This window comes from Kitasatospora sp. NPDC059817 (assembly GCF_042731835.1).
GTDB lineage: Bacteria > Actinomycetota > Actinomycetes > Streptomycetales > Streptomycetaceae > Kitasatospora.
Genome location: NZ_JBHWIR010000008.1, coordinates 1 through 55,134, shown reverse-complemented (window position 1 = coordinate 55,134; position 55,134 = coordinate 1). Strand labels below are relative to the sequence as shown.

The window sequence follows — 55,134 nt, the reverse complement described above, 5'->3', positions numbered from 1 at the left end:
AACACCCACACCCCACCCCACCCACCCACCACCACACCCCCTCCCCACCCCCCGATCGGAATCATAAGCCACCCCCCACCCCCCCCCCCCCCCCCCCCCCCCCCACTCGACTCCGCCGGGGCTTGTCGTAGGCCGATGTAACTATTACAGTTACGACATGGAGAGGGGTGATGGGCGGCATGAGCGCGAACAGTAGGTTGACCGTCGCCGCGCACGCCCTGACCTGGATCGGGCTGTACCAGCGCCGTGGCCACGAGGTCGCCACCTCCGAGCAGATCGCGACGAGCGTCAACACCAATCCCGTGGTGATCCGCCGCCTGCTGGCCCAGCTGCGCAAGGCGGGCCTGGTCGACTCGCGAAGGGGTGCCGGGGCCGGCTGGACGCTGTCGCGGGACCTGTCGGCGATCACCCTGCTCGACGTCTACGAGGCGGTGGAGCCGGGACCGATCTTCGCCCTGCACCCCGCCACGCCCGACCCCGAGTGCGTCGTGGGCCACGGCATCGCTCCGGTGATGGCCGCCGTCTACGGCGGGATCGAGGTCACCCTCCGCCGGGAGTTGGCGGGGACCACGCTGGAGGATGTGCTGCGCGACGTGCTGAAGGCCGCCTAGCCTCGGCCGTGGCAGTGCTTCCTGCGTCGCTTCCTGCGCCGCTTTTTGTGCCCAAAAATGTAACAAGAATAGTTACGTCAAGATTCGGAGAATCTCATGGGACAGCTGGACAACAAGACCGCCCTCGTCACCGGCGCCTCCACCGGCATCGGCCTGGCCATCGCCCGCCGCTTCGCCGCCGAGGGGGCGACCGTGTACCTCACCGGGCGCCGCGAAGCCGAGCTGGCGGCCGCCGTCGAGCAGGTCGGCAGCCGGGGTGTCGGCATCCGGGGCGACGTGTCGAAGCTCGACGACCTCGACCGGCTCTTCGCCGAGATCACCGAACGCAGCGGCCGGCTCGACGTCGTCGTGGCCAACGCCGGCCTCGGGGACTTCGGCCTGCTCGGCGAGATCACCGAGGAGGAGTACGACCACACCACCTCCGTGAACCTCAAGGGCACGGTCTTCACCGTGCAGAAGGCGCTCCCGCTGCTGTCGGCCGGCGCCTCGGTGATCCTGCTCTCGTCCAGCGCGGCCCTGCGCGGCGTCCCGGGCCTGGGCGTCTACGCCGCCACCAAGGCCGCGATCCGCAGCCTCGCCCGCACCTGGGCCACCGAACTCGCCGGTCGGGGCATCCGGGTCAACGCCCTCACCCCGGGCCCGGTCGCGACCCCTGGGGCCGACGAGCTGCGGGCGGCGTACCCCCAGGTCGATCAGGCCGTCGCCACGACCCCGCTCGGCCGCATCGGCCGACCCGAGGAGGTCGCCGCCACCGCCCTCTACCTGGCCGGGGACCAGAGCTCCTTCACCACCGGCGCGGAACTGCTCGTCGACGGCGGCGTCACCCAGCTCTAGGGGATTCACCTCGGGACAGAACCTGAGCGGAGTGGAAAAGCGGAGTGGGAAGTCGGACCCGCCGACTTCCCACTCCCTCACCGGACTTCGGTCAGCGACACAGGGCCGTGTCCACGACGTTCTCGACGTGCTCCGAGCCGGCGGCGTCCGGCGGGACGGTGGTCACCGCGATGTTGACGGCGCGGCCGTCGTCCGTCGCCCCGCCCCGGGTCTCGTAGCCGGGGATGTCGCCGCCGTGGCCCCAGTAGACGCCGCCGCAGGACAGCGGCCGGCTGATGAGCCCCAGGCCGTAGGCGGCGCCGCTGTCGCCGATGGGGACGGTGGTGCGCATCTGGGCGAGCTGGGCCGGTTGCAGGAGGCGGCCGCCGAGGAGGGCGGTGAAGAACTGGTTGACGTCGGAGTTGGTGGAGATCATCTGGCCCGCCGCCCCGCCCGCGGAGGGGTCCATCTCGGTGAAGTCGATCAGGTGCCCGTCGGCCGCGTCCTTGCGGTAGCCCTGGGGGTGGGCCTCGCGGATGGTCCGGTCGCCCTGGGCGGGGTAGTAGGTGTGTCGCAGGCCGAGGGGCTTGATGATGCGCTGGTCGATCTGCTCGGCGATGGGGCGGCCGGTGACCTTCTGGACGACCAGGCCGGCGAGCACGTAGTTGGTGCTGCTGTACTTGAAGCTCGCCCCCGGGGCGAAGTCGGCCTTGTGCTGGAAGGCGATGTCCAGCAGGTCGCGCGGCTCGAAGTACCGGTGCTGGAGGGAGGGTTCGTCGAGGTATCCCTCGTAGTCCGGGAGTCCGCTGGTGTGCTGGAGGAGCTGACGGACCGTGGTGTGGCGCCCGTCGATGCCGTCGCCGCGGACCAGGCCGGGGAGGTAGGACTCGACGGGCTCGTCGAGGCCGATCCTCCCCTCGCCGACCAGCTGCAGCACGACCACCGCCGTGAACGTCTTGGTGTTGCTGCCGATCCGCACCTGGCCGTCGACCGGCACCTTCGCGCGGGTGGTGACGTCGCCGACCCCCGCGGTGTAGGTGCGGGTGCGGCCGTCACGGCCCTGGACGCTGGCCAGCGCGGCGGGCAGGCCGTCGTCACGGACCAGCGCGTTCAGCCCCTGCTGGACGCTGTCCGGGCGGGGGGCGGCGGCGGCCGTGGACGGCGCCAGGGCGGTGCCCGCGGTCATGACGCCGACGGCCACCGCGGCCGCCGCCGCCACGACGACCCCGCGCCGACCGGCCTGCGGGCGCCGGGAGGAAAGCCCGGAGGAAAGCCGGGACGAACGCCAGGAGGAAGGTCGGGAGGAAAGCGGCTGCCACATCTGCTCACGCACGAGTCAACTCCGGTGCAATCAAGGGGAGGCCGGGAAGTCCTCCCCGGCTGTGATCGCCAGTCTGCTCGGGCGGCCCACCGATGACCTCCCTCGACCGGGGGAGCACTTTCTCCCACGTTTCCGCGATGCGCACCGACCGCCCCGCACGCCGATCCCCCTGCACGCCGACCGCCCCGCGCACCGACGAGGGGCCGGCCCGCCGGGGGAGCGGGCCGGCCCCGCGGGCCTGGTCGGGCGGTCGTGGCCGCCCGGTCGTGTTCAGCCGGTCGCGCCGACCGCTACTCGGTCAGCATCTTCTCGCCGGCGTCCGGCAGCTTGGTGCCGTTCTTGTCGAAGAACTGCCACGACGTCACCTTCTTGCCCGGCTGCTCGGGGACCACCAGCCGCTGGTACGGGGAGTCCCCGACGGCCTTCAGCCACGGCTCCATGACCGTGCCGTCCGACCAGGTCACCAGGACCTTGCCGACGTCCGGGCCGAGGGCCATCACGGCGAGCTTGATCGGGAGCGGACCGGGCGTGCCGGACTTGTCCCGGGCGCCCATCAGGCCGCCGCTGAACGTGTCGGCCATCCGCGGGTCGAGGTGACCCGGCGCCGGGTAGCTGCCCGCGTTGTCGTGCGGCTGGCGCACCCCGTCCAGGGTGACGTAGTCGTTCACGACGTCCTCGTTGGGCTGCCAGTACTGCTGGACGTACGCCTCCGTCGGCTTGTCGAGCGAGGAGTCGACGGCGTGGCGCTCCTCCCAGACGGCCACCGCCTGCTCGTACGCCCGCTCCTTCGGGGCGACCGGCCAGAGCGCCGTCCAGAGCTTCCACGTCTTGCCGTCAGGGGTGTTGCCCTGGGCGAGCGTCACCCGGACCGGGGTGAACGGGTCCCGCTCGGCCGTCGCCGTGCCGGACGGCTGGGCGGCCGGGCCGCCCCCGGTGCCGCCGCCGGGACCGCCGTTGGCCGGGACGAGCGCCTGGGCGCCGCTGCTCGCGGGGGAGCTGTGCAGACCCGCCATCGTCCCGCCGCCCAGCACCACCACCGAGGCCAGTGCGAGCGCGCCGACCACTGACCGGCGCCGGCGCCGGATCCGGCGGCCGCCCGCCATGATGTCCGCCATCGGCGCCGGGCTGATCCTGGCCCCGGCCGCCACCTCCGCCAGGCCGAGTCCGACCCACACGTCGCCGTCGTCGCCCGCCGCGCCCATGCCGACCGTCCCGCCGTTGCCGCCCGCGCTCATACCGCACCTCCGATGCTCGTCATGCCCTTGATTTCCTTCAGCGCTGCGGCCCCCCGCAGTCTCGCGATCCCCTTGGCCGCGTGGCTGCGCACGGCGCCCGTCGAGCAGCCCATCGCCTCGGCGGCCTGGCTGTCGCTCAGGTCCTCCCAGTACCGCAGCACCACGGCCTCGCGCTGGCGGGCCGGCAGGGCGGCCAGCGCCGTCATCAGTGCGCCGCGCTGGTCGGAGCGGGCGTAGCAGTCCTCTGCTCCGGCCTCGTCCGGCACGGCGTACACCAGCAGTTCCGGCGCGCGGCGGCGCCAGCGGCGGGCGTGTTCGTTCACCAGGATCCGCCGCACGTAGCTGTGCGGATCGCCGGCCCGTCGCACCTTCGCCCAGGCCGCGCAGGCCTTCTCCGCCGCGGACTGCACCAGGTCCTCGGCCGCGTACTGCTCCCCGGCCAACAGGTACGCCGTCCGCAGCAGCCGTGGCCAGGCCCCGACGATGAACGCCTGGAACTCCTCGTCCCGGTCGGTCTTCGTGCCTCCCATGAGCACCTCCTCACCCACCTAGAGCCCGGAAGCGGCCCAAAGCGCTTACTCCCTCCGATCACCAAACCGGTTGGCGTCCCCCAGAGGCGTCGATACGATCCGCGGATGATCCTCTCCCATGACGTATCTCATGACCTGCCGGGCGACCGCCCCACCGTGGTGCTGCTGCACTCGTCCGTGTGCGATCGGAGGATGTGGGACCCGCAGTGGCAGGGGCTGGTCGACGCGGGCTACCGGGTGATCCGGGGCGACTTCCGGGCCTTCGGTGACACGCCGCCGGCCGACGCCCCGTACAGCGACGCGCAGGACGTGCTGGCGCTCCTCGACCACCTGGGCGTCGAGAGCACCGCGCTGATCGGCGCCTCGTACGGGGGGAAGATCGCCATGGACGTGGCGGCGCTGCGCCCCGGGGCCGTCACCGCGCTGGCCCTGCTCTGCTCCGGGGCGGCCGAGCACGTCGCCGGCGACGCCCTGATGTCCTTCGCCGCGCGGGAGCGGGAACTCCTCGCGACCGGGGACGTCGAGGGCGCCGTCGAGCTCAACGTCGAGACCTGGCTCGGCCCGGAGGCGGGCGACGAAGCCCGCGAACTCGTCCGCCGGATGCAGCGGCGCGCCTTCGAGGTGCAGGCGGACGCCGAGATCGGCCCCACCGACGACGAAGCGGACCTCTCCCGGATCACGGCGCCCTGCCTGGTCGTGACCGGCGGCCACGACGTGGACGACTTCCGGCAGATCGCCGACTCCTTGGCGACCCGGATCCCCGGCGCCCGCCGGCTCGAACTGTCCTGGGCCGGCCACTTCCCCGGCCTTGAACGGCCCGAGGAGACCTTCGAGTTGCTCACCGGATTCCTCCGCGAGACGGCGTAGGCGCTCCGAGAAGCGCTGCCTCAGCCGACGGAGTCGCGCCGGTCGGGGCAGGGCGGGTCAGGGCAGGGCGGGTCAGGGTAGGACGGATCGGGGCAGGCTTGGCCGGGGAAGGCCGCGTCGGGATCGTCCAGCAGCAACTCCAACAGCGGTACGGCCGACTCCAGTTGGCGGCACTGCTGCGGGGTGAGCCGCGCGCTGCGGCGGGCCAGCAGGGCGGAGCGCTCCCGGCGGATCCGGGTGATCGCCGCCAGGCCGGCCGGGGTGAGTTCGAGCAGCTGGGAGCGGCCGTCCAGCGGGTCGGGGGTCTTGGCGATCAGGCCGTCGGCGGTCAGCGGGGCGATCGTGCGGAGCACGGACGGCACGGCCACCCCCTCCCGCGCGGCGAGTTCGCCGAGCCGCAGCGGGCCGTGCACCTCCACCCGGGCCAGGGCGGAGAGTTGGGCGACGGTGAGGTCCTGGCCGCCGGAGGCGCGGGCCATCTGCCGGTTGAGTCGGCCGATCGCCAGGCGCAGCCGGACGACGGCCTCGGCGGAGAGACCGGCCCCGGCCTCGGCCCCGGCCTCGGCCTCGGCGTCGGTCGCGGTGTCGGCGCCGGTCGCGGCATCGTGCCCGGTCATGGCCTGCGGGCCTTTCCGCGCGGTGCGGGCCGGCCTACACCGGGCCGTTCAGCGGGCCCGCCCGCGCCCGGCCGGGCGCGGCGGGTGTGGCGCGGCCCGGTCCGCTCGCGGACCAGCGAGGCCGCCGCGGCGACCAGCGACATGGCGATCGCCAGCCAGAACACCACGACCAGGCCGTCGTGGAAGGGGCCCGAGATCAGTTGCGGGAAGAACTCCCGGCCGGTCAGCGTCCGGGCGTTGGCCGCCGGCAGCATGCCGAGCACGTGCGGGCCCAGCAGCTGCTGGATCGGGTTGTACCCGAGGAACGCGGCGAAGAGCGTGCCGACCGGTGGCAGCGAGGCGATGGTGTGCGCGTCGGCGGCGGGCACGCCCTGCGCGGTCAGTCCGGCGGTGAGGGTGTGTGGCAGCGAGCCGGCCAGGCCGGCCACCATCAGCGAGAAGAAGACGCCGATCGAGAGCACCATGCCGGCGTTCTGGAAGGTGGCCCGCATGCCGGAGGCGGCGCCGCGGGCCTCGGCCGGCACGCTCGACATGATCAGCGAGGTGTTGGGGGCCGCGAACAGGCCGCCGCCCAAGCCGTTGAGGAACACCAGGACGGCGAACCACGGGTAGCCGAAGTCGGTGGGCAGGAGCAGCAGTCCGGCGAAGGACAGGGCCATCACCACCAGTCCACCGGAGGCGAACAGCCGGGCCCCGGCCCGGTCGGAGAGGTAGCCCGAGACCGGCCCGGCGGCCAGGAAGCCGACGGTCAGCGGGACGAGGTAGATGCCCGCCCACAGGGGGGTGTCGGCGTAGTCGTAGCCGTGCAGCGGCAGCCAGATGCCCTGCAGCCAGATGATCAGCATGAACTGGAGGCCGCCGCGGGCGATCGAGCCCAGCAGGGTGGCCGCGTTGCCGCCGGCGAAGACCGGGTCGCGGAACAGCGCCAGCGGGAACATCGGCTCGGCGACCCTGGACTCGACCAGGCAGAAGGCGATCAGCAGCGCCACGCCGCCGAACAGCCCGCCCATCACCCATGGGCTGGTCCAGCCCATGGTGTGGCCGCCGTAGGGCTGGATGCCGTAGGTGATCGCGGCGAGCAGGGCGGTCAGGCCGACGGCGAAGGTGACGTTGCCCCACCAGTCGATCCGGGCGGGCCGCCGTACGCCGGTCTCGCGCAGCGACCGGTAGGCCCAGACCGTGCCGAGGATGCCGATCGGCACGTTGACCCAGAAGATCGACCGCCAGTTCCACTCGGCCAGCAGCCCGCCCAGCACCAGGCCGATGAAGGAGCCGGCGATGCCCGCGACGATGTTCACCCCCAGCGCCATGCCGCGCCGGTGGGCCGGGAACGCGTCGGTGATGATCGCGGCCGAGTTGGCCATCAGCATCGAGCCGCCGATCGCCTGCACCACCCGCCAGCCGATCAGCCACAGCGCGCCCGGCCCGCCGTGCAGCGGGTCGAGGGAGAGGGCCACCGAGGTGAGGGTGAAGATCAGGAAGCCGGCGTTGTAGATCCGGACCCGGCCGTGGATGTCGCCCAGTCTGCCGAGGGTGACCACCAGGACGGCGGTGACCAGCATGTAGCCCATCAGCATCCACAACAGGTAGCTGACGTTGCCGGGTTGGAGCGGGTCGAGGCCGATGCCGTTGAAGATCGCGGGGAGGGAGATCAGGACGATCGAGGCGTTGACGGTGGCGATCAGGGTGCCGAGCGTGGTGTTGGAGAGGGCGACCCACTTGTACCGGGGATGGTCCGCCGCCACGGCTCCGCGGACCGCGCGGACGGGCCGGCGCCTGCCGTTGTTCGGGATCTTCGTCGCCACCGCTGCCCCCAGGTGAGTGGCAGACCGGGGCCGCCAGTCGGAGAGTACTTCGATAGCTTTCGCTAACTAACGATAGTCCGACCACCCCACTGCCGGTAGCCCGCAGGCGTCCCGGAGGCCGCCACCGGCCGCTGGCCGCCGGCCATCGGTCCGCTCCCGCGCTGCCGGGAGCCCGGCGGCCGGTTCGTGCTCGCGGGCCCGCGTTCGCCGACCCGGCTGCTTTCCGACGCGTCGCATGCACATTTCCGCCACATTCCCGCAGTGCTGCGCCGCCTTTCGCGGCGCCGGATGTCCGAATTGCCTGACCGGGGCGGCTTCGTGTCGAATTCCTTGACATGACCACCTTCTCGTTTTCGTCTGTCGCAAGTAAAACTTCGCAAAGAATGGCTCTCCACAGGGGGGTCGCTGACCTGCGCAATCAACATATTGTTGCAGCTCAGAGGCCTGATGATCACCCTTCGCCATACGGGTGTAACCGGTCGTGTCCGCGCCGACCGGCATTCCGCAGGAGTACGGTTCCGGAGGAATCGCCGGGCGTGCTCGCGAGTAAAGCCGAGCAGCCTTGCGGGACTATTCGCCATGCCGTGAAAAGCCGTACCGGGAATTGGTGCGAAGTATGGGTCAGAAAAAGGGTGAGCCGGGGGCCTCGGGGGCCGCCCGCCCGATATCCCTCAAGTTAGCCGTCGAAGTCCTGCGCGGCGTCGCGCAGGTGGACTTCATGCCGTCCGCCGTCTGCGGCCTGTTCTTCGTGGCCGCACTCTTCGCGGCCGGCTGGCGCTACGGCGTCTACGGCCTGCTCGGCAGCGCCGTCGGCACCGCCGTCGCGTACGGCCTGCGGCTGGCGCGCGACGCCGTCGAGGCCGGGCTGCACGGCTACAACGGCTGCCTGGTGGCGCTGGGGTGCGCGGTCTTCCTCGGACCCGACCACCCCGCCACCGTCGCGGCGGCCGTCCTCGGCGCCGTCGTCGCCGTGGTGGTCACCGCGGGCCTCGGCGCGGTGCTCGACAGCTGGAAACTGCCCGCGCTCACCGCGCCGTTCTGCCTGGTCGCCACCGCGACGACGGCCGCGGCGCCCGGCTTCCGCCACCTGTGGCACGGCACCGGCGCCCCGACCGCCCTGGCCGGGCCGGCCGCCGGCCCGACCGGGCTGACCTGGGACCAGCTGTGGCACGGGTTCTTCGCCAACATCGGCCAGATCTTCTTCATGCCCCAGTGGTACGTCGGCCTGCTGTTCCTGGCCGGCATCTTCGCGGCCAGCCGCCCGGCCGGCCTGCTGGCCTGCGCGGGCAGCGCGACCGGGCTGCTCACCGCCTGGGCGCTCGGCGCGCCCGCCGACGCCGTCGGCCAGGGGCTGCTCGGGTACAGCGGGGTGCTCGTCGCGATGGCGCTGTGCGGCGTGTTCGTCGCCCCCGGCGGGTGGAGCGCGGCCTACGCCGTCCTCGGCGCGGCCGCCGCCACCGTCCTGACCCCGGCGCTGGCCGCCGCCACCGCGCCGTTCGGCGGCCACGCCTTCACCTGGCCGTTCGTCCTGACCACCATGCTGTTCCTGGCGGCGGTGCCGGCCATTCCCCGGCTGCGCAGAGTCTGACCGGGTTTCGGTAGCCCGAATTCCCGCCCGTGACAGGCGTGTTCATTCGGAGTTCCTGCGGAGTTCCCTCGGAAAGGAAGAGTGATTCCCGTGAATCTCGCCCCGCGTGAGATGGACAAGCTGTACATCTACGTCGTGGCCGATCTGGCCCGCAAACGCCGCGACCGCGGTGTGAAACTGAACTACAGCGAGGCCTGCGCGCTGATCAGCGAGGCGATCATGGAGGGCGCCCGGGACGGGCGCACCGTCGCCGAGTGCATGGAGATCGGCAAGCAGGTCGTCAGCGGCGAGGACGTCATGCCCGGCGTCCGCGAGATGCTGCCGCTGCTCCAGGTCGAGGCCGCGTTCCTGGACGGCACCAAGCTGGTCTCCTGCCACGACCCGGTGGGTGCCTGAGCCATGACGGTACGTCAGGCGGAAGCGGCGACCGGTCCGACGCCAGGGTCGACCTCGGCCCCGGCGCCCGCGCCGACCTCGGCCCCGACGCCCGCCGCCACGGTGGTGCTGGCCGGCGGGCACGAGAGCGACGGCGGCCGGGACCTGGCCGCCCTGGTGGAGCGCGAGCCCGCCGTCCACGCCGCGGCCGCCGCCGGCCGGGCGCTCGCCGAGGCCGTCCGCTCGGCGCTGGCCGCCACCGACGGCCCGGTGTGCGTCGTCCCGATGACGCTGGGCCGCGACCCGAAGCTGGTGGCCGACACCGCCCGGGCGCTGCGCTGGCTGGCCGCAGGGGAGGGGCGCGGACGACTCGCCCTGACCGGGGCGTTCGGCGGCAAGGACCACCTCGTCGGCTGGCTGCGGGCCGCGGCCTACGCCGCCCCCGGGCCCGACGGCGCCGTGCTGGTCACCGCCCCGGCGGCCGGCCCCTTCGAGGACGCGGACCTGTTCCGGATCGCCCGGCTGGTCCGCCAGTACGGCCACCACCGTTGGGTCGAGGTGGCCTTCGCGGGCGGCGACCCCGACCTCGCCGAGGGCGCCGAACGCTGCCGGCTGCTCGGCGCCCGCGAAGTGACGGCCGTCCCGGCCTCGTTCGGACCGGCGCTGCGCACCGAACTGCCCGGGGTGCGGGACGGCGGGCCGCTGCTGCGGCCGTCCGCGATCGCCGGCGTCGTCGCGGCCCGCACCGCGGCGGCCCTGCACCTGCTCGGCCACGGCGAGGACGGCATCCTGGCCGGCCTCGACGCCGAGCACGGGCACGGCTACGCGCACAGCCACGGCCACGGCGGGGACCACTCGCACTCGGACTCGCATGGGCACGGCCACGGCCACGGGCACGGTGCCGCCGACGGACACACCCACGGCCACACATATCACTGAACCGACAGAGAGGAAGGGCCCGCCATGTCTGGTGGCGCCACGTACCTGTACGGCGACGACCCGGTGGAGATCAACGCCGGTCGCGCCCAGGTCACCATCACGGTCAGCAACACCGGCGACCGGGCGATCCAGGTCGGCTCGCACTACCACTTCTTCGAGGCCAACCGCGCCCTCGACTTCGACCGCAACGCCGCCTACGGCAAGCACCTGGACATCCCGGCCGGCACCGCCGTCCGCTTCGAGCCGGGCGACACCAAGGACGTCACGCTCGCCGAGTTCGGCGGCCACGGCCGCCTGATCGGCTTCAGCAACCTCGTCGACGGCGGCATCAGGTCGGCCGACACCCGCGCCCGGGCGATCGACCGGGCGATCGCCCTCGGGTTCAAGGGCACCAACCTCGACCACAAGGAAGGCGACCGCTGATGGCCACGCTGTCCCGCAAGCAGTACACCGATCTCTTCGGGCCCACCGTCGGTGACCGCTTCCACCTCGCCGACACCAACCTCGTCGTCGAGATCGAGAAGGACTTCAACCAGGGCCACTACGGCGACGAGGCCGTCTACGGCGGCGGCAAGGGCATCCGCGACGGCATGGCCCAGGACCCGGCCGCCACCTCCGCCCAGGGCGCGCTGGACCTGGTGATCACCAACGTCGTCGTGATGGACGCCGTCCTCGGCGTGGTCAAGGGCGACATCGGCGTCAAGGACGGCTTCATCACCGCCGTCGGCAAGGCCGGCAACCCGCACACCCAGAGCGGCGTGCACCCCCGGCTGGTCATCGGCCCCGGCACCGAGGTGATCTCCGGCGAGCACCTGATCGCCACCGCCGGCGGCATCGACACCCACATCCACTTCATCGCCCCGCAGCAGGTGCAGGAGGCGCTGAGCAACGGCATCACCACCCTCATCGGCGGCGGCACCGGCCCCTCCGACGGCACCAACGGCACCACCTGCACTCCCGGCCCGTGGAACATCCACCGGATGTACCAGGCGGTCGAGGACCTCCCGGTCAACGTCGGCCTCCTCGGCAAGGGCAACGGCTCGCTGCCCGGCGCCCTGCGCGAGCAGGTCGAGGCCGGCGTCTGCGGCCTCAAGGTCCACGAGGACTGGGGCAGCACCCCCGCCGCCATCGACAGCGCGCTCGGCGTCGCCGACGAGTACGACGTCCAGGTGGCCATCCACACGGACACCCTCAACGAGGGCGGCTTCTTCGAGGACACCCTCTCCGCCATCGACGGCCGCACCATCCACACCTTCCACACCGAGGGCGCGGGCGGCGGCCACGCCCCCGACATCATGCGGATCGCCGGCGAGCCCAACGTCCTGCCGTCCTCCACCAACCCCACGCTGCCCTACACCGTCAACTCGGTCGACGAACTGCTGGACATGGTGATGGTCTGCCACCACCTCAGCCACGACATCCCCGAGGACGTCTCCTTCGCCGACTCCCGGGTCCGCGCCGAGACGATCGCCGCCGAGACCGTCCTGCACGACGAGGGCGTCATCTCGATCTTCTCCTCGGACTCGCAGGCGATGGGCCGGATCGGGGAGTCCTTCACCCGCGCCTTCCAGACCGCCCACCACTGCAAGGACCAGCGCGGCAAGCTCGACGGCGACACCGAGCGCAACGACAACTTCCGCGTCCTGCGCTACCTCGCCAAGCTCACCATCAACCCGGCCATCGCCTCCGGCACCGCGGACCACATCGGCTCGCTGGAGAGCGGCAAGCTCGCCGACATCGTGCTCTGGCCGATCAACTCCTTCGGCGCCAAGCCCAAGATGGTCATCAAGGGCGGCGTCATCAACTGGGCGCTGATGGGCGACCCGAACGCCTCGCTGCCCACCCCGCAGCCGGTCTACTACCGCCCGATGTACGGCGCGCTCGGCCGGGCCAAGCAGGCCACCCGGGTCTCCTTCATGTCGCAGGCCGCCATCGACCTCGGCGTCCCGGCCCAACTCGGGCTGGACAGCCGGGTCCTGCCCGTGCGGCGCTGCCGCTCGGTCGGCAAGCAGCACATGGTCCGCAACGACGCGCTGCCGAAGATCGCCGTCGACCCGGAGACCTACAAGGTCACCCTGGACGGCGAGCCGGCCACCATCGAGCCCGCCCGCGAACTCCCGCTCAACCACCTGTTCTACCTCGCGTGAGCGGCGCTTCGGGGCTCGGCTCTTCGGGGCCCGGTTCGTCGGGGCCCGGCTCTCCCGGGCCCGGGGGAGGCCTCGACGCCCTGCTGGTCAGCCTCCAGCTGACCGACTCCGCCTTCCCCAGCGGCTTCTACACCCTCTCGCACGGCCTGGAGGGCTACGCCCAGGCCAAGGCCGTCACCGCGGACACCATGCCCGACCTGCTCACCGACCTGCTGCGCCACTCGGTCGGCCCCGGCGACGCCACCGCGCTCGCCCTCGCCCACGGCGCCGCCCGGGCCGGCGACTGGGGCCTGCTGGTCGAGGTGGACCACCGGCTGCACGCCACCAAGCTCAACCGCGAGCTGCGCCTGGCCTCCACCCGGACCGGGCGCCAACTCCTCGACATCGCCCGGGAGTCGATCGGCGGCGAACCGCTGGACCGGTACGCCGAACTGGTCGCCGCCAAGCAGGCCCCCGGTTCCCAGCCGGTGGCCGCCGGAGTCGCCTACGCCTCCGCCGCCGTGCCCGTCGACCAGGCCGTCGCCGGCGACCTGTTCGCCTTCTGCACCAGCTTCGTCGGCGCCGCCCTGCGGTTGCGGCTGACCGACCACCGCAAGGCGCAGGTGGTGCTGCGGGCCGCGGCGCCGGTGATCGAGGAGACCGTACGGGCCGCCCTCGCCCGGGAGTTGGACGACCTGGGCGGGTGCGTGCCGGTCGCCGACGCGATGTCCGGACGGCACGAACGGGCCGAGGCCCGGCTGTTCGCCAGCTGAACCGCGTCCGGGAGGTGCGGGCGGGCACGGGAGTGCCGCGGCTCCCGCTCCTCCCGGACGCAGAACCAACGTCACACCGCATCAGAAGGAGACAGCAATGACCGAGAACGTGCTCCGCGTGGGCATCGGCGGGCCGGTCGGCTCCGGCAAGACGGCGCTCATCGAGGCCCTCGTCCCGGTGCTGATCGCCAACGGCCACCGCCCGGCGGTCATCACCAACGACATCTACACCCAGGAGGACGCGCAGCACGTGCGTCGCACCCTGGCCGGCGTCCTCGACCCCGAGCGGGTCGTCGGCGTCGAGACCGGCGCCTGCCCGCACACCGCCGTCCGGGACGACCCGACGATGAACCTCGCGGCCGGCGCCGAGATGCTGGAGCGCTTCCCCGACGTCGACACCCTGCTGTTCGAGTCCGGCGGCGACAACCTCACGCTGACCTTCAGCCCCGTCCTGGTCGACCTCTTCCTCTTCGTCCTGGACACCGCCGAGGGCGAGAAGATGCCCCGCAAGCGCGGCCCGGGCATCACCGAGTCCGACCTGCTGGTCATCAACAAGATCGACATCGCCCAGTACGTCCGCGCGGACCTCGGCATCATGGAGTCCGACGCCCACCGCGTCCGCGAGGGCGGGCCGGTCGTGCTCACCAACTGCCTCACCGGGCACGGGCTGGACGAGATCGCCACCTTCCTGGAGACCTTCCGCAAGGTCCCGGCATGACCGTCACTGCGGCCGCAGGGGAAGCGGCTGCGGGGGAGGCCGCCGAGGCCGCCGTGCCCCGGCTCGATCCGCGGCACTACGAGCCGGCCCGCGTCCCGTACGCCGTCCGCCGGTACGCCGGGACGCCCGACACCCTGGGCGTCGGGCGCCCCGGCAAGGTCGGCCTGCTGGAGCTGGCCTTCGAACGGATCGGCGAACGCACCGAACTCACCGGCCACTACCAGAAGTCGCCGCTGCAGATCATGCGCCCGCTCTACTTCGACCCGGCCCGCCCGGACCTCGCCGTCACCTTCCTGATGTCCACCGGCGGCGGCATCCTCCAGGCCGACCGGCTCCGCACCGACCTGCGCTGCGGCGCCGACACCGCGACCCACCTCACCACCCAGGCGGCCACCAAGGTCTACCGGATGGAGTTCGACTACGCGACGCAGCTGGTCAACCTGGACGCCGGCCCCCGCGCCTACGTCGAGTACCTGCCCGAGCCCGTCATCCCCTTCGTCGACTCCCGGCTCTACCAGCGCACCGTCCTCACCGTCGACCCCACCGCCACCGTGCTGGCCGGCGAGACCGTCCTCGCCGGCCGCCTCGCCCGGGGCGAGCGCAACGCCTACCAGGTGTTCGCCTCCGACCTCGAAGTGCGGCGCCCCGACGGTCAGTTGGTCGCCCTCGATACCGTCCGCCTGGAGCCCCCGGCGGCCGGCGTCACCGGCCCGGCGGTCCTGGCCGGCCACGACGTCATGGCGAGCCTCTACGTCGTCACTCCGCTCGCCCCCGCCGCGCAGGTCGCCGACACCCTGCACGAGGCCCTGGCCGGCAGCGGCCTGCTCCACGGCGTCAGCGTCCTCCCGCACGACAGCGGCGCCTGGCTCCGCCTGCTCGGCTCCGACACCCGCGCCTGCGCCGCCGCCCAGCGCACCGCCTGGGACGCCGTGCGCCGGCTCCTCATCGGCGCCCCGGCCCCGGCCCTGCGCAAGACCTGACCCCGCTCCGCACCTCCCCGCACCTCCCCGCACCTCCCCGAAGCGCCCCGGCGCCTCGGGGAGGGGGCGCGAGGGGGCGAGGGCGGCCCCGGATGCAGCCGGACCGGCCTGGTCGCAGCATGGAACCGGAGGCTCTCATGCACCGACCCACGTTCGGACCTTCCCCGCCCGACCCCGTATCCGGCCCGGCAGCCGATCCCGCCCCGGCCCCCGCCCCCGGTCCCGGTCCGGGGCCGGGACGCCGGGGCCGGGGCGGTCTGCGGTCCGGTTCGGTCTTCCTCTCGTTCGTCCCGTGGATCGTGTTCGACGTCATCGCCGGGCCGAGCACCTGGAAACTGGCGGCCCTGACGGCGCTGGTCGCCGCGCTCGTCGTCGCCCTGCCGGACGCGCGCCACCGTGCGCTCAAGGTGCTCACCATCGCCGGCGTGGCCTTCTTCGCCGTGCTCTGCGTACTGGGCCTGGTGCTCGACCGGCACAGCCTGGTCTGGCTGGAGACCTACGCGCAGGTGCTGTCCAGCGGCGTGCTCGCGGCGGTGGCCCTGGGATCGCTGGCGTTCACCCCGTTCACCGAGCAGTACGCCCGGGAGTCCACGCCGCCGGAGGTCTGGGGCACGCCGCGGTTCCGGCGCACCAACCGGTTGCTGACCGCGCTCTGGGGCACGGTCTTCCTGATCACGGCGCTCCTGGGGCTGGCGGCCCTGCACGTCGGCTCGGCGAAGGACTGGCTGACCTGGGTCATCCCGGTGATCCTGCTGGTGCTGGCGTTCCGGATCACCCGCTGGTACCCCGAGCACGTGCGCGAACAGGCCCGGCGCGGTCGGTGAGCAGCAGCACACCCGGGGGGCGTCCGGGCGCCGCGACGGCGGGATTCACCCGGTCGGGTGGATCCGGTGGGAGCGCTCCCGGGCGGGCGCGGGCCGGCTGGATAGTGAGGAGGCAGTCGCATTCCTCGCTGTTCGCGTTCTCAACTCGCTTCAAGAGGAGGACACATGGTCGGTACGGCGCACCGGAGCACCGGTGTGGAGGGGGTGGAGGGCGGTGTCGGTCTGACGGCCCTCCTGGTCGCCGCGGCACGCGCGATCGAGACCCACCGGGACGACACCCTGGCGCAGGACGTCTACGCGGAGCACTTCGTGCTCGCCGCGCCGGCGTCCGCGGGCTGGCCGGTCCGGATGCACCAGGTGCCGGACGGGGACGCGAACCCGCTGTGGGGGCGGTTCGCGCGCTACTTCGGCCTGCGGACGAGGGTCCTCGACGACTTCCTGCTCCGGTCGGTGCACTCGGGCGCCCGTCAAGTGGTCCTGCTCGGCGCCGGGTTGGACACGCGGGCGTTCCGGCTCGACTGGCCTCCCGGCTGCACGGTCTTCGAGGTCGACCGGGAGGGCGTACTGGCCTTCAAGCACGGGGTGCTCGGCGGGCTGTCGGCCTCCCCGAAGGCGGCGCGCGTCCCGGTCGCCGCCGACCTGTGCGCCGACTGGGCCGCAGCGCTGACCGAGGCCGGCTTCGACGCGGCCGTGCCGAGCGTCTGGCTGGCGGAGGGGCTGCTCTTCTACCTGCCCAACGGCGTGGAGACGCAACTCATCGACACGGTCGGCCGGTTGAGCGCGGGCGGCAGCGCCATGGCGTACGAGGTCAAGCTGGAGAAGAGCCTGTTGGACTACCGCGAGAGCCCGCTCTACACCTCGACGAAGCACCAGATCGGCATCGACCTGCTCGATCTGTTCGACGCAGAGCCGCGGCCCGACTCCGCGGGCGCCCTGGCGGGCAAGGGCTGGATCACCTCGGTCCACACCCCCTTCGACTTCACCCACCAGCACGGACGCGGTCCCCTGCCCGAGCCGAACGACGCGCTGGAGGGCAACCGCTGGGTGTTCGCGCACAAGCCCCGGGTGTAGCGAGCCACCGGGCGGAGCGCCTCGCTCAGCGGGCGCTCCGCTCCGGGACCAGGACGGGTTTGACCACCCGGCCCGCGTCGCAGTCGCGTTCGGCCTCGTTGACGGCGGCGAGCGGGTACCGGCGGATCAGCTGGTCGAAGGGGAACTTCCCGGCCTGCCACAGCCGGGTCAGCCGGGGGATCAGCAGGGCCGGCACCGCGTCCCCCTCGCAGATGTGGGAGATCCGCCGGCCCCGGTCCAGTGTCCCCGGATCGAGCGGCAGCGCGGTGCGGAGCCGGGCCACCAGCCCGAGGTGGCCGGTCGGGCGCAGGGCCCGGAGCGCCTCGTTGATCAGCGGGGCGGAGGCCGTGGTGTCCAGCGCGTACCGCGCGCCGCCGTCGGTCAGCCGCTGGATCCGCTCGGCCAGTCCGGGCCGGGGGACAGGGTCGGGCCCGGAGGCCTGGTCGGCTGGTCCGGCGCGCAGCGGGATCGCGCCGAACCGCTCGGCGAGGTCCAGCCGTTCGGGGTACCGGTCGACGGCCACGGTCACCGCCCCGGCGGCCGTGGCCGCCATCACCGCGGCCAGGCCCACCGCCCCCGCGCCGAGGACCACGACGGTGTCGCCGGGGCCGGCGCCGAAGGAGTTGAACACGGCCCCGGCACCGGTCAGGAAGCCGCAGCCGAGCGGCCCGAGCAGGTCGACGGGCAGCGAGCGGTCGACCCGGACGGCGTTGCGCGCCGGAACCATCGCGTACTCGGCGAACGAGGACTGGCCGAACCACCGGGGGGCCAGTTCGCCCCCGGCCGCGTCGGTGAACCGCGCCGCGTCCTCCTTGCGCCCGCCGAAGAGGTTGAGCGCGGCGAAGGAGTCGCAGTAGGCGGGGGCCGCGCCCAGGCAGTTGCGGCAGTGTCCGCAGGAGTCGAAGCTCAGCACGACGTGGTCGCCGACGCTCAGCCCGGTGTGCGGGCCGCCGGTCTCCACCACGACCCCGGCCCCCTCGTGCCCGAGCACCGCCGGCAGCGGCGAGCGGCCCGCCGAACGCCGGACCGCGAGGTCGGTGCGGCACATCCCGCAGCCCGCGATCCGCACCAGGACCTCGCCGTCGGCCGGCCCCCCGTTCAGGACCACCTCCTCGACGGCGAACCCGCCCTCGTACGAGCGCAGTACCGCCGCGTCGAACCTCATCGTCACCGTCACGCCTCCTCCGGATCGTCAAGCCTCCTCGGGCCGGTGCACGACGAACGGCCTGAGGTTCCCGTAGAGCCCCCACGGCCCGCCCGCGACGCCGACACCGCTGTCCTTGATGCCCGCGAAGGGCTGGGCGAGGGACAGTTCGGCGTGGTGGTTGATCCACGCCGTCCCGCACTCCAGCCGGTCGGCCACCGCCTCGGCCCGGTCGAGGTCCGTCCCCCACACCGAGCCGCCCAGCCCGAATCCGGTGTCGTTGGCCGCCTCGACGGCCTCGTCGACGCTCCGGTACGCCAGCACCGGCAGGACCGGGCCGAACTGCTCCTCCGTCACCACCGGACTGTCGGCGGGGACGTCGGCCAGGATCGTCGGGGCGAAGAAGTAGCCCGGCCGGTCCAGCCGGTGGCCACCGGCCGCGGCCCGGGCGCCGCCTGCCAGGGCCCGGGCCGTGTAGCGCTCGACCCTGGCCAGTTGGGGGGCGTTGTTGACCGGCCCCAGCCGGGTGCCCGGGTCGAGTCCGGCGCCGACGACGACGCTCTTCGCCCGCTCCGCGAGGGCCTCGACCACGTGGGGGTAGAGCCGGGCCGGGGCGTAGACGCGCTTGACCGCCATGCAGACCTGCCCGCAGTTGCGGAACGCCGCCCAGAACAGCCGGTCCGCGATCCGGTCCACGTCCACGTCGTCCAGCAGGACGGCGGCGTCGTTGCCTCCCAGCTCCAGGGTGACCCGGGCGAGCGAGGCGGCCGCGCCCGCCGCGACGGCCCGACCGGTGGGGACCGAGCCGGTGAAGGTCACGTGGCGGATCCCCGGGTGGGAGGCGAGCCGGGCGCCGAGGGGTTCGCGGCCGGTGACGATCGTCAGGACGCCCTCGGGGAGGGCGGTGGCGAGGACGGACCCCAGCAGGCGGGTGGCGAGGGGGGTGAACGGGGAGGGCTTGAGCACCATCGTGTTGCCTGCGGCGAGCGCGGGCGCGAACTTCGCCGCCGCGAGCTGGAGCGGGAAGTTCCACGGGACGATCGCGGCGACCGGCCCCAGCGGCCGCCAGCGGATCTCGCTGCGCACCGGACGGCCGTCCGCGATCGGCTGGGGCGCGGGGGCCAGGTCGGCGAAGTAGCGCAGGCGGGCCGCCGTCCGGGCGACCTCGGCGGCCGACTCGGCCAGGGGTTTGCCCTGTTCCCGGGTGAGCAGCGGGGCGAGGTCGGCTCCGGCCGCCTCCACGGCGTCGGCTGCCGCGCGCAACGCGGCGGCGCGGGCGGCGGGGTCGGCCCGCCAGCCGCGCCAGGCCTCGTGGGCCCGGCCGACGACGGCGTCCAGCGTGTCCGGCTGCTGGTCGGGGGCCTCGGCGAAGGCCTCGCCCGTCGCCGGGTCGACGACGGCGAAGCGCCCGCCGTCGGGCCCGGGCGGGCGGCCGGGCCGGCTCGTCGGCATGCCGGCGGTCAACTCGCGGCGGCGACGACGGCCGCGTGCTCCCGGGCGTGCCGGTCCATCTCCGCCCGGAAGTCGGCCACCAGCTGCGGCCGGATCCTTCCGGCGGTGCGGTCGCCGCCCTCGCAGACGGCCCCGCGCACCCCCACGATGTCGGTGCCGATGCGGGTCAGCGTGCCGAGGTCCGCCGCCTTGACGCTGCCCGCGAGCGCGGCGAGCAGGTCGGCTTCGTGGGCCAGCCGGACGAACTCCGCGCAGACCTCGGGCGGAACGTGGTCGAACAGCCTGGTCCCGTCCTTGATCGCGGTGTCGAGCATGGCCGCGTCGGAGCCGGAGCGGCGGGCGATGTCGGGCAGCGCGAGCGGGTTGACGCAGCCGATCCGGTGGGCGTCGGCGTAGCCCGAGGCGACGACGAACGCGTCCGGCCGGTAGTCCTTCACGGCCCGGACGACTCCTCGCATGACGTCGACGGCCTGTTCGGGCGTCGTGCACCCGTAGAGGCCGACCTTGATGTACGTGGCGCCGGAGACGGCCGCACCGAGCGCGGCCTGGGCCACGGTGCCGGGCTTGTACGGGACGTCCCCCACGGTGGCGGACAACGGCTTGTCCGCCGGGACGGCGTCGCGGATCTCCCTGATGACCCACGGGAAGTTCGCGCCGAGCGAGCCCTCGTCCGGCTTCTTGACGTCGACGATGTCGAGGTGCTCCGCCGCCTTCGCACAGTCGAGGGCCTCCTCGACACTGTCCGGGGAGATGAGCAGCAACAACGTGGGCTCCTTCCACCGCAGGTCCACCGGCCGGGGCCGGTGTGCGGGGTCGTCTGGATCACGTGCGATCCGCTCATCATTCCTTCGGCCCGCGACCCCCGGTAGGGCGCGCGGAGCCCGAACGGGTCACTCCCGTGGCGCGGCCACCCCTCGGCGCGCCGGACACTCCAGTTCGAACCCGTCGCACGCGAGTGCGGCCGGGTCGCCGGGTCGGGATTCCCGCTCCCGGCCGCCGGGACGGCCGTTCAGGCCTCAGGCCCACCGCTCCACGAAGCGGCGCTGCCAGGGCGTCTCCACCGCGTGCTGGTCGTAGTGCTCCCGGACGTACGCGACGGCCTCGGCGGCCGGGACGCCGTCCAGGATCGCGACGCAGGCGAGGGCGGTGCCGGTGCGGCCGTGGCCGCCGACGCAGGCGAGTTCGACGCGTTCGGTCGCCGACCGCCGCCAGACCTCGCGGAAGGCGTCGGCCGCGTCCGCCCGGTCGGCGGGGAGCCGGAAGTCGGGCCAGCGCACCCAACGGCCCTGCCACGGGAGCGGCTTGGGCGGGCGGCCCAGCAGGTAGAGCCCGAAGGAGGGGTGCGGGCCGGGCGGCAGCGGGCGGCTGAGGCCGCGCCCTCGCAGCAGCCGGCCGGAGGGCAGGCGCAGCACGCCGGGGGCGGCCGGGTCCCAGGGCGTGGTCGGCCCGGTCGGCGCGGGGGTCTCGGGGGTCTCGGTCATCTCGTGGTTCTCCTCAGGACGCGACGTGCAGGGCCGGGGTGCCCGGCATCCCGGCCCGGTGGGCCAGGGCCGCCGCCTCGCCGCGCGAGGAGACGCCGAGCTTGGCCAGGATGTTGGCGACGTGGAACTTCACCGTCGACTCGCTGATGTGCAGCGCCACGGCGATGTCCCGGTTGCGCCGGCCCTGGGCCAGCTGGTCGAGCACCTCCAGCTCGCGCGGCTGGAGGCCGTCCAACGGGTCGGTGACGCGCGGGTGTTCGGGCAGGCCGAGCGGCAGGTCGACGCTCACCGTGGTGCCCCAGCCGGGGACGGCCTCGATGGCGCAGCGCCCGCCGAGGGCGGCGATCCGGTCGGCGGTGCGGTGGACGGCCAGCGCGTCGGCGGCCAGCAGGCCGGGGCCGTCGTCCCGCACCACCGCCCGCAGCGTGTCACCGGTGAACCGCCAGCTCACGTGCAGCCTGGTCACGGCGTCCTGCTCCAGCATCACGAGGACGGCCGCCCGGACGGCGTCCCGGGCGGCGTGCGCGGTGTCCGCCGGCACGGACCGGCCGGCCTCCGCCGGCGGTGCCACGTCCAGCCGCACCCGGGTGTGCCGCAGCAGCGGGCGCAACTGCTGGTCGAGCCGGGCGAACGCGGCGTCGGCGGGCTCCTCGCTGAGCGCCCGGTCCAGGTCGGCGCCCCGGCGCAGGTCGAGCAGCGCCGTCACGGCCAGTTCGGTCGCGGCGCGGCGCGCGGTGGCGTCGTCCAGTGCGGCGGAGCGCAGCGGCGCGAGGATCGCGGTGAGCGCGGCGCCGTGGGAGCCGGTGAACTCGGCGATCGCCCGGGCCCGGGCGTTGGCGGAGGCCCGGGAGGCCGCCGCGTGGGTGGGGCCGGCGTCGGTGGCGCGGTGGTGCGAGTGGGTGGTGACCAAGTCCCACAGCTGCTGGAGGACGGCGAGCGCCCCGGCCGCCACCGGCTCGGCGCCGCCGTCCCGGACCAGCACCAGCACCGCGGTGGTGGCGTCCGACGCCGACGCCGTGACCACCACGACGGACCTCGCCCGCCCGGCCAGCTGCGCCTCGCCCTGCCAGGCCCGGCCGTCGGCCGTCGCCGAGGTGGTCGTCTCGGCCAGCTTGGCGAGCTCCAGGCCGCTGACGGCGGCGGTCAGCTCGGGCGGGCCGAAGGCGAGCGTGGGGGAGTAGGTGCAGATGCCGCTGAGCTGGGCGATCGCGACGTGCGGGACGAGGGTGGCGACCACCTCGGAGAGCCGGTCCATCAGGTGCGGCCGGGGCGTGCGCAGCACCTCGACGGCGCGCGCCAGCGCCTCTTCGGGGCGGCCCCAGTGCTGCCGCCACCTCTCGTCCACGCTGTTCCCGTCCCTGCCGTTCTCGTTCCCGCCGTCCACGCTCTCGCCGTCCACGTCCCCGCCCGTCTCGTTGCGCAGGCCCTTGTCAACGCCTGTCAACGCCGATGCCGTCGCCCATGCCGGCCAGCCTAGCCCGGGGGCCGGGGTGGTGGCCTGGCCGTTCGGACAGGTGGAACCATCCGAAAGGCGGGCCTGGCGACCGCCCCGGACGATCCAGGATGGAGCCGACGGAAGAAACAACTCACCGAACCCGCAAGGACATTCCATGACCAAGGCGATCGCCTTCTCCGAGTACGGCGGCGTGGACGTGCTGCGCCCGACCGACGTCGAGCTGCCCGCCCCGGGCCCCGGCCAGGTGCGGGTCGCGGTCCGCACGGTGGGCGTCAACCCGCTGGACCACAAGGTGCGCAGCGGCTCGATGGTGGCGGCCTTCCCGGTCTCCTTCCCGCACGTCGGTGGTTACGAGCTGGCCGGTGTGGTGGAGGCCGTCGGCCCGGACGTGACCGCGTGGGCGCCCGGCGACGAGGTGTTCGGCGCCGTCATGGGCGGCGCGTACGCCGAGCAGGCGCTCGTCGACGCCGACCTGCTGGCCCGCAAGCCCGCCTCGCTGAGCTGGGAGGAGGCCGCGGCGATCCCGGTGGCGGCCGAGACCGCCGAGCGGGTGCTCGGCGTCCTGGGCGTGCGGGCCGGCGAGACGCTGCTGGTGCACGGCGCGGCCGGCGGGGTCGGCACCCTGCTGCTGCAACTGGCCCGGGCGCGCGGGATCACCGTGGTCGGTACCGCAGGCGAGGCCAACCACGCCTACCTGCGCGAGCTGGGCGCGATCCCGGTGGCCTACGGCGACGGCCTGGCGGAGCGGGTGCGGGCCGCCGCCCCGGGCGGGGTGGACCGGGCGCTGGACGCGGCGGGCAAGGGCGGGGTGCTGCCGCTCTCCATCGAGCTGACCGGCTCCGCGGACCGGGTGGTGACGATCGTCGACTTCGCGGGCTCCGCCGAGTACGGCGTCCGCTTCAGCGGTGGGGCGGAGGGCGTCGAGTCCTACCACCAGCGCGCCTACGCCGCCGTGCTGGCGCTGCACGAGGCGGGCACCCTGCGGCTGCCGCTGCACCAGGTGCTGCCGCTGGCGGAGGCGGCCGAGGCACACCGGCTCAGCGAGCACGGGCACCTGCGCGGCAAGATCGTGCTCACGGTCTGAGGCCATGGGCGCCGGGGGTGCCGGAGGTCGTCGAGGTTCGGCGACCGGCCCGGTGCATTGATCAACTGGTCGATGCACCGGGCTTCCTGACGTGGAATCGGTAGAGTCCGGTGGCATGGTGACTGAGAACACATCAGGGGTGTCGGCGGGCCGCCTGGCCGGGCGGTCCTGCGTGGTGACGGGCGCGGCCAACGGCATCGGCCGGGCCGTCGCCGAACGCTTCGTGCGCGAGGGTGCGTCGGTGGTCGGCACCGACATCGACGCCGAGGGCCTGCGCCGGCTGGCCGACCGGTTCCCGCACGCCGTCAGCACGGTGGTCGGCGACGTGGCCAGCGACGAGGACGCCCGCCGGATGGTCGACGCCGCCGTCGAACGGTACGGACGCCTCGACGTCCTGGTGGCCAACGCCGGGGTGATCCCGCTCATGGAGGTCACCGAGGCCACCGCCGAGGAGTGGGACCAGGTCATGGCCGTCGACGGCCGCGGCATGTTCCTCACCTGCAAGTACGGCATCCAGGCGATGGCCGCCCAGGAACGGCCCGGTGGGGCGATCGTCTGCGTCTCCTCCATCTCCGGCGAGGCCGGCCAGCGCGGCCAGGCGGTCTACGGGCCCGCCAAGTTCGTCGCCTCCGGCCTCACCCGGCACCTCGCCGTCGAATGGGCCGACCGCGGCATCCGGATCAACGCCGTCGCCCCCGGCACCATCGCCACCGACCGCGTCGCCCGCCTGTACGACGAGCCCGGCGGGACGGAGTACCTCGCCGCGATCGAGAAGCGCCACCCCATGGGCCGCCTCGGGGCCCCGGCGGAGGTCGCGGCGGCCGTCCTGTTCCTCGCCTCCGACGACGCCTCCTTCATCACCGGCGCGGTGCTGCCCGTCGACGGCGGCTACCTCGCGCAGTAGCCGTCAGCCCTCGGTGTGCTCGACGCCACCGGCGGTCGCGGCGGCCCCGGCGGTCTTGATGGTCCCGACGGTCTCGACCAGGGCGGACACCCCGTCCGGGCCGTGACCGGCCGCGACCGCCCGCCGGGTGACGGCCAGTGCCGCGTCCAGCACGGCGGTGTCCAGGCCGCGCGCCCGGGCGGTGTGGGCGACGTGCGCCAGACCGGCCTCCGCCGAGGCCACGCTGCTGCGGTCACCCGGGTGGCTGCCCTGGTCCGCCCGTTGCGCGAACTCGTCGATCAGGGCCGGCAGCAGGCGGGGCAGGCCCTGTGCGTACGGGGCGAGTTCGGCGCCGCCGATGCCCTCGGCGCGGGCCAGCGCCAGCGCGTGCAGGTAGCCGTGCACGGTGGTCCAGAACAGGTCCAGCAGCGCCGCGTCGAACGCCGCCGCCCGGCCCGGATCCCCGCTGTCGAGCAGCCGGACGCCCCCGCCGAGGGTGCGCAGGGCCGCCTCGTGCGCGGCGAAGGCCCCGGCGTCGCCGCTCAGCAGCACGGCGCCCTCGGGCCGCCCGATGGTCGGGGTGGGGGTGAGGATCGCGGCGTTGAGCAGCCGGAAGCCGCCGGCCCCGGCCCGGGCGGCGTTCGCGCGGGCGTCGTCCGGCGTGACGGAGGTGGCGTTCACCAGCGTGCGGCCGCGCAGCGCGGCCCCGGCGGAGTCCAGGACGGCCCGGGCGGCGGCCTGGTCCCGGACGCAGAGCAGGGCGAGCGGTCCGGCGGCGACGGCCTCGGCCGCCGTCGCGGCGGACCGCGCCCCGAGCGCCCGGAGTTCGGCGTCCCGCCCCGGCGTGCGGTTCCACACCGTCACCGGATGCCCGGCGGCCAGCAGGGCCCGGGCCAGCGCCCGGCCCATCGGGCCCAGGCCGAGGACGGCAACTGCGGTGGGGGAGGAGGGGGTTGCGGAAGATCGTTCGGTCGGCATGGCGGCTACGCTAGACCTTCACGTCGACGTCAGAGTCAACGGCGGAGTCGATGTCAGAGCTGGCGTCGGAGCCGACGGCGGCGTCAATAGCGGAGTCAACGGCGGAGTCGGACGAACGAAGGACGGCACGGCATGCGGATCGGAGAACTCGCCCGGCGCACCGGCGTCAGCCCCCGCGCCCTGCGCTACTACGAGGAACAGGGCCTGCTCGCCCCCGCCCGCCGCCCCAGCGGCTACCGCGAGTACGGCGAACCCGACATCGACACCGTCCACGGCATCCGCACCCTCCTCGCCGCCGGCCTCGGCAGCGCCGCCATCGCCCGGATCCTCCCCGGCCTCCCCCGCCCCGGCGCGCGCCGCCCCGGCCCCACCTGCCCCGAGCTCCTCACCGGCCTCGCCCGCGAGCGCGCCCGCATCACCCGCCAGATCGACGAACTCGCCGCCGCGCGAGGGCTGTTGGACGCGATCATGGGGGCCGACGCGCCGAGCGACCTCATCCGCGCACCCCGCCCGGACCAGGATTCCGCCCGCCGCCCTCCCCGCCGGGCCTGAGCCCTGTCGTTTCGGTGGCCCGGGCCCGTCGGGCCCGGGCCGCGCCGCCGGGAGAAACCCGATCGCGCGGCACGCCGCCCTGTGCTGGAGTGGGCGGATGGATCATGAGGACACACTCGCCCTGTTCGACCGCCGACTGAGGCGCGAAGCGAAGCCCGACGGCCCCGGTGCCCGGATCGAGCGGGACGGCGACGTCATCCGGCAGGTCGGCGCCGCCCACGACTGGAACGGCGTCCTGTGGTCGGACCTCGACGAGGCCACGGCGGACCGGGCGATCGCGGCACAGGTGCGGTACTTCACCGCACTGGGCCGCGAGTTCGAATGGAAGACCTACGCCCACGACCGGCCCGGCGACCTCGGGGAACGGCTGCGGGCGGCCGGTTTCACGGCCGAGCCGCAGGAGGCGGTGATGGTGGCCCGGATCGAGGACCTCGCCACCGACACCGCCCTGCCCGAGGGCGTCCACCTGCGTCCGGTGACCGACCGGGCCGGGGTGGACCTCGTGGCGGACGTCCACGAGCAGGCCTTCGGCACCAGCAGCGCCCGCCTGCGGCAGCGGATGCTCGACCAGCTGGCCCGGAGCCCGGAGACCGTCAGCCTGGTCGTGGCGATGGCCGGCGAGCGCCCGGTGTGCGCGGCGCGGATGGAACTGAACCCGGGCACCGAGTTCGCGGGCCTGTGGGGCGGCGGCACCGTCGCCGACTGGCGGGGGCGGGGCATCTACCGGGCCATGGTCGCCCACCGGGCCCGCATCGCCGCCGACCTCGGGTACCGCTACCTCCAGGTCGACGCGAGCGACCAGAGCCGCCCCATCCTGCAACGGCTCGGATTCGCGATCCTGACCACGTCGACCCCGTACGTCCACCAGCCGCCCGCCTCCTCGGACGCCGGCCAGGAGAGCCAGGAAAGCCAGGAGAGCCAGGGGAGCCAGGGGAGCCAGGAGAGCCAGGAGAGCCGGGGGAGCTAGGGGAGCCGCTCGACGATGACCATCGCCGCGTCGTCGTCCAGCCGGCCGCCGACGTGGGCGAGCAGATCGCGGCGCAGGTGCTGGAGCAGGGCGGTCGGGCGTTCGTCCTGCCAGGCGGTGACGCGGTCGGTGAGCGGGTAGAAGCGCCGGTCGGCGTCGCGGGCCTCGATCACGCCGTCGGTGTAGATCAGCAGCCGGTCGCCGGGCTGGAACGGGAAGGTCTCCACCTCGTAGCGGACCGGGGCGAGCTCGCCCAGGCCCAGCGGCGGCGCCGGGCGGCGGGCGGCCAGCGTGGTGATGCCGTCGGGGCGCAGCAGCAGCGGGGGCGGGTGGCCGCAGTCGATCAGTCGGATCGCCGTGCCGTCGTCGGGGATGTCGAGCAGGACGGCGGTGATGAAGGACTCGCCGCTGTCCTCCGGCGGGGCCGCCTCGTCCGGGTCCTCGCCGCTCAGGCGGCGCCGGCGGGCCTGTTCGCCGAGCTGGGCGAGGTCCCAGCAGACGCTGCCGTCGAGGTAGGCGGCGAGCCCGGGCAGGTCGGCGTGCAGGTGGGCGGCGGCGCGGAAGGCGCCGAGCAGCAGGGCCGCGTCGCCGAGCGAGGACAGGCCCTTGCCGCGGACGTCGCCGACCAGCAGCCGGGTGCCGGTGGCGGTGCGGGCGGCCGCGTACAGGTCGCCGCCGACCTGCGCCTCGGCCTCGGCGGCCAGGTAGACGGAGGCCAGGTGCAGCGGCCCGATCCGGTCCGGCAGCGGGCGCAGCAGGACCCGCTGGGCGGCCTCGGACACCGAGCGGACCTGGGCCAGCTCGCGCTCGTACCGTTCGCGCAGCGCCCGCAGTCCGATGATCAGGGCGGAGACGACGAGCTGCGCGCCCAACTGGGTCTCGATGTTGGCGCTGGTGAGGCCGTCCCGGAGGATGCCGATGACGGTGAGCGCGGCGAGGGCCAGCAGGGCGACTCCGGCGGTGGCCCGGGCGCCGGCGTAGGAGGCGGTGAGTGCGGGGGCGACGATCAGCAGCGGGCCGAGGTGGATCTGTGCGGGGGAGAGGATGTCGACGACGGTGATCACGACGATCAGCGCGAGCGACAGCGCCGTCAGCGCGCGACGGTCGGGCCGCCGGGGGTGGCGGCGGTCGCGCGGGCGGTCGCGGGGCTGCGGGTCACGGGGACGCTGCCGGAGTGGCACCTTTCCTCTGTACACCGTCGGGGCGGTGCGGCGCACCCCGGGCGCTCCTCGGGTGCACCCCGGAGGCCCTCGGGCGCACTCCGTACAGGGGTCTCAGTACGGGGGGTCTCGGTGCAGGGGGGCTCAGTGCAGGGGGTCTCAGTACAGGGGGGGTCTCAGCCCTCTTCGCCGTAGCGGGCCAGGTAGGCGGCGAAGCGGGCGACGTCCTCGTCGGACCAGTCGGTGAAGCGGGCGGTGAAGGCCAGCCGGCGCTGCTCGTTGGCGTCCTGCAGCAGGGCGAGCCCGGCCTCGGTGGCGCGCAGGATCTGGCCGCGCTGGTCGTCCGGGTCGGCCTCGCGCCGCAGCAGGCCGAGCTTCTCCAGGGCGGTGACCTGGCGGCTGACGGTGGACTTGTCGAGCATGAAGTGGGCGGCCACGTCGGCGGCCCGGCAGCCGCCGCGCTCGGTGATCAGGTCGAGGATGCTGTAGGTGACCAGGGAGAGGTCGGGGTGCAGCTGGGAGGCCTTGTGCCGGGCGCGCCGGGCGAAGGCGGTCAGCTCGCGCTGGATGGCGTCGATGGACGACTGGCGGCCGGGCACGGGCGTTCCTACCTCCTCGATATTTGTTGCACTATACAACGGAATCCCCCGGGTCCGCGCGCCGCTCCGGGCCTCCCTGCCCCTGAGTGGCCTGCCAGGCGCGGGCGGCGGCAATCCGGCGGGTCGCACTCGGGTGAGTGGCGAACAGTAGCTCAAGCGCCCTCGGCGGGTCGACATCGGAGACGTTCGCCAACGCCAGTCTGCGTTGCATCGCGACGAACTGCTCGGCGTCCGACGTCAGTTCGAGTGCGTGCCGGTCCGCCCTGGCCTCGATCCGGCGGCTCACCGCGCACTGGGCCGGCCCCGACAGCGCCCCCAGCAGCGCCGCGCACGCCGCCAGCAGCGGCAGCGCCCGCGGATCGGCCGCATCCGCCGCCCCCGCCGCCGACAGCAGCGGCTGCCAGGCGCCCAGCACCCCCAGCACGGCCACCGCCACGGCCGCGCCCACTGCGCCCAGCAAGGTGCCGAACGGCACGTCCCGGTGCTTCACGTGGCCCAGCTCGTGCGCCACCACCAGTTCCACCTCGCGCGGCGTGGCCGTCGACAGCAGCGTGTCGTACGCGACGATCCGGCGGGTCGCGCCCAGCCCCGACACGTACGCGTTGAGCGCGGTGGTCCGCCGCGAGGCGTCCGCCACCAGGACGTCCCGCACCCGTACGCCGTCCCGCTCGGCCAGTGCCAGCAGGGCGCTGCGCAGCGGGCCCGGCGGCATCGGAGTGAAACGGTTGAACACCGGCTCGATCAGCAGCGGGTGCAGGAAGGACAGCGCCGCCGTCAGCACCGCCGCCGCGCCCGCCGCCGGCAGCCACCAGTGCCGCGGCGACCAGGCGGTCAGCGCGAACAGCCCGAGCGCGAGCGGAAGGACCAGCACGAGGGCCAGCCCCAGGCCGCGCAGCGCGTCCACCGCCCAGCCGGCCCAGCCCTGCGTCACCAGCCCGTACCGGGCCCGGACCGCCCGCAGCCGGGCGCCGAACGGCAGCTGCAACGCCTGGCCGAGCACCACCAGGGCCGCCGCGCCCGCCAGCACCCCGGCCGTCCGGGAGTCGCCGAACCAGCCGCCGACGGCCGAGACCAGGCCGGCGCCGGCCGGGGTCAGGCCGAGCAACAGGGTGAGCGCCAGGCCCGCCAACCGCCCGCCCAGCGCCCAGGGCAGCTGGGCGCGGCGCAGCGCGCGGCCACGGGCGCGCTCGGCGGGGGTGAAGTCGACTGGTGGGCGGCCGGCGGGGGCGGGGCCGGCGGAGGCGGTGGTCTCGGTGTCGTCCATGGGGTGGGTGCGGCTCCGGGCTCTGGCGGACGGGGGCGGGCGGGGCGGTTCAGCATCTCCTACCGCGCCGAGGCGGCGCTCAGTCCTCGGCGTCCGGTGCTCCAGCCGTTGGTGTTCGGCCCGCCGGTGCTGTGCTCGGAATGGAGCCGGTGTTGTGCTCGGAATGTTGCGGAACCGAGGCGGATGGGTGCGGAAGCCGTGCCGTAGGCTGACCGCTTCTGGATCGACCCGGGGGGAACCACTCATGCGCCGTGCCGCGGCCGCCGTCGCGCTGTTCGTCGGCCTGACCGCCATAGCCGCCTGCGGGCCCGACGACCCCGCCCCGGCGCCGGCCGCCGCGCCCGGCTCGACCGCGGCCGCCTCGGGCGGGGCGGCGGGCACGCCCACCAGCCCGGGCGCGACGCCCTCCGGAACCGCCGCCGGGAAGAACGCCGCGCCCCGGCCCGACGGCAGCATCACCGTCGCGTTCGCCGGAGACGTCCACTTCGAGGGCCGCACCGAGGCCCGGCTCGCCGTCCAGCCGCCCGAGCAGGCCCTCGGCCCGCTCTCCCGGACGCTCGCCGACGCCGACCTGTCCGTCCTCAACCTGGAGACGGCGATCACCGGGCGCGGTGCCCCCGAGCCGAAGACCTACACCTTCCGCACCTCGCCCAAGGCGCTCTCGGCGCTCAAGGACTCCGGCGTCGACGTCGTCTCCATGGCCAACAACCACGCCGTCGACTTCGGCGCCGACGGCCTCACCGACACCCTCGCCGCCAAGGACTCCTCGCCGATCCCGGTCGTCGGCGTCGGCCGCAACGCCAAGGAGGCGTACGCCCCGTACGTCACCACCGTGCGCGGTGTGAAGGTCGCCGTCGTCGCCGCCAGCCAGGTCGAGGACCTCACCAACCAGAAGTGGCGGGCCGGCGCCAACAAGCCGGGCATCGCCTCCGCGCTGGACGTCCCCGCGCTGGTCAAGGCGGTCGAGGCGGCCAAGCAGCAGGCGCCCGTCGTCCTCGTCTACCTGCACTGGGGCGACGAGGGCAAGGCCTGCCCCACCGGCCCGCAGACCGCCATCGCCAAGAAGCTCGCCACCGCCGGCGCCACCGCCGTGGTCGGCACCCACGCCCACACCATGGTCGGCTCGGGCATGCTCGGCAACACGTACATCGGCTACGGCTTCGGCAACTTCCTCTGGTACGGCACCTCCAACTACGCCTTCTCCAACGAGACCGGCGTCACCACCCTCACCCTCACCCGCGACGGCAAGGTCACCGGCGAGGCCTTCGCCCCGGCGACCATCGACGACAAGGGCGTCCCCGCCCCGGTCACCGGCGCCACCGCCGAGGCGGCCCGCAAACGCCGCGACGCCCTCCGGGGCTGCACCGGCCTCGCCCCGGCCCCGGCAGCCCCGTCGGCTCCGGCGACCGGCGCGACGGGCTGAGTCGTTTCCGGGGGCACGTGGCCCTCTCGTGAGCGACCGGGAGCCGCCCTCAGCTCCCGGTCGCCGTCCGGCAGTTCGCCGCCCTCCAGCCGCCGCGGCACCGCGGCCGTGGGAGGTTCGGTCCACGGTCTCGGCGAGACGAAACGTCTCGTACTGGCGCGCCCGGAAGCGGCGGCGATCGGGCCGGAGTCGAGGGAGCGGCGGTGAGTTGACGACTGCACAGGGCATCGGCGCAGCCGAACATATGTGTTAGGTTAGGCTTACCTAATATTGCTGGTCGGAGGGGATGTCCGTGCAAAAGTCCGAATTCGCCGGTGCCGTCGCGATGGTCACCGGGGCCGGGCAGGGCATCGGTGCGGCCGTGGCCCGGGCGCTCGTCGCCGAGGGGGCCGTCGTCGCCGCGGTGGACCGCAACCCCGGCCCGCTCGCCGCCCTCGCGGCGGATTCGCCCGCCGTGCACCCGTACGTCCTGGACGTCGCCGACGGCCGGGCGGTGGACGACACGGTCGACCTGATCGAGCGCCAACTCGGGCCGATCGCCGCACTGGTGAACGTCGCCGGGATCCTGCGCACCGCACCCGTCGTCGAACTCACCGACCAGGACTGGGCGGAGACCTTCGCGGTCAACACCACCGGCGTCTTCCACACCGGCCGCGCGGTCGGCCGCCGGATGGCCGACCGCGGCCGCGGCGCCGTGGTCACCGTCGGCTCCAACGCCGCCGGGGTGCCGCGCGCCGGCATGGCCGCGTACGCGGCGTCCAAGGCGGCGGCCACCATGTTCACCCGCTGCCTCGGGCTGGAACTCGCCCGCTCCGGCGTGCGGTGCAACATCGTCTCGCCCGGCTCGACCGACACCGGGATGCAGCGCGCGCTCTGGGGCGAGGACGCCGAGGCCGCCGAACAACGGGTCATCGACGGCGACTTGGGCGCCTGGCGGGTCGGCATCCCGCTCGGGCGGATCGCCGCACCCGCCGACATCGCCGAGGCGGTGGTCTTCCTGGCCTCCGACCGGGCCCGGCACATCACCATGCACGACCTCTACGTCGACGGCGGCGCGACCCTGCGCGCCTGACCGCCCTGACCGCCCTGACCGCCCTCGCCGTCCCCCCGCCTTCCTCGCCGCTCCCCTCCGCGCCCCGGGCAACCCCCGGGCGCCGGCCATGCCCTGACCTCCCTCCCTGACCTCCCTCCCCGACCCTCTTCCCTGACGCGCAGACCGTCCAGACCGTCCCAGACTGGAGACTTCACGGTGACCACGGTGCACCACGCCCCCGCCGGGGGTGTCGCCGAGCACGCCGCTCCCGCCCCCGCCGCCGCCCCGGCCCCCGCCGGGCCCGCCGACGCTTCCGCCCCGGGCCCCGACCACGCCGTCATCGGCGCGGCCAGCGGCCTGCTCGGCCAGTACCGGGCCGCGGCCGACGAGGCGTTCCTCGCCTCGCCGACCCGCACCCTGCTCACCGCCGGGGTGCACGCCCGCGTCCCGCAGGACGAGCGCCCGCTGCCCGTCCGGGTCGCCGCGACGCTGGCCGAGGCCCGTCGCGCCGGGGTCGAACGGCCGCTGGTGGTCGGCGCGGTGGCGTTCGACCACGACAGCCGGGTCGAACTCGCCGTCCCCGAGAGAGTCCGCAGAGCCGGGGCGCTGCGCGACGACCCGCTGATCGCGCTGCCCGCGCCGCCGGCCGAGCCGGTCGACTGGCAGGTGCGCCCGATCCCCGAGCCGGCCGCGTACGGCGCGGGCGTCGCGGCGGCCGTCGAGCGGCTGCGCGGCGGCGAGTTGAGCAAGGTCGTGCTGGCCCGCACGCTGGAGCTGAGCGCCGACCGCCCGCTGGACCTGCCCGCGATCCTCCAGCGGCTGGGCCGCCGCGACCCGGGCGGCTACACCTTCGCCGTCCCCGCCGGCGGCGGGCGGACGCTGATCGGCGCCAGCCCCGAACTCCTGGTCTCCCGGCGCGGAACGGCCGTCCTGGCCAACCCGCTGGCCGGCTCGGTGCCGCGCAGCGCCGACCTCGGCGAGGACGTCCGGCGCGCCGCCGCGCTGCTGGAATCGCCCAAGGACCTGCACGAGCACGCCGTCGTGGTGGATGCGATCCGCGCCGCGCTGGCGCCGTACTGCCGCACCCTGGACGTGCCGGCGCGGCCGACCCTGGTGCGCACCGCCGCGATGTGGCACCTGGCCACCACCATCACCGGCGAACTGGCCGATCCGGCGGTCTCCGCCCTGGAGTTGGCCACCGCCATGCACCCGACCCCGGCGGTCTGCGGCACGCCGACGGCCGTCGCCCGGCGGGTGATCGGCGAGGTCGAGCCCTTCGACCGAGGCCTGTACACCGGCATGGTCGGCTGGGGTGACGCGGACGGCGACGGCGAGTGGGTGGTCACCATCCGCTGCGCGGAGGCGGACGAGCGGACCCTGCGGGTGTACGCGGGTGCGGGCGTCGTCGACCGGTCCCGGCCCGAGGACGAACTCGCCGAGACCAGTGCCAAGTTCCGTACCTTCCTGGACGCCGCGGGGGTGTCGCAGTGACGGCGCCGGAGAGTTTTCTGATGCAGGGTCAGTTCGCCGTTGTGGACCAGGTCTCCCTTCAGGAGTCCGCCTTCACCCCGTACCCCGCCGAGTTCGCCGAGCGCTACCGGGCCGCCGGGTACTGGCGCGGCGAGACCTTCGGGCGGATGCTGCGCGAGCGCGCCGCCGCGCACGGCGAGCGGATCGCGATCGTCGACCCGGCGGGGGAGGGGCGGCGCTGGACGTACGCCGAACTCGACCGCCGCGCCGACCGGATGGCCGCCGGGCTGCTCGCCCGGGGGATCGGGCGCGGCGACCGCGTGGTGGTCCAACTGCCCAACGTGGCCGAGTTCTTCGAGGTGGTCTTCGCGCTGTTCCGGATCGGCGCGCTGCCGGTCTTCGCGCTGCCCGCCCACCGTGCCACCGAGATCGGCTACTTCTGCTCCTTCACCGGGGCGGCCGGCTACGTCGTCGCGGCCGTCGACAACGGCTTCGACTACCGCGAACTGGCCTCCCGGGTCAAGGCGGAGAGCCCGGCGCTGCGGCTGGTCCTGGTGGCCGGGGACGACCCGGGCGAGCACCTCCGGCTGGCGGACGTGCCCTGCGACGGGCCCGGTCCGGCCGAGGAGCCGGAGCCCGGGAGCGTCGCCTTCCTCCAGCTCTCCGGCGGCAGCACCGGTGTGCCCAAGCTGATCCCGCGCACCCACGACGACTACATCTACTCGCTGCGCGGCTCGGTCGAGCTGTGCGCGCTCGACGAGGACAGCGTCTACCTGTGCGCGCTGCCCGCCGCCCACAACTTCCCGCTCAGCTCGCCCGGTTCGCTCGGCACGCTGTACGCGGGCGGCCGGGTGGTGCTGTGCCCGCGGCCCAACCCGGAGACGGCCTTCCCGCTGATCGAGCGCGAGGGCGTGACCATCACCGGGCTGGTGCCGCCGCTGGCCCTGCTCTGGCTGGACGCCGCCGAGCGCGACGCGGGCGGCCCCGGCGCGGGGGGCCTGGAAAGCCTGGAGGTGCTGCTGGTCGGCGGCGCCAAGTTCAGCGCCGAGGCCGCCCGGAGGGTGGGCCCGGTGCTCGGCTGCACGCTCCAGCAGGTGTTCGGGATGGCCGAGGGGCTGGTCAACTACACCCGCCTGGACGACCCGGAGGAGCTGATCACCACCACCCAGGGCCGGCCGATCTCCCCGGACGACGAGGTCCGGGTGGTCGACGACCAGGACCAGGACCTGCCCGACGGCACCACCGGCCACCTGCTCACCCGCGGCCCGTACACCATCCGCGGCTACTGGAACGCGCCCGAGCACAACGCCGACTCCTTCACGGCCGACGGCTTCTACCGCACCGGCGATCTCGTCCGCCGCACCCCCACCGGCCACCTGGTGGTCGAGGGCAGGGCCAAGGACCAGATCAACCGGGGCGGCGAGAAGGTCGCCGCCGAGGAGATCGAGAACCACCTGCTCGCCCACCCCGCCGTGCACGACGCGGCGGTGGTGTCGATGCCCGACCCCTACCTCGGCGAACGCACCTGCGCCTACGTCGTCCTGCGCGCCGAGAACCGCGAACAGCCGCCGAAGAGCATCGAGTTGAAGCGCTTCGTACGCCAGCGCGGACTGGCCGAGTACAAGGTGCCGGACCGGGTCGAGTTCGTCGACGCCTTCCCCGCCACCGGGATCGGCAAGGTCAGCAAGAAGGACCTGCGCGCCGCCATCGCGGCCGCACTCCCTACTCACTGAAGGAAAGACCACCGTGGGCCTGCCCCGCATTCCCTCCTATCCCCTGCCCGCCGCCACCGAACTGCCCGCCAACCGGGTCGAGTGGACGGTCGATCCGGACCGCGCCGTGCTGCTGGTGCACGACCTGCAGAACCACTTCCTGGACGCCTTCGACGCCGCCGCCGCGCCGGTGCCCGAACTCCTCGGGAACGTCGGCCGGTTGGCCGAGGCGGCGCGCGCCCACGGCATGCCGGTGCTCTACTCGGCCCAGACCGGCGGGCAGAGCCCGGCCCAGCGCGGCCTCCAGCAGGACTTCTGGGGCCCGGGCATCCCGGACGACCCGCGCGCGACGGCGATCGCCGACGCCGTCGCCCCCGCACCGGGCGACACGCTGCTCACCAAGTGGAAGTACAGCGCCTTCGTGCGCACCGATCTGGACCGGCTGCTGCGCGAGCAGGGCCGGGACCAGCTGGTGATCACCGGCGTGTACGCGCACATCGGGGTGCAGGCCACCGCCTGCGACGCCTGGATGCGCGACCTGCCGGCCTTCGTGGTGGCCGACGCGGTCGCCGACTTCGGCCCGGACGAGCACCGCGCGGCGCTGTCCTGGGTGGCCGGCCGCTGCGGGCAGGTCACCACCACCGACGCCGTCCTCGCGATGCTGGAAGGGAAGTGACGGGCATGGCCTTCACCGTGGAGCGGATCCGGGCCGAGGTCGCCGACCTGCTCGGCGAGGACCCGGCGGACGTCCCGCTGGACGAGAACCTGGCCGACTGGGGCCTGGACTCGGTCCGGCTGATGGCGCTCGCCGAGCGCTGGCGGGCCGAGGGCGCCGAGGTGGCGTTCGTGCAACTGGCCGAGCGCCCGGCCGTCGAGGCCTGGGCCGCACTGCTCGGCGCGGCCTGATGGAGACCGTGCTGCTGGAGGCCGCCGGGCCGCAGGCGCCCCCACGCACGGACCGGGCGGCGAAGTACCCGCCGACCACCGTCGTGGGGCCGGTCGAGGCGCAGGCGGCCCGGACCCCGGACGCCCCCGCCGTGCTGCTCGCGGGCGGCGCGGTCGTCACGTACCGGGACCTGAACGCCGCGGCCAACCGGCTGGCGCGCGCCCTGGCCGCGCGCGGCGCCCGGCCGGGGGCGGTGGTCGGCCTGGCGCCGGCCCGCCACCCGGCGCAGCTGCTGACCGCGCTGCTCGCGGTGGCCAAGTCCGGCGCGGCGTACCTGCCGCTGGACCCGGCGGACGCGCCCGGACGCCGGGAGCGGCTGCTCGCGGAGACCGCGCCGGTCTGCGTGCTGGGGGAGGGGGTGCCGGAGGCGCTGGCCGGGCTGGACGCGGACGGCGAGCTGGCCACCGACCCGCCCCGGGCGCTCACGCCGCAGCACCTGCTGTGTGTCGGGTACGGCCCCGGCGGGCGCCCGGACGCCGTCCGGCTCACCCACGCCGAGGCCGACCGCCGGGTGCGCGAGCTCCAGGCGGCCCACCCGCTCGGCCCTGGCGACCGGGTGCTGCAACTGGGCCTGCCGCTCTGGGAGTTCCTCTGGCCGCTGCGGACCGGCGCCGCCGTGGTGCTGGCCGACCCGCAGCGGCCGGGCGAGGTCGGGGAGCTGGTGAGGGAGCTGGGTGTCACGGCGGTGCGGGCGACGCCGGCGGCGCTGCTGGGCGGCAGCTGAAGGGGGCGGGGCGGGGCACGGGCGGGGCGAGGGCGAGCGCGGCGAACAGATGACAACATTCAGCGAACAACTTTCAGATAACAGATGTTGAAATCTGTTATCTGAAAGTTGTCATCTGTTATCCGTCAGCCGTCGATCGGCAACCGCCGGTCGTCAGTCGCCGGCTGTCAGGCGTTCGCCGCCAGGTCCGCCGCCGTCCAGGCCATGGCGACCGCGCCGTCCAGCACCGCCCGGTCGGCCTCCGCCCCCACCGCGGCCTCGGCGAACGCGGCCTCGTGCGGGGCGCAGGCGCCGCCGGTGATGTCCAGCACCGGGTGGATGGCGGGCACGGCGTGGGAGACGTTCCCCATGTCGGTGCACGCGAACGGCCCGCTCTCGACCGGCTCCGGCCGGCCGAGCGCCGCCGCGTTGGCCCGCCAGAGGGCGAGCAGGGCGGGGTCGGAGCGCATGTCCAGGTAGTCCGGTTCGGGCCGGTCGAGCGTCACCTCGCAGCCGGTGGCGAGCGCCCCGGCCCGGAAGCAGTCCTCGACCCGGGCGCGCAGCTGCGCGAGGTCCTCGGCCGCCGAGGCGCGGATCTCGTACTCCGCGCTCGCGCTGTCGGGGATCAGGTTGGGCGCGGTGCCGGCGGCCGTGGTGATGCCGTGCACCCGCCACTGCGGCGGCAGGTGCTGGCGCAGCAGCCCGAGGGCGACCTGGGCGACGGTGAGCGCGTCGGCGGCGTTGCGCCCCTGGTGCGGGTTGAGGCTCGGGTGGGCGGCGCGGCCGGTGTAGTGGACGGAGAGGGTGCCGAGCGCGAAGGAGCGGAAGTCGGCGACCTCGACCGGGCAGGGGTGCACCATCATCGCCGCGTCCACGCCGTCGAAGGCGCCCGCCTCCAGCAGCAGCGCCTTTCCGGCTCCGCGCTCTTCGGCGGGCGCGCCGATCACCCGTACGGTGAGCCCGAGTTGGTCGGCGTACGGGGCGAGGCCGAGTGCCGCGCCGAGGCCGGCGGCGGCGATCAGGTTGTGCCCGCAGGCGTGCCCGAGGCCGGGCAGCGCGTCGTACTCGCAGACGAGTGCGACGGTGACCGGCCCGCTGCCGAGGCTCGCGGTGAACGCGGTGTCCAGTCCGTGCGCGGGCGCGGTGACGGCGTAGCCGTGGGCGCGCAGGAGTTCGGCGCACCAGGCGGCCGCGCGGTGCTCCTCGAACGCGGTCTCGGGGTGGGCGTGGATGCGGTGGCTGAGCGCGAGCAGTTCCGCGCGGTGCGCGTGGACGCGTTCGCGGACGGCCTGTTTGGTCGCGGTCAGGGGCATGGGCGGCGCCTCCGGGATGTCAGGGCCCCCGCACTGGGAGGCCGTTGACCAGATCATATGAAGTTAGATTAGGCTAACCTAACTAGGCGTTTCGTTCGCCGGACCCCGAGGAGCACCCCGAACCATGCCTGCCGTCGAAACCCAGGCCGTCGATGTCCCGCTGCTCGCCGCCCAGGCCGCCATCTGGTACGCGCAGTCACTCGACCCCGACAGCCCGGTCTACAACACCGGCGACGCCGTCGAGATCACCGGCCCGCTCGACGAGGGCCGGTTCGAGGACGCGCTGAGGCAGGCAGTCGACGAGGCCGAGGCGCTGAGCGCCGTCGTCGTCACCGGCCCGGACGGCACGCCCCGCCAGCAGCCGCGCCCCGGCCGCCGCTGGCCGCTGCACCACCTCGACCTGCGCGCCGCGCACGACCCGGCCGCCGAGGCCGAGGCCTGGATGCGCGCCGACCTCGCCCGCCCGGCCGACCTCGCCGAGGGCCCGCTGTTCACCCACGCGCTGATCCGCCTCGCCGACGACCGGTACCAGTGGTACCGGCGGATCCACCACCTCGCCGTCGACGCCTATGCGTTGAACCTCCTCGGCGAGCGCCTCGCCGAGCTGTACACCGCGCACACCACCGGCGCCGAGCCCGCCGCACGCCCGTTCGCCACCCTCGCCGAGGTCGCCGCCGAGGAGGCCGCCTACCGGGACGGCGAGGAGTACCCGGCCGACCGCGCCTACTGGGCCGACCGCCTGGCCGGCGCCGACACCCCGGCGACCCTGCCGGGCAGCCCGGCGCCCGCGCTGTCCGCAACCCCGGCCCAGGCCCCCCTGCGCCTCACCGCCGAACTGCCCGCCGGCACCCGCGACCGACTGGAGCGCGCCGCCGCCACCGCCCGCGCCACCTGGGCCGAACTGCTCCTCGCCGCCACCGCCGGCTACCTGCACCGCCTGGCCGGCACCGAGGACGTCGTGCTCGGCCTGCCGCTCGCCAACCGCCGCGGACCGGCCGCCCTGCGCACCCCCGTCGCCGCCGCCAACGTCCTCCCGCTGCGCCTGGCCGTCCGCCCCGCCGACAGCGCCGAGGCGCTGCTGCGCCGGGTGGTCCGCGAACTGCGCGCCGTCCGCCGCCACCAGCGCTACCCGCTGGAGGACCTGCGCCGCGACCGCGGGCTGACCGGCGAGCGGCGCGCCCTGTTCGGCCCGATGGTCAACATCAAGGCCTTCGAGGGCGATCTCGACCTGGCCGGCCTGCCCGGCGTCGTCCGCAACCTCGCCGCCGGGCCGGTCGACGACCTCGCCGTCGGCGTCTCGCCCGCCCCCGGCGGCGCGCTGCGCCTCGTCCTCGACGCCGACCCCGCCCGCCACGACGCCGCCTCGCTCGCCGCCCACCGTGACGGGCTGCTGCGCTACCTCGACGCCCTCACCGACCTGCTGCTCACCGCCCCGCAGACACCGATCGCCCGGATCGACCTGCTCGACCCGGACGGCCTGCGCCGCGCCACCGCCGGGCGCGCGGAGCCGCCGCTCGACCGGACGCTGCCCGAGCTGTTCGCCGCGCAGGCCGCCCGCACCCCGGCCGCCGTCGCCGTCCGCAGCGGCAAAACCGCCCTCACCTTCGCCGAGTTGGACGCCGCCGCCAACCGCCTCGGCCACCGCCTGAACGCCCTCGGCGTGCGCGCCGGTGCGCCGGTCGCGTTCGCCCTGCCGCGCGGCGTGGACACCCTGGTCGCGATGCTCGGCGTGCTCAAGGCCGGCGGCGCCTGCGTCTCCCTCGACCTCGCCCACCCCCGGCAGCGCCTGGCCGCCGTCCTGGACGACGCCCGCCCGGTCTGCGTGGTCGGCACCGTCGACGCCCTCGCCCAACTGGACCTGCCGGCCGGCCTGCCCACCGTGCTGCCCGGGGACGCGGACGCCGAGCCCGCCACCGCGCCCCCGGCCCCCCGGCCCCACCACGCCGCCTACGTGCTGCACACCTCCGGCTCCACCGGCCGCCCCAAGGGCGTCGTCGTCACCCACGCCTCGCTGGCCAACCTGTACGCGGGCCACGGCGAGGACCACATCGCCCCGGCCATGCGCCGCACCGGCCGCGAACGCCTGCGCGTCGCCCACAGCGCCTCGTTCGCCTTCGACGCCTCCTGGGACCCGGTGCTGTGGATGGTCCACGGCCACGAGCTGCACCTGCTCGACGACGCCACCTACCGCGACCCGGCCGCCCTGGCCGGCCACCTGCACCGGGAACGCGTCGACTACCTCGACGTCACCCCCTCCTACCTCGAAGTCCTGCTCTCCGAAGGCATCCTGGACGAGGAGTGGCACCGCCCGGCGGTCATCGCGGTCGGCGGCGAAGCCACCCCGCCCGCCCTCTGGCAGCGCCTCACCGCCGCAGCCGGCCTGCACCCGATCGACCTCTACGGCCCGACCGAGACCACCGTCGACGCCTACGCCTGGACGCCCGGTCCCGACGGCGCCCCGGTCGGCCGGGTGGTGCGCGGCTCCCGCGCCTACGTCCTCGACGGCTCGCTGCGCCCCGCGCCCGACGGCGTCGCCGGCGAACTGTACGTCGCCGGGGCCTGCCTGGCCCGCGGCTACCTCGGACGCCCCGACCTCACCGCCGAACGCTTCCTCGCCGACCCGTTCGGCCCGCCCGGCGACCGGATGTACCGCACCGGCGACCTCGCCCGCCGCCGACCGGACGGCACCCTGGAATTCCTCGGCCGCGCCGACGACCAGGTGAAGATCCGCGGCTTCCGGATCGAGCCCGGCGAGATCGCCGCCGTCCTCGCCGAACTGCCGGGCGTCGCCCAGGCCGTGGTGATCGCCCGCTCCGGTCCGCAGGGCAAGCGGCTGCTCGGCTACGTCGTCCCCGAGGCGGCTCCCGAGGCCGCCCCCGAGGCCGCCCCCGAGACCGCCCCCGAGACCGTTGCCGAGGCCATGTCGGAGGACGCCGCCGAACCCGCCCCCACCCCCCGCGTCGCCCTCGACCCGGCCGCGCTGCGGGCCGCGCTCGCCGCCCGGCTGCCCGGCCACATGGTCCCGGCCGCCGTCCTGCTCCTCGACGAACTGCCGCGCACCGCCCACGACAAGCTCGACCACCGCGCCCTGCCCGAACCCGCCGCCGCCGAGCCCGGCACGGCCCCGGCCACGCCGCAGGAGGAACTGGTCTGCGGGTTGTTCGCCGACGTCCTCGACCTGCCGCAGGCGCCCGGGCGGGACGCCTCCTTCTTCGATCTCGGCGGCCACTCGCTGCTGGCCGGCCGCCTCGCCGCCCGGCTGCGCGAGACCTTCGCCGCCGCCGTCGGGTTCGCCGACGTCTTCCGCCACCCGACCCCGGCCGCGCTCGCCGCGCTGCTCGACGCGCACCCCGGCGGCGAGCCCGAGGCCCGCCCCGCGCTGGTGCCCGTGCCGCGCACCGACCGGATGCCGCTGTCACCCGCCCAGCGCGGCCTGTGGTTCCTGCACCGGCTCCAGGGCCCCAGCCCCACCTACAACATCCCGCTCGCCCTGACCCTCACCGGCCCGCTCGACCGGACCGCCCTCACTCTCGCCCTCGGCGACCTCGCCGCCCGGCACGAGGTGCTGCGCACGGTCTACGGCGAGGAGCCGGACGGCACGCCGTACCAGCGGGTGCTGCCCGCCGCGCCCGTCGAACTGCACGACGGCACCGAGCTCGCCGAAGCCGTCCGGCACGCCTTCGACCTCACCGGCCGGCCGCCGCTGCGCGCCACCCTGTTCACCCACGGCCCGGTCGAACACACCCTGCTCCTGCTGCTCCACCACATCGCGAGCGACGGCGCGTCCACCACCCCGCTGGTCCGCGACCTGTCCGCCGCCTACACCGCCCGGCTGGCCGGCCGCGCACCGGAACTCCCGGCGCCCGCCGTGCAGTTCGCCGACCACACGGCCTGGCAGCGGCAGCTGCTCGGCACCTCCGAGGCGCCCAGCCCGCTCGCCGCGCGGCAGTCGGACTACTGGCGCACCGCCCTGGCCGGCCTGCCCGACCAGCTGGAACTGCCCACCGACCGCCCGCGCCCCGCCGTCGCCGGCCACCACGGCGCCACCGTGCCCTTCACCCTCGACGCCGAGGCGCACGCGGCCCTCGCCGTGCTCGCCCGGACCGCCGGCGGCACCGTCTTCATGGCCGTCCAGGCCGGACTCGCCGCCCTGCTCACCCGGCACGGTTGCGGCACCGACATCCCCGTCGGCACCCCGGTCGCCGGCCGAGACGACCCCGAAACCGCCGATCTGGTCGGCTACTTCGTCAACTCCGTGGTCCTGCGCACCGACACCTCGGGCGATCCGACCTTCCGCGAGCTGCTCGGCAAGGTCCGCAGCACCGTCCTCGCCGCCCACGAGCACGCCGACCTGCCCTTCGACCGCCTGGTCGAGGAGCTCAACCCGCCGCGCTCCCTCGCCCGCCACCCGCTGTTCCAGGTGATGCTCGCCTGGCAGAGCCGGCCCGACGAGCCCCACCCGCTGGGCGGCGGCCTCACCGCCCGGATCGCCGCCGTCCCCAGCGGCACCGCCAAGTTCGACCTCACCCTCAACGCGGGCGAGCTCCCCGACGGCGGCATCGGCGGCTTCCTGGAGTACCGCACCGACCTCTTCGACGCCGCCACCGTCGAAGGGCTCGCCACCCGCCTCGCCCGGCTGCTCACCGCCGCCGCCACCACCCCCGACACCGCGATCGGCCGGCTCCCGCTGATCGGCGAGGAGGAGCGGCTGCGCGCCCTCGTCGAGTGGAACGGCACCCCGCACACCCCGGCCCCGCACACCCCGCACACCCCGGCCCCGCGCACCTCGGACACCTCGGCCCCGCACACCCCGGCCCCGGACGCCACCCTGGCCGAGCTGTTCGAGGCCGCGGCCGCCGCCAACCCGCGGGCCGTCGCCGTCAGTTGCGGTGACGAGCAGCTCGACTACACCGAACTCGCCGCCCGCGCCGACCGCCTGGCCCGGCTGCTGGCCGCCAACGGCATCGGCCCCGGCACCATCGTCGCCCTCGCCCTGCCGCGCTCGCTCGAACTCGTCGTCGCCCTCCTCGCGGTGGCCAAGTCCGGCGCCGCCTACCTGCCGCTCGACCCCGACTACCCGGCCGACCGCCTCGCCTACATGCTGGCCGACGCCGCCCCCGCCGCCCTGCTCACCGACCGCGCCACCGCACCCCGGCTGCCCGCCCACCAGGTGCCCCAACTGCTCGTCGACGGCCCGGAGTCGGCCGCCCACCCGGCCACGCCGCTGGCCCAGTACGAGCGCACCCGCCCGCTGCGCGCCGAGGACACCGCCTACGTCATCTACACCTCCGGCTCCACCGGCCGGCCCAAGGGCGTGCCCGTCACCCACCACAACGTGGTCCGGCTGTTCCGCTCCACCGACCACTGGTTCGGCTTCGGCGCGGACGACGTCTGGACCCTCTTCCACTCCTACGCCTTCGACTTCTCCGTCTGGGAGCTGTGGGGAGCCCTGCTGCACGGCGGCCGCCTGGTCGTCGTCCCGCACCTGGTCAGCCGCGACCCGGCGGCCTTCCTCGACCTGCTCGCCCGCGAGCGCGTCACCGTGCTCAACCAGACCCCGTCCGCCTTCTACCAGCTCAGCGCCGCCGACCGGGACCGCCCCGGAACCGAACTCGCCCTGCGCTACGTGGTGTTCGGCGGCGAGGCGCTCGAACTGGCCCGGCTCGACGACTGGTACGCCCGCCACCCGGAGGACGCGCCCACCCTGGTCAACATGTACGGCATCACCGAGACCACCGTGCACGTCTCCTACATCGCCCTCGACCGGGCCACCGCCGCCGCCGGGAGCAGCAGCACCATCGGCGTCAACATCCCCGACCTGCGGGTCTACGTCCTGGACCAGCACCTCCAGCCCGTCCCGCCCGGCGTCACCGGCGAGATGTACGTCGCCGGGGCCGGCCTGGCCCGCGGCTACCTCGGCCGCCCCGACCTCACCGCCGGGCGCTTCGTCGCCGACCCGTACGCCGAACTGTTCGGCGAACGCGGCACCCGGATGTACCGCTCCGGCGACCTCGCCCGCCGCCGCGCCGACGGCGTCCTGGAGTACTTCGGCCGCGCCGACCAGCAGGTGAAGCTGCGCGGCTTCCGGATCGAACTCGGCGAGATCGAGGCCGTGCTGGCCGCCCACCCGGGCGTCGCCGACGCCGCCGTGGTCGTTCGCGAGGACGCCCCGGGCGACAAGCGACTGGTCGGCTACGCGGTCACCACGGCGAGCCTCGAAGACCCGAGCGCCGCCGCCGCCGTCACCCCCGAGGACCTGCGCGCCCACACCGCCGCCGAACTGCCCGCCCACATGGTGCCCTCCGCCGTCGTCCTGCTGGACCGGCTGCCGCTCACCGCCAACGGCAAGCTCGACCGCCGCGCCCTGCCCGCCCCCGACGCACCCGCCACCGGCGCCGGACGCCCGCCGCGCACCCCGCGCGAACAGCAGCTGTGCGAACTCTTCGCCGAGGTGCTGGGCGTCGCGGCGGTCGGCGTCGACGACGACTTCTTCGCCCTCGGCGGCCACTCGCTGCTGGTCGTCCGCCTCGCCGGGCGGATCCGCGAACTGCTCGGCCTGGACGTCGGCATCGGCACCCTGTTCCAGTCGCCCACCGTCGCCGCCCTCGACACGGCCCTGGCGGCCGGCTCGCAGAGCGCCGACGCGCTGGACGTCCTGCTTCCGCTGCGCCCCGCCGCGCCCGGACGCCGTACCCCGCTGTTCGCCGTCCACCCCGCCGGCGGCCTCAGCTGGTGCTACACCGGCCTGATCCGCCACCTGCCCGCCGACCAGCCGATCTACGGCCTCCAGGCCCAGGGCGTCGGCGCCGCCACGGCGGCCCGGCCCCTGCCGCAGACCCTGGACGAACTGGCCGCGCACTACGTCGACCGGCTGCGCGAGGCCCAGCCCGAGGGACCGTACCGGCTGCTCGGCTGGTCCACCGGCGGGATCATCGCGCACGCCGTCGCCGTCCGGCTCCAGGACCTCGGCCACGCCGTCGAACTGCTCGCGATCCTGGACGCCTACCCCGCCGAGGGCTTCCGCGACCTGCCCGTCCCCGACCAGGCCGAGGCGCTGGAGGCGCTGCTCACCATGGGCGGCTACGGCCCCGAGGACCTCGCCGGGCGGCCGCTCGAACTCGCCGCCGTCACCGAGCTGCTGCGCCGCGAGGGCAGCCCGCTCGCCGGGCTCGACGACGCCACCGTGGCCGCCCTCAACCGGATCTACCTCAACACCAACCACCTCGTCCGGGGCCACGACCACCGCCCCTTCGACGGCGACGTGCTGTTCTTCCGCGCCACCGTCGACACCATCGACGAGACCCTGGTGCCCGAACTCTGGACCCCGTACGTGTCCGGCCGCATCGACAACACCGACGTCGCCTGCTCGCACAAGGACATGACCCTGCCCGCCCCGATCGCGCACATCGCCCGCGTGATCACCGACCACCTGGAGAAGTCCTCCGATGAGTGACGCCCCCGCCAACCCCTTCGACGGTGACGGCGAGTTCCTCGCCCTCGTCAACGACCAGGGCCAGCACTCGCTCTGGCCGGCCTTCGCCGCCGTCCCGGCCGGCTGGAACGTCTCCCACGGCCCGTGCGAGCGCGCCGACGCCGTGCAGTGGATCACCGCCCACTGGACCGACCTGTGACCCCTCCGGCCGTCGAGGCCGCCCGGGCGCGCCCCCTGCTCGCGGGGCGCGCCGCGGTGGTCGTGGTCTACACCGCCGCGATGTGCATGAACGGCCTGGACTCGACCATCGTCAACCCCGCGCTGTTCACCATCGCCGAGGACTTCGGGCGGCCCGTCTCGGCCGCCAACGCCGTCGAGACGGCCTTCCTGGTCGGCCTCGCCGTCGGCCTGCCGGTGGCGGGCTGGCTCGGCGACCGGTTCGGCGTGAAGCGGGTCTTCCTCGGCTCCCTGGCCGCGTTCACCCTCGCCTCCGCCCTGTGCGCCGCCGCGCCCGGCCTCGGCTCGCTCGCCGCCGCGCGGGCCGTCCAGGGCGTGGCCGGCGGACTGCTCACCCCCGTCGGGATGACCCTGCTGTTCCGGGCCTTCGCCCCGCACGAGCGGGCCGGCCTGGGCCGGATCCTGATCGTCCCGACCGCCCTGATGCCCGCCCTCGGCCCGCCGCTCGGCGGCCTCCTGACCGAACACCTCTCCTGGCACTGGCTGTTCCTGGTCAACGTGCCGATCGGGGTCGCGGCCGTCGCGACCGGGCTCATCGGCCTGCGCGCGGCGGACGAGCCCCCGGCCGGCCGCTTCGACACCACCGGCTTCCTGCTCGCCACCCCCGGCCTCGGACTGCTCACCTACGCGCTCGGCTTCGGCCCGGCGCACGGCTGGTCCTCGCCCCCGGTGGCGCTCGGCGGCGTGGCCGGGCTCCTCCTGCTCGGCATCGCCGTGCGCCACCAACTCCGCGTCGCCGAACCACTGGTGGACCTGCGGCAGCTCGCCGACCGCACCTTCGGCACCGCCACCTGGCTGGCCCTGCTCACCTCGGCCGGCCTGATGGGCGCCCTGTTCGTCCTCCCGCTGCTCTACCAGGCCGCCCTCGGGGCCTCGGCCCTCGACGCAGGGCTGAGCGTCTTCCCCGAGGCGATCGGCCTGATGGCCGCCTCGCAGGTGGTCGACCGCCTGCTGCCCCGGTTCGGCCCCCGCCGCCTCGCGCTGCCCGCGCTGCTGCTCGCCGCGCTCGTCCTGGCCGCCCTCGGCTTCGCCGAGAACCCCTGGGCCGTACGGGCGTTGATGTTCGCGGTCGGGCTCGTCCTGGGCACCGCCGTGCTCACCGTCCAGATCGCCGGCTTCGCCGACGTCCCCGGGCCCGCGATGGGCCGCGCCATGGGCCTGTTCACCATCGTCCGCACCCTCGGCGGCGCCCTCGGCATCGCCGCCACCGCCGCCCTCATCGGCGCCCTGGACACCGACGGCGGCTCACCCGGCCCCTACCGCCTCGCCCTCCTGCTCACCGCCGCCCTGGTCGCCGCCGGCACTCTCCTCACCACCCGCCTCCCCCGGGAGGCGCCGGCACCCTGAATCGGCTCCGGCTGCCGTACGGTGGCCGGAGCACTGGAGGAGAGTCCATGAACCCCGAGCGCTACCGTCTTCTCGAAGAGGCCCGGCGCAGTCTCCCGGACGGCTACAAGGTGGAGTTGTCCGGCGACATCATCGTCATGCAGGCGTCACCGTCGTCGGTCCACCAGCTGAACCTCGCGCTGGTCCAACGCCAGTTCGAGGCGCACTGCCCTCCCGGCTACTTCCCCACCGGGAACAGTGATCTCTCCTCACCCGAGGTCGGCTCCGTGCGCAATCCCGACCTCACGTACCTGCCCGAGGACGTCATCGACCTGGCCGGCCACGACATCCCCGCCGAGCTGGCCCTGATCGCGGTCGAGATCGTCTCCCCGTCCAATCCCGAGAACGACTGGACGGGGAAGGTCCGCGACTACCCGCGCATGGGCTTCCCGCTCTACCTGATCGTGGACCCGCGGCAGCGGACGGCCACGCTGTTCTCCGAGCCGAACCACGACCGGTACCACACGAGGACCGAGCGGGACTTCGGCGAGACGATCGGCGTTCCCGATCCGTTCGGCTTCGAACTGGACCTCGCGCGGCTCGTCCCGTACAAGGACTGATCGCCGAGCGCCTGACCGATGGGCTCAGGCGCTCGGCCAGAGGATCAGGTCGGGCAGGGCGTGCCGGCGCGGCCGGTCGCCGAGGTCGGCGAGTGCGGTGCGGATGGCCCGGAGGTGTCCGACGGTCAGTTCCAGGGGCGGCTCGTCGGGCTGGTGGGTCGTGCGGATGGGGTAGTCGACGCCGGGGGTGCGGGTCATCTCGATGTGGCAGCCGAGCAGATGCGTCACGGGGCGGCGTTCGGCGAAGTCGATCAGCCGGTCGACGGTGCGGGTGAAGGCCGGCCAGTCGTCGATGTAGAGGCGGCCCGGGTAGACGGTGTCGCCGGTGAGCAGCAGGCCCGTCCACGGGTCGTAGTAGGTGACGGCCGCCGGGTGGTGGCCCGGGGTGGCCAGGCATTCGAGCACCCGGCCGCCGCCGAGGTCCACCCGCGCGACGGCGTCCGGGTCCTGGTCGAAGCCGAAGTACGGCCAGGCCGTGGCCGGGTCGGCGCCGACCAGGGTCGTCGCGGGCCGGTCGGCGAACTGCCCGTCGCCCGCGACGTGGTCGCCGTGCGGGTGGGTGTGCAGGACGAGCAGCCCGTAGCCGTCGCGGGGGTTGTCGGCGAGCCACCGGTCGATGAGCCCGTCGACCACGGTGCGCAGCGGGAAGTACGCGGCGGAGGCGGTGGCCCCGGTGTCGATCAGGACGGCCCGCTCGCCCCCGAACAGCAGGAACAGGAACGGCGCCTCGTAGTTGACCGCCTTGTTCTGCCGCAGGATGACGGTGTGCTCGTCGTACGCGTGGACCTGGATGTCCGGGTCCGTGTTGTGCTTCGCGGACGGGGATCCGTGGATCCACCGCACGTCGAGCGGACGGGCGATCGGGGCACCGGCGGCCATGACGTCTCCCTGGGTGCGTCGTCTTGGCGGGCCGGGTACGGCGCACATCTCGTCCGGGGCGGTCACCGGCGCGCCGCCACCGGGACGCTAGCACGCCCCCGTCGCTGCGCGCCGGTCCGCCGGTCCGCCGGTCCGCCGGTCCGCCGGTCCGCCGATTCGCCGGGAACCGTCAGGCACGCCCCAGCAGGTGCGCCAGCCCGTCCGCCAGCCCGCCGCGCCAACAGGCGTAGTCGTGGCCGCCGTTGAACTCGCGGTACGCGAGGTCGTAGCCGCGGGCGGTGAGGACGTCGCGCAGGTGGCGGTTCTGCGGGAGCAGCATCCACTCCTGGAGGCCGACCTCGACGTAGAACCGGGCCTCCCGCCGTTGCTCGCGGGCGAATTGGCGGGTCAGCCACTCACTGCCCTCGTCGAACTCCGTCTCGTCCGGCCACCAGAAGGAACCGGACTGGCAGAGCGCGCCGCCGAAGCGGTCGGGGCGCCGGAACGCGGCGAAGGCGGCGGTGAGGCCGCCCGCGCTCTGGCCGGCGATGACGGTGCCGGCCGGGTCGGTGGTGGTGCCGAACTCGGCTGCCGCCCAGGGGAGGAGGCGGTCGGCGAGGAGGTCGACGAAGGCCGGGTTGCAGCTGAGGTCGTCGGGGCGGCAGGGGCCCATGGTGTGGACGAGCAGGGCGACGGTGGGCGGGATGGCGCCGTCCGCCGCCAGGTTGTCGAGGGTGTCGCCGACCGACAGCACCTCGCCCCACATCTCGCCGTCCAGCAGCACGGCCACCGCGAACGGCCCGCCACCGGCGGACGCTCCGCCACCGGCGGGGAGGTGGACGTCCACCCGCCGCCCGGCCACCTCGTGGGCCACCGTCCGCCCGCGCGGCACGCCGTCGCGCCGCCGGGCGTACGGCTGGGCGGGGGCGTCGGGCAGGCTGAGCACGGACGACGGGTGGCGCCCGTCGCGGGCGGGCAGCCGGGGGGCGGCGTCGTGCGGGTCGGGGCGGGCGTGGTCGAGGACGCGCAGCCAGTCCGCCCGGGTGGTGCCGGGGGCGTCCCCCCGGAACGGGTACAGCTGGTAGGACGCCCGGTGGTCGGCTCGCAGCCGGTAGGTGATCGACCAACGGCCGTCGTCGCGGCGGGTCATCAGGTGCGGGGCGAGGTCGCCGGCGTGCCGGTCCTTGTCGGTGACGGTGTGCAGGAGCGCGAGCACGCCGTCGCACGACGCGTCCTCGTGCACGAAGGTGACCAGGCGGTAGGCGGGGTCGGCCGGATCGGGCGCGACCAGGGGAAGGGTTTCCATCTGCGGGACTCCTCGGGGAGGTTAGGCGGGGGTGCCCTTGCGGCCGAGCAGCACCCAGAGCAGGAAGGGGCCGCCGAGGACGGTGGTGACGATGCCGACGGGGATCTCCACCCCGCCGATCAGCACCCGCCCCACGGTGTCGGCGAGCACGACGAGGACGGCGCCGGTCAGTGCCGAGCCGAGGACCGGCACGCGCGCCGGCCCGGCCAGCCGCCCGGCGATCACGGGCGCGGCCAGCGCGACGAAGCCGACCGGCCCGCACACGCCGACGGCCAGCCCGGCCAGCGCGACGGCCAGCAGCAGGCAGCCGAGCCGGACCCGGCCCGGGTCGACGCCCAGCGAGGCGGCCACGCTGTCGTCGAAGCGCAGCACCGCCAGCCGCCGGGCCGCCGCCAGCGCGAGCGGCACGAGCACGGCCAGCCCGATCAGGACCGGGGTGGCGACGGCGTAGTCCCGCCCGTTGAGGCTGCCGGAGGTCCAGACGTAAAGGGAGCCGGCCGAGTTGAGCGAGCGGCGGGCGAGCGCGACCTGGATGACGGCCGAGGCGAGCGCGGACATCGCGAGGCCGACGACCAGCACCCGGTAGCCCTGCGCGCCGAGCCCGCCGGAGACCAGGGTGACGACCAGGACGGCGGCCAGCGCGCCGAGCGGGCCGGCCCACCAGGCGCCGAAGGTGCCGGAGACGGTGGCGGAGATCAGGACGGCGGCGGTGGCGCCGTCGTTGACGCCGAGCAGTTCGGGGGTGGCGAGGCGGTTGCGGGCGAGGGTCTGGGTGAGGCAGCCGGCCAGGCCGAGGGCGGCGCCGGCGGCGAGCCCGGCGACGATCCGGCCGAGCCGGAACTTCTGCACCAGCAGCACGTCCAGCCGGTCGCCGTAGCCGAACACGGCCTGGAGGGTGCGGCCGAGGCCGAGTTCGCTCTGCCCGGCGTGGGCGGACACGACGACGACGGCGAGCAGCGCCGCGGCCAGGGCGAGCGAGGCGAGCAGCGCCCGGCGGGGGAGCAGCAGCGACCAGGCGCCGCGCCGCAGTACCAGGTCGGGTTTGGGCGCGGGCGGCTCGGACCGCCGGACGGGGGCGGGCTCGGCCGGATCGGCCATGCCGAGCGCGGCGGTCCGGCGGGAGCGGACGATCGCGATCAGCGCGGGGGCGCCGACCAGGGAGACGATCACCGACACCGGCGCCTCGAACGGGCGGGCCACCACCCGGGCCAGCACATCGGCCCCGGTGAGCACGGCGGCGCCGAACAGCCCTGCGAGCACGGTGAGTTGCCCGACCCTGGGGCCGGCGACGGTCCGTGCCAGGAATCCGGCGAGCAGGCCGAGGAAGGAGATCGGGCCGGCCAGCGCGACGGCCGAGGCGGTCAGCAGGGTGACGGCGAAGGCGACCGCGGCCCGGGTGGCGCCGGGGCGGTGGCCGAGGCCGCGGGCGAGGTCGTCGCCGAGCGCGAGCGCGGTGAGCGGCCGGGTGGCGAGCAGGGCGAGCAGGAAGCCCACGCCGAGCACCGGGGCGAGCTGGCGCAGCGTCGTCCAGCCCTCCACACCGGCCAGCGAGCCCAGCACCCACACCCGGTACCGGTCGTACGCCTCGGGCGAGTTGACGATCAGCACGCCGGTGAGCCCGCCGAAGGTGGCGCCGACCGCCGAGCCGCCGAGCACCAGCCGCATCGGCGACCCGCCCCGGGCACCCGCGATGAGCAGCACCAGCGTGCTGGCGAGCACGGCGCCGCCGAAGGCGAAGGCCAGGTACCCGTACGAGGTCTGGATGCCGAGTACGGCGATGCCGAGCACGACCCCCAGGGAGGCGCCGGCGTTGACGCCGAGCAGTCCGGTCTCGGCGAGCGGGTTGCGGGTGACGGACTGCAGTTGCGCCCCGGCGACCCCGAGTGCGGCGCCGACCAGCAGGGCGGTGGCCGTGCGGGGCAGGCGCAGGTCGCCGACGACGAGGGCGAGCCGGCTGTCCGCGCGGGCGCCGTGGCGGTTCAGCAGGTAGTCCAGCACCCGCCCGGGGCCGACCTCCCCGGCGCCGACGGACAGCGAGAGCGCGGCGAGGGCGAGCAGGACCGCGACCGCGCCGAGGGCGATCGGCCAGGCGGCGCAGCGGCCGTCCCCGCGCGGTGGCGGCGGTGGCGGCGGTGGCGGCGGGGCGTCCGGCTCGGTGCGGGACTCCCCGGGGGCGCCCACTTGCGACAATGTCATAAGGTAAGGCTAACCTAATGAGCGCATCGTCCTGTGGGCACCGCCACCGTGCCGGGTCACCCGGACGCCGCCCAACCCCCGTACCACCGCTGCCCGGAGGCACCCATGCCGTTCGCCCAGAGCCCGCTCCACCCCGTCCGCCGCCGCGCGGCCCGGGCGCTGGCCGTCACCGGGGCGGCCGCCCTCCTGCTCGCCGGGTGCGGCTCCTCCGGGTCCTCCTCCGGATCCTCGGGCTCCGCGGGCGGCTCCACCGCCGCCGGCAGCCCGGCGGCGGACGCGGCCGGCGGCAAGCGCACCGTCAAGGACGCGACCGGCAAGGCCGTCGAGATCCCCGCCGCGCCCCAGCGGATCGTCACCCTCACCCAGGAGGACCTCGACGCGGTGCTCGCCCTCGGCGTCAAGCCCGTCGGCATCACCAACGGCCAGGGGCTCAACGAGCCGCCCGCCTACCTCAAGGACAAGGTCCAGGGCGTCCCGGTGGTCGGCAACCTGCTGCAGCCCGTCATGGACAAGGTCATCGCCGCCAAGCCCGACCTCATCCTGGCCGGCGACATGCAGGACGAGCAGATGCTCAAGCAGCTGCGCGAGATCACCCCCGCCACCCTCGTCACCATGGCACCCACCGACGACTGGAAGCTCGCCTTCCGCGGCATCGGAAACGCCGTCAACAAGCTCGACCAGAGCAACAAGGTGATCGCCGACTACGAGGCCAAGGCCGCCAAGGCCGGAGGCGACCTCGGCAAGAACAAGGGCGCGGCCGTCTCCATCGTCCGCTGGAACCCCACCGGGCCGAGCTGGATGGAGAAGAAGCAGTTCGCCAGCGGCGTCGCCCTCGACATGGGCCTCACCCGCCCGGCCGCGCAGGACAAGGACGGCAACGCGCACAGCCCGGCGCTCAGCCTGGAGAAGCTCGCCGAGATCGACGGCGACTGGCTGTTCCTGTCCACCCTCACCGACGACGGCAAGACCGCGCTCAAGGACGTCCAGTCCAAGCCCGCCTACCAGGAGCTGGGCGCGGTGAAGAACAAGCACGCCGTCACCGTGGACGGTTCGGTCTGGTCCACCCGCGGCGGGCCGCTCGCGGCCGACGTGGTCATCGGCGACATCGGCAAGGCGCTCGCCGCCTCCTGACCGGCCCGCGTTCGGGCCCCGTTCCGGGCCCGTGTCCGCGCTCGGGCCCGTACCCGGCCGGGCCCGCGCCCGTGCCCGGCCGGCCGGCACCTCGCCCGGCCGGCCCGCAGCCCCCTCCAACCGAAGGAACCCTCGATGGAGTTGACGATCCAGGGCCTCACCGCCGGCTACGGCCCCGGCCGCCCGGTGCTCGCCGGCGTCGACCTCACCGTCCCGGCCGGCCGGGTGGTGGCCGTCGTCGGCCCGAACGGCTGCGGCAAGTCCACCCTGCTGCGGGCCGTCGCCCGGCTGCACCGGCCGGACGGCGGGCGGGTGCTGGTCGGCGGCGAGGACGTCTGGCGGCTGCGGCCGCGCCAGGCCGCGCACCGGGTCGCGCTGCTCCCGCAGAGCCCGCAGGCCCCCGAGGCGGTCACCGTCGCCGGACTCGTCCGCTACGGCCGCCACCCGCACCAGGGGCTCTTCCGCCAGTGGTCGTCCGACGACGAGCGGCTCACCGCGCGGGCGCTGCGCGCCACCGGCGTCGAGGAGCTCGCCGACCGCCGGCTGGACCGCCTCTCCGGCGGCCAGCGGCAGCGCTGCTGGCTCGCCATGGTGCTCGCCCAGGACGCGCCCGTCGTGCTGCTCGACGAACCCACCAGCGCGCTCGACCTCGGGCACGCCGTCGAGGTGCTGGAACTGGTCCGCGAGGTCGCCGCCGGCGGGCGGACGGTCGTCATGGTGCTGCACGACCTCGCGGCGGCGGCCCGATACGCCGACCTGGTCGTCGCCCTGCGCGACGGCTCGGTGGTGGCCTGCGGCCCGCCCCGCGAGGTGGTCGACGCACCGCTGGTGCGCGCGCTGTACGACATCGACAGCGACGTGCTCGCCGCCCCCGGCGACGGCGCTCCGGTGATCGTCCCCCGGGCGGCGTCAGTACGTTGACGATGCGTCAGGTGTGACCTGGCGGGCGACGGGAGACGGGTGGCGGGGCAGGCGGCGTGCCGCCCTGTCCCGTTCACTCGTTCGACGGGTTTGCGCCCCGGAAGCCGCGGAACAGCCTCCCCGGCCGCCGCTTTGATGCTCCTATGGGTTGTCAAGCGGTGGTGAGCCATTCGCGGTAGGCGTTGGCGAGGTCGTCGTCTCGGCGGGTGCCGCGTTCGAGGGTGGAGATGGTGGCGGGCCAGACGCCGAAGTGGTTGGCGACGGCGGTGAGGGTGATGTTCTTGGCCTGGCGGG

At 74.7% G+C, this 55,134-nt stretch carries 48 protein-coding genes and 1 riboswitch; of the genes, 30 read left to right on the top strand and 18 right to left on the bottom strand.

Features of this window, described 5'->3' with window-relative positions; translation table 11 throughout:
• The first annotated feature begins 179 nt into the window (after positions 1-179).
• Both ACFV61_RS03130 and ACFV61_RS03125 read left to right on the top strand, forming a co-directional pair.
• Positions 180-611 carry an Rrf2 family transcriptional regulator gene (locus ACFV61_RS03130; protein WP_380489769.1) on the top strand — a complete coding sequence of 144 codons (432 nt, stop codon included), beginning with the start codon at positions 180-182 and terminating at the stop codon, positions 609-611.
• 96 nt (positions 612-707) lie between these two features.
• Positions 708-1,445 (top strand): SDR family NAD(P)-dependent oxidoreductase, encoded by a 738-nt coding sequence (locus ACFV61_RS03125; protein WP_380368869.1) that lies wholly within the window; start codon positions 708-710, stop codon positions 1,443-1,445.
• Between the two features lie 91 nt (positions 1,446-1,536).
• Here ACFV61_RS03125 and ACFV61_RS03120 read toward each other — a convergent pair whose 3' ends face one another.
• The 3 genes from ACFV61_RS03120 to ACFV61_RS03110 all read right to left on the bottom strand — a co-directional run bounded on the left by ACFV61_RS03120 (position 1,537) and on the right by ACFV61_RS03110 (position 4,510).
• Positions 1,537-2,610 carry a serine hydrolase domain-containing protein gene (locus ACFV61_RS03120; RefSeq protein ID WP_380489823.1) on the bottom strand — a complete coding sequence of 358 codons (1,074 nt, stop codon included), beginning with the start codon at positions 2,608-2,610 and terminating at the stop codon, positions 1,537-1,539.
• A 425-nt stretch (positions 2,611-3,035) separates the two neighbouring features.
• Positions 3,036-3,980, bottom strand: a complete 945-nt coding sequence (locus tag ACFV61_RS03115) for a hypothetical protein (protein ID WP_380368872.1) — start codon at positions 3,978-3,980, stop codon at positions 3,036-3,038.
• Positions 3,977-4,510 (bottom strand): SigE family RNA polymerase sigma factor, encoded by a 534-nt coding sequence (locus ACFV61_RS03110; RefSeq protein ID WP_063349820.1) that lies wholly within the window; start codon positions 4,508-4,510, stop codon positions 3,977-3,979. The genes ACFV61_RS03115 and ACFV61_RS03110 overlap by 4 nt, the downstream gene beginning before the upstream one ends.
• Before the next feature lie 105 nt (positions 4,511-4,615).
• Here ACFV61_RS03110 and ACFV61_RS03105 point away from each other — a divergent pair, with 105 nt between their 5' ends.
• A complete protein-coding gene (locus ACFV61_RS03105) occupies positions 4,616-5,377 on the top strand; it encodes an alpha/beta fold hydrolase (protein ID WP_380489767.1) in 762 nt (253 codons plus the stop codon).
• A gap of 20 nt (positions 5,378-5,397) precedes the next feature.
• On the opposite strand, the gene ACFV61_RS03100 is transcribed toward ACFV61_RS03105, so the two are convergent.
• Together ACFV61_RS03100 and ACFV61_RS03095 are read right to left on the bottom strand one after the other, a co-directional pair.
• Positions 5,398-5,994, bottom strand: coding sequence for a MarR family winged helix-turn-helix transcriptional regulator (locus ACFV61_RS03100; protein ID WP_380489765.1), 597 nt, complete (start codon positions 5,992-5,994; stop codon positions 5,398-5,400).
• Positions 5,991-7,799 carry an MFS transporter gene (locus tag ACFV61_RS03095; RefSeq protein WP_380489763.1) on the bottom strand — a complete coding sequence of 603 codons (1,809 nt, stop codon included), beginning with the start codon at positions 7,797-7,799 and terminating at the stop codon, positions 5,991-5,993. Before ACFV61_RS03095 ends, ACFV61_RS03100 begins: the two co-directional genes overlap by 4 nt.
• Before the next feature lie 616 nt (positions 7,800-8,415).
• On the opposite strand from ACFV61_RS03095, the gene ACFV61_RS03090 reads away from it, so the two are divergent.
• The 10 genes from ACFV61_RS03090 (at position 8,416) to ACFV61_RS03045 (ending at position 17,193) form a co-directional block, all read left to right on the top strand.
• Positions 8,416-9,387, top strand: coding sequence for an urea transporter (locus ACFV61_RS03090; RefSeq protein ID WP_380423762.1), 972 nt, complete (start codon positions 8,416-8,418; stop codon positions 9,385-9,387).
• A gap of 90 nt (positions 9,388-9,477) precedes the next feature.
• Entirely contained in the window at positions 9,478-9,783 is a 306-nt protein-coding gene (locus ACFV61_RS03085; RefSeq protein WP_063349823.1) for an urease subunit gamma, read from the top strand.
• Positions 9,784-9,786: 3 nt separating this feature from the next.
• Positions 9,787-10,701, top strand: coding sequence for a sirohydrochlorin chelatase (locus ACFV61_RS03080; RefSeq protein ID WP_380489761.1), 915 nt, complete (start codon positions 9,787-9,789; stop codon positions 10,699-10,701).
• A gap of 24 nt (positions 10,702-10,725) precedes the next feature.
• The gene (locus ACFV61_RS03075) at positions 10,726-11,124 is read left to right on the top strand and encodes an urease subunit beta (protein ID WP_063349825.1); all 399 of its coding nucleotides are present in this window, start codon (positions 10,726-10,728) and stop codon (positions 11,122-11,124) included.
• The gene (gene ureC / locus ACFV61_RS03070) at positions 11,124-12,848 is read left to right on the top strand and encodes an urease subunit alpha (protein WP_063349826.1); all 1,725 of its coding nucleotides are present in this window, start codon (positions 11,124-11,126) and stop codon (positions 12,846-12,848) included. Before ACFV61_RS03075 ends, ureC begins: the two co-directional genes overlap by 1 nt.
• Entirely contained in the window at positions 12,845-13,600 is a 756-nt protein-coding gene (locus ACFV61_RS03065; RefSeq protein ID WP_380489759.1) for an urease accessory protein UreF, read from the top strand. The genes ureC and ACFV61_RS03065 overlap by 4 nt, the downstream gene beginning before the upstream one ends.
• A gap of 97 nt (positions 13,601-13,697) precedes the next feature.
• The gene (gene ureG / locus ACFV61_RS03060; protein ID WP_063349828.1) at positions 13,698-14,318 is read left to right on the top strand and encodes an urease accessory protein UreG; all 621 of its coding nucleotides are present in this window, start codon (positions 13,698-13,700) and stop codon (positions 14,316-14,318) included.
• Positions 14,315-15,298 (top strand): urease accessory protein UreD, encoded by a 984-nt coding sequence (locus ACFV61_RS03055; protein ID WP_380489757.1) that lies wholly within the window; start codon positions 14,315-14,317, stop codon positions 15,296-15,298. The genes ureG and ACFV61_RS03055 overlap by 4 nt, the downstream gene beginning before the upstream one ends.
• Before the next feature lie 299 nt (positions 15,299-15,597).
• On the top strand, positions 15,598-16,122 hold the full coding sequence (locus ACFV61_RS03050) for a hypothetical protein (RefSeq protein WP_380489755.1): 525 nt from the start codon (positions 15,598-15,600) through the stop codon (positions 16,120-16,122).
• Between the two features lie 165 nt (positions 16,123-16,287).
• Positions 16,288-17,193, top strand: a complete 906-nt coding sequence (locus ACFV61_RS03045; protein WP_380335939.1) for a class I SAM-dependent methyltransferase — start codon at positions 16,288-16,290, stop codon at positions 17,191-17,193.
• A 25-nt stretch (positions 17,194-17,218) separates the two neighbouring features.
• Here ACFV61_RS03045 and ACFV61_RS03040 read toward each other — a convergent pair whose 3' ends face one another.
• The 5 genes from ACFV61_RS03040 to ACFV61_RS03020 all read right to left on the bottom strand — a co-directional run bounded on the left by ACFV61_RS03040 (position 17,219) and on the right by ACFV61_RS03020 (position 22,714).
• On the bottom strand, positions 17,219-18,358 hold the full coding sequence (locus ACFV61_RS03040; protein WP_380489821.1) for an NAD(P)-dependent alcohol dehydrogenase: 1,140 nt from the start codon (positions 18,356-18,358) through the stop codon (positions 17,219-17,221).
• Positions 18,359-18,385: 27 nt separating this feature from the next.
• Entirely contained in the window at positions 18,386-19,789 is a 1,404-nt protein-coding gene (locus ACFV61_RS03035; RefSeq protein ID WP_380489753.1) for an aldehyde dehydrogenase family protein, read from the bottom strand.
• An 8-nt stretch (positions 19,790-19,797) separates the two neighbouring features.
• Complete coding sequence (locus ACFV61_RS03030; protein WP_063349831.1) at positions 19,798-20,553, bottom strand: (5-formylfuran-3-yl)methyl phosphate synthase; 756 nt, start codon at positions 20,551-20,553, stop codon at positions 19,798-19,800.
• A 252-nt stretch (positions 20,554-20,805) separates the two neighbouring features.
• A complete protein-coding gene (locus tag ACFV61_RS03025) occupies positions 20,806-21,270 on the bottom strand; it encodes a protein-tyrosine phosphatase family protein (protein ID WP_380489751.1) in 465 nt (154 codons plus the stop codon).
• Between the two features lie 13 nt (positions 21,271-21,283).
• Entirely contained in the window at positions 21,284-22,714 is a 1,431-nt protein-coding gene (locus ACFV61_RS03020; protein WP_380489749.1) for a LuxR C-terminal-related transcriptional regulator, read from the bottom strand.
• 166 nt (positions 22,715-22,880) lie between these two features.
• Here ACFV61_RS03020 and ACFV61_RS03015 point away from each other — a divergent pair, with 166 nt between their 5' ends.
• Both ACFV61_RS03015 and ACFV61_RS03010 read left to right on the top strand, forming a co-directional pair.
• Positions 22,881-23,810, top strand: coding sequence for an NADP-dependent oxidoreductase (locus ACFV61_RS03015; protein ID WP_380368919.1), 930 nt, complete (start codon positions 22,881-22,883; stop codon positions 23,808-23,810).
• Positions 23,811-23,925: 115 nt separating this feature from the next.
• Positions 23,926-24,714 carry an SDR family oxidoreductase gene (locus ACFV61_RS03010; RefSeq protein WP_363366819.1) on the top strand — a complete coding sequence of 263 codons (789 nt, stop codon included), beginning with the start codon at positions 23,926-23,928 and terminating at the stop codon, positions 24,712-24,714.
• A 3-nt stretch (positions 24,715-24,717) separates the two neighbouring features.
• On the opposite strand, the gene ACFV61_RS03005 is transcribed toward ACFV61_RS03010, so the two are convergent.
• Positions 24,718-25,671, bottom strand: a complete 954-nt coding sequence (locus tag ACFV61_RS03005) for an NAD(P)-binding domain-containing protein (protein ID WP_380489746.1) — start codon at positions 25,669-25,671, stop codon at positions 24,718-24,720.
• 132 nt (positions 25,672-25,803) lie between these two features.
• Between ACFV61_RS03005 and ACFV61_RS03000 the strand changes: the two genes are divergently transcribed.
• A complete protein-coding gene (locus ACFV61_RS03000) occupies positions 25,804-26,223 on the top strand; it encodes a MerR family transcriptional regulator (RefSeq protein WP_380489744.1) in 420 nt (139 codons plus the stop codon).
• Between the two features lie 97 nt (positions 26,224-26,320).
• Complete coding sequence (locus ACFV61_RS02995; RefSeq protein ID WP_380489742.1) at positions 26,321-27,190, top strand: GNAT family N-acetyltransferase; 870 nt, start codon at positions 26,321-26,323, stop codon at positions 27,188-27,190.
• Here the strand turns inward: ACFV61_RS02995 and ACFV61_RS02990 are convergent.
• The 3 genes from ACFV61_RS02990 to ACFV61_RS02980 all read right to left on the bottom strand — a co-directional run bounded on the left by ACFV61_RS02990 (position 27,187) and on the right by ACFV61_RS02980 (position 30,213).
• Positions 27,187-28,371, bottom strand: coding sequence for a PP2C family protein-serine/threonine phosphatase (locus ACFV61_RS02990; protein ID WP_380489740.1), 1,185 nt, complete (start codon positions 28,369-28,371; stop codon positions 27,187-27,189). The genes ACFV61_RS02995 and ACFV61_RS02990 overlap by 4 nt on opposite strands.
• A 155-nt stretch (positions 28,372-28,526) precedes the next feature.
• Entirely contained in the window at positions 28,527-28,949 is a 423-nt protein-coding gene (locus ACFV61_RS02985; protein WP_063349838.1) for a MarR family winged helix-turn-helix transcriptional regulator, read from the bottom strand.
• Positions 28,950-28,980: 31 nt separating this feature from the next.
• Complete coding sequence (locus ACFV61_RS02980) at positions 28,981-30,213, bottom strand: M48 family metalloprotease (RefSeq protein WP_380489738.1); 1,233 nt, start codon at positions 30,211-30,213, stop codon at positions 28,981-28,983.
• A gap of 244 nt (positions 30,214-30,457) precedes the next feature.
• Between ACFV61_RS02980 and ACFV61_RS02975 the strand changes: the two genes are divergently transcribed.
• From ACFV61_RS02975 to ACFV61_RS02945, 7 genes are all read left to right on the top strand, one after another.
• Positions 30,458-31,636, top strand: a complete 1,179-nt coding sequence (locus tag ACFV61_RS02975) for a CapA family protein (protein ID WP_380489736.1) — start codon at positions 30,458-30,460, stop codon at positions 31,634-31,636.
• Positions 31,637-31,922: 286 nt separating this feature from the next.
• Positions 31,923-32,708 (top strand): 2,3-dihydro-2,3-dihydroxybenzoate dehydrogenase, encoded by a 786-nt coding sequence (locus ACFV61_RS02970; protein WP_380489734.1) that lies wholly within the window; start codon positions 31,923-31,925, stop codon positions 32,706-32,708.
• 300 nt (positions 32,709-33,008) lie between these two features.
• Positions 33,009-34,160: an isochorismate synthase DhbC gene (dhbC, locus tag ACFV61_RS02965; protein WP_380489819.1), complete on the top strand. Its 1,152-nt coding sequence runs from the start codon at positions 33,009-33,011 to the stop codon at positions 34,158-34,160.
• A 20-nt stretch (positions 34,161-34,180) separates the two neighbouring features.
• Positions 34,181-35,872 carry a (2,3-dihydroxybenzoyl)adenylate synthase gene (locus tag ACFV61_RS02960; RefSeq protein WP_380489732.1) on the top strand — a complete coding sequence of 564 codons (1,692 nt, stop codon included), beginning with the start codon at positions 34,181-34,183 and terminating at the stop codon, positions 35,870-35,872.
• Positions 35,873-35,885: 13 nt separating this feature from the next.
• Entirely contained in the window at positions 35,886-36,527 is a 642-nt protein-coding gene (locus ACFV61_RS02955; protein WP_380489730.1) for an isochorismatase family protein, read from the top strand.
• Positions 36,528-36,532: 5 nt separating this feature from the next.
• Positions 36,533-36,757 (top strand): phosphopantetheine-binding protein, encoded by a 225-nt coding sequence (locus tag ACFV61_RS02950; RefSeq protein WP_063349844.1) that lies wholly within the window; start codon positions 36,533-36,535, stop codon positions 36,755-36,757.
• Positions 36,757-37,521 (top strand): AMP-binding protein, encoded by a 765-nt coding sequence (locus ACFV61_RS02945; protein WP_380489728.1) that lies wholly within the window; start codon positions 36,757-36,759, stop codon positions 37,519-37,521. The genes ACFV61_RS02950 and ACFV61_RS02945 overlap by 1 nt, the downstream gene beginning before the upstream one ends.
• A 167-nt stretch (positions 37,522-37,688) precedes the next feature.
• On the opposite strand, the gene ACFV61_RS02940 is transcribed toward ACFV61_RS02945, so the two are convergent.
• The gene (locus ACFV61_RS02940) at positions 37,689-38,813 is read right to left on the bottom strand and encodes an amidohydrolase (protein WP_380489726.1); all 1,125 of its coding nucleotides are present in this window, start codon (positions 38,811-38,813) and stop codon (positions 37,689-37,691) included.
• Between the two features lie 124 nt (positions 38,814-38,937).
• Between ACFV61_RS02940 and ACFV61_RS02935 the strand changes: the two genes are divergently transcribed.
• From ACFV61_RS02935 to ACFV61_RS02920, 4 genes are read left to right on the top strand one after another with little or no spacing between them, the layout of a single operon-like run.
• Positions 38,938-46,266 (top strand): amino acid adenylation domain-containing protein, encoded by a 7,329-nt coding sequence (locus ACFV61_RS02935; RefSeq protein ID WP_380489724.1) that lies wholly within the window; start codon positions 38,938-38,940, stop codon positions 46,264-46,266.
• Entirely contained in the window at positions 46,259-46,444 is a 186-nt protein-coding gene (locus tag ACFV61_RS02930; protein ID WP_063349847.1) for an MbtH family protein, read from the top strand. The genes ACFV61_RS02935 and ACFV61_RS02930 overlap by 8 nt, the downstream gene beginning before the upstream one ends.
• On the top strand, positions 46,441-47,829 hold the full coding sequence (locus ACFV61_RS02925; protein ID WP_380489722.1) for a DHA2 family efflux MFS transporter permease subunit: 1,389 nt from the start codon (positions 46,441-46,443) through the stop codon (positions 47,827-47,829). Before ACFV61_RS02930 ends, ACFV61_RS02925 begins: the two co-directional genes overlap by 4 nt.
• A gap of 47 nt (positions 47,830-47,876) precedes the next feature.
• The gene (locus ACFV61_RS02920) at positions 47,877-48,428 is read left to right on the top strand and encodes a Uma2 family endonuclease (RefSeq protein ID WP_380489720.1); all 552 of its coding nucleotides are present in this window, start codon (positions 47,877-47,879) and stop codon (positions 48,426-48,428) included.
• A 24-nt stretch (positions 48,429-48,452) separates the two neighbouring features.
• Here the strand turns inward: ACFV61_RS02920 and ACFV61_RS02915 are convergent, their stop codons facing one another.
• The 3 genes from ACFV61_RS02915 to fhuB form a co-directional block, all read right to left on the bottom strand.
• A complete protein-coding gene (locus ACFV61_RS02915; RefSeq protein ID WP_063349849.1) occupies positions 48,453-49,307 on the bottom strand; it encodes an MBL fold metallo-hydrolase in 855 nt (284 codons plus the stop codon).
• Between the two features lie 12 nt (positions 49,308-49,319).
• Positions 49,320-49,380, bottom strand: a riboswitch (guanidine-III (ykkC-III) riboswitch).
• 96 nt (positions 49,381-49,476) lie between these two features.
• On the bottom strand, positions 49,477-50,592 hold the full coding sequence (gene fes, locus ACFV61_RS02910) for an enterochelin esterase (RefSeq protein WP_380489718.1): 1,116 nt from the start codon (positions 50,590-50,592) through the stop codon (positions 49,477-49,479).
• 21 nt (positions 50,593-50,613) lie between these two features.
• Positions 50,614-52,788, bottom strand: coding sequence for a Fe(3+)-hydroxamate ABC transporter permease FhuB (gene fhuB / locus ACFV61_RS02905; RefSeq protein WP_380489716.1), 2,175 nt, complete (start codon positions 52,786-52,788; stop codon positions 50,614-50,616).
• 105 nt (positions 52,789-52,893) lie between these two features.
• On the opposite strand from fhuB, the gene ACFV61_RS02900 reads away from it, so the two are divergent.
• Both ACFV61_RS02900 and ACFV61_RS02895 read left to right on the top strand, forming a co-directional pair.
• Positions 52,894-53,919 carry an iron-siderophore ABC transporter substrate-binding protein gene (locus ACFV61_RS02900; protein WP_063351505.1) on the top strand — a complete coding sequence of 342 codons (1,026 nt, stop codon included), beginning with the start codon at positions 52,894-52,896 and terminating at the stop codon, positions 53,917-53,919.
• A gap of 135 nt (positions 53,920-54,054) precedes the next feature.
• Entirely contained in the window at positions 54,055-54,840 is a 786-nt protein-coding gene (locus ACFV61_RS02895; protein ID WP_380489714.1) for an ABC transporter ATP-binding protein, read from the top strand.
• The last annotated feature ends 294 nt before the right edge of the window (positions 54,841-55,134 follow it).

Coding starts and splice junctions, on each gene's coding strand:
- ACFV61_RS02930 (WP_063349847.1), top strand. CDS start 46,259: ATGAGTGACGCCCCCGCCAACCCCTTCGACGGTGACGGCGAGTTCCTC.
- ACFV61_RS02935 (WP_380489724.1), top strand. CDS start 38,938: ATGCCTGCCGTCGAAACCCAGGCCGTCGATGTCCCGCTGCTCGCCGCC.
- ureC (WP_063349826.1), top strand. CDS start 11,124: ATGGCCACGCTGTCCCGCAAGCAGTACACCGATCTCTTCGGGCCCACC.
- ACFV61_RS03040 (WP_380489821.1), bottom strand. CDS start 18,358: ATGAGGTTCGACGCGGCGGTACTGCGCTCGTACGAGGGCGGGTTCGCC.
- ACFV61_RS02940 (WP_380489726.1), bottom strand. CDS start 38,813: ATGCCCCTGACCGCGACCAAACAGGCCGTCCGCGAACGCGTCCACGCG.
- ACFV61_RS03035 (WP_380489753.1), bottom strand. CDS start 19,789: ATGCCGACGAGCCGGCCCGGCCGCCCGCCCGGGCCCGACGGCGGGCGC.
- ACFV61_RS03100 (WP_380489765.1), bottom strand. CDS start 5,994: ATGACCGGGCACGATGCCGCGACCGGCGCCGACACCGCGACCGACGCC.
- ACFV61_RS03110 (WP_063349820.1), bottom strand. CDS start 4,510: ATGGGAGGCACGAAGACCGACCGGGACGAGGAGTTCCAGGCGTTCATC.
- ACFV61_RS02980 (WP_380489738.1), bottom strand. CDS start 30,213: ATGGACGACACCGAGACCACCGCCTCCGCCGGCCCCGCCCCCGCCGGC.
- ACFV61_RS03115 (WP_380368872.1), bottom strand. CDS start 3,980: ATGAGCGCGGGCGGCAACGGCGGGACGGTCGGCATGGGCGCGGCGGGC.
- ACFV61_RS03075 (WP_063349825.1), top strand. CDS start 10,726: ATGTCTGGTGGCGCCACGTACCTGTACGGCGACGACCCGGTGGAGATC.
- ACFV61_RS03025 (WP_380489751.1), bottom strand. CDS start 21,270: ATGACCGAGACCCCCGAGACCCCCGCGCCGACCGGGCCGACCACGCCC.
- fhuB (WP_380489716.1), bottom strand. CDS start 52,788: ATGACATTGTCGCAAGTGGGCGCCCCCGGGGAGTCCCGCACCGAGCCG.
- ACFV61_RS03090 (WP_380423762.1), top strand. CDS start 8,416: ATGGGTCAGAAAAAGGGTGAGCCGGGGGCCTCGGGGGCCGCCCGCCCG.
- ACFV61_RS02975 (WP_380489736.1), top strand. CDS start 30,458: ATGCGCCGTGCCGCGGCCGCCGTCGCGCTGTTCGTCGGCCTGACCGCC.
- ACFV61_RS03000 (WP_380489744.1), top strand. CDS start 25,804: ATGCGGATCGGAGAACTCGCCCGGCGCACCGGCGTCAGCCCCCGCGCC.
- ureG (WP_063349828.1), top strand. CDS start 13,698: ATGACCGAGAACGTGCTCCGCGTGGGCATCGGCGGGCCGGTCGGCTCC.
- ACFV61_RS02895 (WP_380489714.1), top strand. CDS start 54,055: ATGGAGTTGACGATCCAGGGCCTCACCGCCGGCTACGGCCCCGGCCGC.
- fes (WP_380489718.1), bottom strand. CDS start 50,592: ATGGAAACCCTTCCCCTGGTCGCGCCCGATCCGGCCGACCCCGCCTAC.
- ACFV61_RS03130 (WP_380489769.1), top strand. CDS start 180: ATGAGCGCGAACAGTAGGTTGACCGTCGCCGCGCACGCCCTGACCTGG.
- ACFV61_RS03105 (WP_380489767.1), top strand. CDS start 4,616: ATGATCCTCTCCCATGACGTATCTCATGACCTGCCGGGCGACCGCCCC.
- ACFV61_RS02995 (WP_380489742.1), top strand. CDS start 26,321: ATGGATCATGAGGACACACTCGCCCTGTTCGACCGCCGACTGAGGCGC.
- ACFV61_RS02900 (WP_063351505.1), top strand. CDS start 52,894: ATGCCGTTCGCCCAGAGCCCGCTCCACCCCGTCCGCCGCCGCGCGGCC.
- ACFV61_RS03120 (WP_380489823.1), bottom strand. CDS start 2,610: ATGACCGCGGGCACCGCCCTGGCGCCGTCCACGGCCGCCGCCGCCCCC.
- ACFV61_RS03015 (WP_380368919.1), top strand. CDS start 22,881: ATGACCAAGGCGATCGCCTTCTCCGAGTACGGCGGCGTGGACGTGCTG.
- ACFV61_RS02915 (WP_063349849.1), bottom strand. CDS start 49,307: ATGGCCGCCGGTGCCCCGATCGCCCGTCCGCTCGACGTGCGGTGGATC.
- ACFV61_RS02920 (WP_380489720.1), top strand. CDS start 47,877: ATGAACCCCGAGCGCTACCGTCTTCTCGAAGAGGCCCGGCGCAGTCTC.
- ACFV61_RS03055 (WP_380489757.1), top strand. CDS start 14,315: ATGACCGTCACTGCGGCCGCAGGGGAAGCGGCTGCGGGGGAGGCCGCC.
- ACFV61_RS03080 (WP_380489761.1), top strand. CDS start 9,787: ATGACGGTACGTCAGGCGGAAGCGGCGACCGGTCCGACGCCAGGGTCG.
- ACFV61_RS02960 (WP_380489732.1), top strand. CDS start 34,181: ATGCAGGGTCAGTTCGCCGTTGTGGACCAGGTCTCCCTTCAGGAGTCC.
- ACFV61_RS02945 (WP_380489728.1), top strand. CDS start 36,757: ATGGAGACCGTGCTGCTGGAGGCCGCCGGGCCGCAGGCGCCCCCACGC.
- ACFV61_RS02950 (WP_063349844.1), top strand. CDS start 36,533: ATGGCCTTCACCGTGGAGCGGATCCGGGCCGAGGTCGCCGACCTGCTC.
- ACFV61_RS02970 (WP_380489734.1), top strand. CDS start 31,923: ATGTCCGTGCAAAAGTCCGAATTCGCCGGTGCCGTCGCGATGGTCACC.
- ACFV61_RS03005 (WP_380489746.1), bottom strand. CDS start 25,671: ATGCCGACCGAACGATCTTCCGCAACCCCCTCCTCCCCCACCGCAGTT.
- ACFV61_RS03045 (WP_380335939.1), top strand. CDS start 16,288: ATGGTCGGTACGGCGCACCGGAGCACCGGTGTGGAGGGGGTGGAGGGC.
- ACFV61_RS03010 (WP_363366819.1), top strand. CDS start 23,926: ATGGTGACTGAGAACACATCAGGGGTGTCGGCGGGCCGCCTGGCCGGG.
- ACFV61_RS03125 (WP_380368869.1), top strand. CDS start 708: ATGGGACAGCTGGACAACAAGACCGCCCTCGTCACCGGCGCCTCCACC.